This window comes from Bacillus siamensis (assembly GCF_051628075.1).
Classification (GTDB): Bacteria; Bacillota; Bacilli; order Bacillales; family Bacillaceae; genus Bacillus; species Bacillus siamensis.
In genome coordinates this window covers 1,879,918-1,937,588 of sequence record NZ_CP155579.1, presented here as the reverse complement: position 1 = coordinate 1,937,588, position 57,671 = coordinate 1,879,918, and the positions used below count along the sequence as shown (strand labels likewise).

The 57,671-nt window shown below is 46.7% G+C and carries 23 protein-coding genes (2 of these 23 only partly in view); 20 read left to right on the top strand and 3 right to left on the bottom strand.

Features of this window, described 5'->3' with window-relative positions; translation table 11 throughout:
- The 3 genes in view from ABDB98_RS09450 to ABDB98_RS09440 are tightly spaced (at most 17 nt apart) and all read left to right on the top strand, a layout consistent with a single transcriptional unit that may run on beyond the window.
- On the top strand, positions 1 to 111 hold the final stretch of the coding sequence (locus ABDB98_RS09450; protein ID WP_438422084.1) for a hydroxymethylglutaryl-CoA lyase. The gene continues 789 nt to the left of window position 1, outside the view; only the last 111 of its 900 coding nucleotides appear in the window; its start codon lies beyond the left edge, outside the window; its stop codon occupies positions 109 to 111.
- A gap of 15 nt (positions 112 to 126) precedes the next feature.
- On the top strand, positions 127 to 906 hold the full coding sequence (locus ABDB98_RS09445; protein WP_438422083.1) for an enoyl-CoA hydratase: 780 nt from the start codon (positions 127 to 129) through the stop codon (positions 904 to 906).
- 17 nt (positions 907 to 923) lie between these two features.
- Complete coding sequence (locus ABDB98_RS09440; RefSeq protein WP_438422082.1) at positions 924 to 2,453, top strand: acyl-CoA carboxylase subunit beta; 1,530 nt, start codon at positions 924 to 926, stop codon at positions 2,451 to 2,453.
- 55 nt (positions 2,454 to 2,508) lie between these two features.
- Here the strand turns inward: ABDB98_RS09440 and ABDB98_RS09435 are convergent, their stop codons facing one another.
- From ABDB98_RS09435 to ABDB98_RS09425, 3 genes are all read right to left on the bottom strand, one after another.
- Positions 2,509 to 3,099, bottom strand: a complete 591-nt coding sequence (locus tag ABDB98_RS09435) for a DedA family protein (RefSeq protein ID WP_438422081.1) — start codon at positions 3,097 to 3,099, stop codon at positions 2,509 to 2,511.
- Positions 3,100 to 3,173: 74 nt separating this feature from the next.
- The gene (galU, locus tag ABDB98_RS09430; protein WP_438422080.1) at positions 3,174 to 4,067 is read right to left on the bottom strand and encodes a UTP--glucose-1-phosphate uridylyltransferase GalU; all 894 of its coding nucleotides are present in this window, start codon (positions 4,065 to 4,067) and stop codon (positions 3,174 to 3,176) included.
- A gap of 6 nt (positions 4,068 to 4,073) precedes the next feature.
- Positions 4,074 to 4,481 (bottom strand): GtrA family protein, encoded by a 408-nt coding sequence (locus tag ABDB98_RS09425; RefSeq protein ID WP_438422079.1) that lies wholly within the window; start codon positions 4,479 to 4,481, stop codon positions 4,074 to 4,076.
- Between the two features lie 238 nt (positions 4,482 to 4,719).
- Here ABDB98_RS09425 and ABDB98_RS09420 point away from each other — a divergent pair, with 238 nt between their 5' ends.
- From ABDB98_RS09420 to ABDB98_RS09340, 17 genes are all read left to right on the top strand, one after another.
- Positions 4,720 to 5,490, top strand: a complete 771-nt coding sequence (locus ABDB98_RS09420) for a 6-carboxyhexanoate--CoA ligase (RefSeq protein WP_438422077.1) — start codon at positions 4,720 to 4,722, stop codon at positions 5,488 to 5,490.
- Complete coding sequence (gene bioA / locus ABDB98_RS09415; protein ID WP_438422076.1) at positions 5,487 to 6,833, top strand: adenosylmethionine--8-amino-7-oxononanoate transaminase; 1,347 nt, start codon at positions 5,487 to 5,489, stop codon at positions 6,831 to 6,833. Before ABDB98_RS09420 ends, bioA begins: the two co-directional genes overlap by 4 nt.
- The gene (gene bioF / locus ABDB98_RS09410) at positions 6,823 to 7,977 is read left to right on the top strand and encodes an 8-amino-7-oxononanoate synthase (RefSeq protein WP_438422075.1); all 1,155 of its coding nucleotides are present in this window, start codon (positions 6,823 to 6,825) and stop codon (positions 7,975 to 7,977) included. Before bioA ends, bioF begins: the two co-directional genes overlap by 11 nt.
- Positions 7,974 to 8,675, top strand: coding sequence for a dethiobiotin synthase (bioD, locus tag ABDB98_RS09405; protein ID WP_438422074.1), 702 nt, complete (start codon positions 7,974 to 7,976; stop codon positions 8,673 to 8,675). The genes bioF and bioD overlap by 4 nt, the downstream gene beginning before the upstream one ends.
- A 2-nt stretch (positions 8,676 to 8,677) precedes the next feature.
- Complete coding sequence (bioB, locus tag ABDB98_RS09400; protein ID WP_438422073.1) at positions 8,678 to 9,697, top strand: biotin synthase BioB; 1,020 nt, start codon at positions 8,678 to 8,680, stop codon at positions 9,695 to 9,697.
- Between the two features lies 1 nt (position 9,698).
- Complete coding sequence (locus ABDB98_RS09395) at positions 9,699 to 10,895, top strand: cytochrome P450 (protein ID WP_438422072.1); 1,197 nt, start codon at positions 9,699 to 9,701, stop codon at positions 10,893 to 10,895.
- A 312-nt stretch (positions 10,896 to 11,207) separates the two neighbouring features.
- Positions 11,208 to 12,653: a GntP family permease gene (locus ABDB98_RS09390; RefSeq protein WP_438422071.1), complete on the top strand. Its 1,446-nt coding sequence runs from the start codon at positions 11,208 to 11,210 to the stop codon at positions 12,651 to 12,653.
- A gap of 24 nt (positions 12,654 to 12,677) precedes the next feature.
- The gene (locus tag ABDB98_RS09385; RefSeq protein ID WP_438422070.1) at positions 12,678 to 13,379 is read left to right on the top strand and encodes a CoA transferase subunit A; all 702 of its coding nucleotides are present in this window, start codon (positions 12,678 to 12,680) and stop codon (positions 13,377 to 13,379) included.
- A gap of 17 nt (positions 13,380 to 13,396) precedes the next feature.
- Entirely contained in the window at positions 13,397 to 14,053 is a 657-nt protein-coding gene (locus tag ABDB98_RS09380; RefSeq protein WP_438422068.1) for a 3-oxoacid CoA-transferase subunit B, read from the top strand.
- A 12-nt stretch (positions 14,054 to 14,065) separates the two neighbouring features.
- Positions 14,066 to 14,851 carry a 3-hydroxybutyrate dehydrogenase gene (locus tag ABDB98_RS09375; RefSeq protein WP_438422067.1) on the top strand — a complete coding sequence of 262 codons (786 nt, stop codon included), beginning with the start codon at positions 14,066 to 14,068 and terminating at the stop codon, positions 14,849 to 14,851.
- Between the two features lie 616 nt (positions 14,852 to 15,467).
- Entirely contained in the window at positions 15,468 to 16,670 is a 1,203-nt protein-coding gene (fabD, locus tag ABDB98_RS09370) for an ACP S-malonyltransferase (protein ID WP_438422066.1), read from the top strand.
- 19 nt (positions 16,671 to 16,689) lie between these two features.
- Positions 16,690 to 28,635 carry an amino acid adenylation domain-containing protein gene (locus ABDB98_RS09365; RefSeq protein WP_438422065.1) on the top strand — a complete coding sequence of 3,982 codons (11,946 nt, stop codon included), beginning with the start codon at positions 16,690 to 16,692 and terminating at the stop codon, positions 28,633 to 28,635.
- A 44-nt stretch (positions 28,636 to 28,679) separates the two neighbouring features.
- The gene (locus ABDB98_RS09360; protein WP_438422064.1) at positions 28,680 to 44,762 is read left to right on the top strand and encodes a non-ribosomal peptide synthase/polyketide synthase; all 16,083 of its coding nucleotides are present in this window, start codon (positions 28,680 to 28,682) and stop codon (positions 44,760 to 44,762) included.
- An 89-nt stretch (positions 44,763 to 44,851) separates the two neighbouring features.
- Complete coding sequence (locus ABDB98_RS09355; protein WP_438422063.1) at positions 44,852 to 52,672, top strand: amino acid adenylation domain-containing protein; 7,821 nt, start codon at positions 44,852 to 44,854, stop codon at positions 52,670 to 52,672.
- A 308-nt stretch (positions 52,673 to 52,980) separates the two neighbouring features.
- Entirely contained in the window at positions 52,981 to 54,519 is a 1,539-nt protein-coding gene (locus tag ABDB98_RS09350) for a glycoside hydrolase family 43 protein (RefSeq protein ID WP_438422062.1), read from the top strand.
- A 77-nt stretch (positions 54,520 to 54,596) separates the two neighbouring features.
- Entirely contained in the window at positions 54,597 to 55,868 is a 1,272-nt protein-coding gene (locus ABDB98_RS09345; RefSeq protein ID WP_438422061.1) for a glucuronoxylanase, read from the top strand.
- Between the two features lie 418 nt (positions 55,869 to 56,286).
- Positions 56,287 to 57,671: the 5' portion of a cellulase family glycosylhydrolase gene (locus ABDB98_RS09340; RefSeq protein ID WP_438422059.1), read on the top strand. 115 nt of this gene lie beyond the right edge of the window; the window shows 1,385 of its 1,500 coding nt (coding positions 1-1,385); it begins with the start codon at positions 56,287 to 56,289; the stop codon falls past the right edge of the window.

Genomic DNA, 57,671 nt, shown 5'->3' with positions numbered 1-57,671 from the left:
ATTGATACTGGGACGGACATGAATAAACTACTTGAAGCCGCCGGCTGGATCGGGGATAAAATCGGCAAAGACCTGCCAAGCAGAAACCTGCAGGTCTTCAGAACGAAATGAGAGAGAGGAGAAGCCATGGGAGATTGCGTATTGTTTTCCGTCTGTCAAGAAACAATCGGTCTGATCACGCTGAACCGCCCGCATGCGGCCAACTCACTGTCATCAGAAATGATTGATGATTTACAGCGTGTGATTACAGACATCAAAAATTCGCCATCCATTCGCTGTGTCATTCTCACCGGCTTCGGAAACACATTCTGCGCCGGTGCTGATTTAAAAGAAAGAGCGGAGATGAATCATGAACAAGTCAAACAAAGCGTCAAGCGTATCGGTGAAACCGCCGCCTCAATTGAAGCACTTCCGCAGCCGGTCATTGCAGCGCTGAATGGAACGGCTGTCGGCGGCGGACTTGAACTCGCCCTTGCTTGCGATATCAGAATCGCCGCCAGCCGGGCGGGCCTCGGCCTCCCTGAAACAGGCCTTGCGATCATACCCGGGGCGGGCGGAACACAGAGACTGCCGAGGCTGATCGGACCCGGTGCGGCAAAAGAGTTGATCTACACCGGCCGGAGGCTCACGGCCCAAGAGGGAAAAGACATAAAGCTGGTCGAGCATGTATGTGATGCCGAAGAACTTATGGAAAAAGCAAAAGCACTGGCCGGCTGCATCGCCGCCAATGGGCCGATCGCCGTCAGACAAGCAAAATTCGCGATAAACAGGGGGCTGGAGACAGACCTCAATACAGGGCTCGAAATTGAACGAAAAGCATATGCACAAGTCATCCCGACGCTTGACAGAGAAGAGGGGCTGCGCGCCTTTAAAGAAAAAAGACCCCCTGAATACAAAGGAAAATAAAACTTGGAGGGACTCGGATGGATTACGAAAAAGAACGGCAGACACGCAGCAAAACGATTGAAAAGGGAGGAGCGGCTAAATATCACGCAAGCAACGAAAAAAAGGGAAAACTTTTTGTAAGAGACAGGCTGAAGCTTCTATTCGATGACGGCATATCCGTTGAAGACGCTTTTTTCGCCGAATGCATGTCAGACGGACTGCCGGCTGACGGGGTTGTCACCGGGATCGGAACCATCAGCGGCAGAACCGTTTGTGTGATGGCAAACGACTCAACCGTAAAGGCGGGCTCATGGGGCGCGAAAACGGTGGAAAAAATCATCCGCATTCAGGAAACGGCGGAAAAGCTGCAGTGTCCGCTTCTGTACTTAGTCGATTCAGCAGGTGCAAGAATTACCGATCAGGTCGACATGTTCCCGGGCAGAAGGGGAGCCGGCCGCATTTTTTATAATCAAGTAAAGCTGTCGGGACGCATACCGCAAATCTGTTTATTGTTCGGCCCTTCCGCTGCGGGAGGCGCTTACATTCCGGCCTTTTGCGACATTGTCATTATGGTTGAAGGCAATGCATCCATGTACTTAGGCTCACCGCGCATGGCGGAAATGGTAATCGGTGAGAAAGTTTCGCTTGAAGAAATGGGCGGCGCCCGTATGCATTGTTCCGTATCAGGCTGCGGTGATCTCCTCGCCCGGACGGAACAAGAAGCAATCACGATGGCGCGGACATATCTCAGCTACTTTCCGGCAAATTATACGGAAAAAGCGCCTGTCAGCGAATCCAAGAACCCGAAAGAATTTGAAAAACCGCTCTCAGATGTCATTCCGGCACATCAAAACGCACCGTTTGACATGCTGGATTTAATTGAACGTGTCATCGATGAAGACTCTTTTTTTGAGATTAAACCGTTATTTGCGCAGGAATTAATAACGGGACTTGCGCGGATTCACGGACAGCCGGTCGGCATTATCGCCAACCAGCCGCGTGTCAAAGGCGGGGTTTTATTTCTCGATTCGGCGGATAAAGCCGCAAAATTCATCGCTTTGTGCGATGCATTTCATATTCCGCTTCTGTTTTTGGCAGACATCCCCGGATTTATGATCGGAACGAAGGTTGAGCAGGCGGGCATCATCAGGCATGGCGCAAAAATGATCTCCGCAATGGCGGAAGCGACTGTCCCGAAGCTTTCCGTTATTGTCAGAAAAGCCTACGGTGCGGGACTATATGCGATGGCGGGCCCGGCTTTTGAACCGGACTGCTGCTTAGCGCTTCCGACTGCGCAAATTGCCGTAATGGGGCCTGAAGCAGCGGTGAATGCGGTCTACGCAAACAAAATCAGCGAACTCGCTCCAGAAGAAAGGCCGGCTTTTATTCAGGAAAAGCGAGATGAATACAAGGAAGACATTAATCTTTACCGTCTTGCCTCTGAAATGGTGATTGACGGCATCGTTCCCGCTGATTCCTTGCGGGACGAACTTAATAAACGCCTCACTGCTTACATGTCTAAACAACTGACTTTCACACACCGGAAACATCCCGTATACCCGGTATAAATAAAAAAGACCGCATAGATCCGGCCCGCGGCCGTTCTTCTATGCAGTCTTTTTTTCATAGTCTTGATCTCATCTTTTTCACGACAAAATAAACAACAATAAATACAAGAGCCAATATAATGATCGGAGTCGTATACATTCCGGCATAGCTGTCTACATCTTTCCACTGTCCGCCGAGCTGATACCCGAGATAAACGAAAATGACAGACCACGGAATAATCGCAAGCGTCGTCAAGGTGACAAACTTAGAAAGCGGCATTTTCGCGAGGCCGGCCGGGATGGAAATCGCGTGTCTGACGACCGGGATAAACCGGGCCGAGAATACTACGCCCGCGCCGTAACGGCGAAACCAGTTTTCGGCAACATCAATATGATGCTTTTTCAGCAGTAAGTACTTGCCGTACTTGTCCAAAAACGGCCGCCCCCCATAACGGGCGATCCAGTAAATAAAGCACTGCGCGATCGTTCCCCCGATCACGCCGGCGATAACGGCGCCGATAAAACTGATCGTGCCTTCTGACACCATATAGCCTCCATAGGCCAAAACGATTTCACTCGGAATGATTTCGATCATTAATCCGAGCGCAATCCCTAAATAGCCCATACTTGTCAGCCAGGATAATATTTCACTAATAAAATTGCCCACACTGTTCACAACCTCTTTATCTTTTTACCCAATTATATGACTGATTGACAAGCAAAATGGTTACAAATTATTTTTTAACGCACGTTTTCTTCAGATTCTCTTTTTAATACCTCTTCTAAATAAGCTAAGAGTTTCGGTCTCATTTCCTTCCGCAGCAGCCCGATCTCCGTGCCGGCCTTAAAACAGCCGAGCTTGTCGCCTATATCAAACCGTCTTCCTTCGAGCTCCCGCGCGTAGATACTTTGGGTGCGGCATACTTCGCGCAGTGCGTCTGTCAATTGGATTTCGTTGCCCGAGCCTCTTCCGATCGTCTTCAGCGCTTTAAAAATGGCAGGGGTTAATATGTAACGGCCCATCACGGCGATATGAGAGGGCGCCTTTTCAATAGCCGGCTTTTCAATCAGATCCTCAACCTGGTACACATGACCGTTGTGCCGCCCTGTCTGTATAATACCATATTTGCTGACATCGGCGGGATCGACGGGCTGTACGCCGATCGTTTCTGTGCCGTGTTGGTTATAGACGTCTATGAGCTGCGAGAGCGCGGGAGTGTCAGATACCATAATATCATCACCTAGGAGAACGGCAAAAGGCTCTTCACCGATAAAATGCTCCGCACACAGCACCGCATGGCCTAAGCCGAGCGGCTCTTTTTGGCGGATGTAATGAATATTGGCCAATTCGGCAATCTGCTGCATTTCCTTCAGCATCTCCGTCTTGCCTTTTTCCCGCAGATTGAATTCCAATTCCGCCGACCGGTCAAAAGGATCTTCAATCGAGCGCTTGTTTCTCCCTGTAATAATCAGAATATCTTCAATCCCTGACTCGGCGGCCTCTTCTACGATATATTGGATTGCCGGTTTGTCCACGATCGGCAGCATTTCTTTCGGCTGCGCCTTTGTCGCCGGCAGAAATCTCGTTCCTAAACCCGCTGCGGGAATGACCGCTTTTCTCACTTTTTTTCTCATTCATCTTCACTCCTGATCCTGTATGTTTTTCAGCGAATCTCCGAATACCCAGATTCGGTTTCCGATAAAATTCATCATCATTGCGCCAATAGTGGCGGCGAGCTTACTCACTAAAAGCGAACAGCCGCTTTTTTGAAACGCGTATAGCAGCAAAAAGGTGATCCCCGACGCAGCAAGATTAATGATGAGAAAGCGCACGATCTCTTTCCCGTCAGCCTTGCGCTTTACACGAAACGTCCAATTCCGGTTCCACACATAGCTGTTGATCATTCCAGCCGAATAGGAGCAGATCTGTGCAAAAAGATAAGGGACATGGCAGGCGGTAAGCAGAAAGAAAACACCAAAATCGATCAGCGTATTTCCGGCCCCGACCGTGCAGAAACGGCCTAACGTCTTTATTTTTCCTTTCAGCATAACGGTGACCTCCTCTCATAATAAGATACAGATGGCTGTCATGATATCGATTACTTTAGCGGACAGCGTTGAAAAAACAATGACTAAAATATGAACAAAACATGAAAATGTTAAGTTAACATATTGATAGTTTAGGTTGACATATTTCGAGAGGGGCACTAATATTCTGTATAAGTGTTAACCTTTAATTATTTTGGTTAACATTGTCTTTCAAGGTAAGAGAAAGGAGGGGAAAGGATTGGAGGAAGAAACCTATTACAGCGTCAGAATGAGAGCTTCCCGAAACGCCCCTCATGAACAGGGCGGGAAACACATTTCCGGCGGAGAACGGCTTATCACTTACAGCGGAATACAGGAAGCGGTGAATGGCTTATTACATAAAGGCTTCTCGCATTCAAGAGGGACACCTGATTTCATGCAGATCCAGCTTGAAAGCGTCAATGAACCGATCAAAACCATCCGCCCTTTGCCGATTACTGTACATCAAACAGATACGGCAGAGAAAGGACAAGCAATCGCCCGGACGCTTTTGCAAAAAGCAGGAATTCCTCCGCGCATGATAGAGAAAGCCTATCAAAGCATCGCGGAATATGGAGAAGCAAGAGGAGCGGTCCTGTTTGACATCCGGACAGGAAAACGTATTGACGGCAGAAGGGAAAGAGGTGTGCGGGTATCCCGAGTGGATTGGCCGACACACGATTTTCAAAAATGGGCTTTTGAGCACAACATGCCGGAAAATTCACGAATCAAAGAAGCACATGCCATCGCGGCAAAGGTTTGCGCGCATCCGGGAATCATAGCTGAAGTGTGCTGGTCAGATGACCCTGATTACATAACGGGCTACGTTGCCGCAAAAAAGCTGGGCTATCAGCGGATTACCAAGATGAAGAATGACGGCGATGAATGCGGCTGCCGGATTTTCTTTTCAGATGGAATCACAGATACACAGAGCTGTATCCATTTTTTAGAGAAACAGCCTGTATTCATTCAGCGGGAGGGGAACATATGAAACAATCAATGATTGAAAAAAGCAAAAAGCATCTTTGGCTGCCTTTCACACAAATGAAAGATTACGATGAAGATCCGTTAATCATTGAAAGCGGAAACGGAATCATGCTGAAAGACACAAGCGGCAAAGAATACTATGACGGCTTTTCCTCAGTATGGCTCAATGTACACGGCCACCGCAAAAAAGAAATGGATGAGGCGATTCAAAAACAGCTTAAAAAAATCGCTCATTCGACCTTGCTGGGCATGACAAATGTTCCCGCAACAGAACTTGCCGAGATGCTGATGGGCATTGCACCTGAAAATCTGACACGTGTTTTTTACTCTGACAGCGGAGCCGAAGCAATGGAAATTGCTCTGAAAATGGCCTTTCAATACTGGAAAAACATAGGGAGACCCAAAAAGCAGACATTTATTTCGATGCAGAACGGCTATCACGGCGATACGATCGGAGCCGTCAGCGTCGGTTCTATTGAACTCTTTCACCATGTATACGGCCCGCTGATGTTTGAAAGCTACAAAGCGCCGATTCCTTACGTATACAGATCTGAAAGCGGGGACCCCGTACAGTGCCGGGATGAATGTCTGAACGCGCTCGAACAGCTGCTTGCAAAGCATCACGAAGAGATTGCCGCACTTACGATTGAATCGATGGTGCAAGGCGCATCCGGCATGATCGTCATGCCTGAAGGCTTTCTGGCAGGCGTACGAAAGCTGTGTACGGCATATGATGTGTTAATGATCGTTGACGAAGTGGCGACAGGGTTCGGCCGCACTGGAAAAATGTTTGCCTGTGAGCATGAAAATGTCCAGCCGGACTTGATGGCCGCAGGGAAAGGAATTACGGGAGGCTATTTGCCGATCGCCGTGACGTTTGCCGCAGAAGCGATTTATGAAGCTTTTTATGACGACTATGAAAATATGAAAACATTTTTCCACGGCCACTCCTATACAGGAAATCAGCTGGGCTGTGCCGCGGCAATTGAAAATCTTCGTTTATTTGAATCAGAGCGCATCGTTGAACAAGTTGCCGAAAAATCAAAAACGGCAGCGATGCTTCTTCATGATCTGAAGCAGCTTCCTCATGTCGGCGATGTCCGCCAGCTCGGTTTCATGTGCGGCATAGAGCTCGTGCAGGATAAGGGGACAAAACAGCCTTATCCGCCTGAAAAGCGTGTTGGATATAAGGTGTCTTTGAAAATGAGAGAGCTCGGTATGCTGACGAGGCCGCTCGGAGACGTCATCGCCTTTCTTCCGCCGCTCGCCAGCACGACTGATCAGTTAAAAGCCATGATCTCCATTATGAAAGAATCGATAGCCGAGGTGACCGGCCGTGGATTTTGACGGATGGCTCTTCGAAAGGCTCGATGCGGTGAAAAGAGACGGGCTGTATCGGACGCTGCGGAAACAGGAAACCGCTCTCAAAAACAAGAGGGAAACGATCTGGGCATCCAATGACTATTTAGGCCTGTCAAAAGATGAACGGCTGATCACAGCTGCGCAAACGGCGCTAAGCTGCTTCGGAGCGGGAAGCAGCGGTTCCCGGTTAACGACAGGAAATACTTTTTGGCATGAAACGCTTGAACAAACAATCGCGGATTTTAAACAGACGGAAGCTGCTTTATTGTTTTCCAGCGGTTACTTGGCAAATATGGGCGTGCTTGCTTCACTGCCGCAAAAAGGCGATGTCATTTTAAGCGATCAATTGAACCATGCGAGCATTGTTGACGGATGCCGTTTATCGAAAGCGGAAACCATCGTGTACCGCCATATTGATATGGCTGATCTTGAGGAAAAACTTGCCTCCGTTCAGTCCAGGAACCGCCGCTTTATCGTCACGGACGGCGTCTTCAGCATGGACGGCACCATTGCGCCTCTTGACCGCATAATGGCGCTTGCAAAGCAGTATCAGGCATTTGTGATAGCAGATGACGCGCATGCAACCGGTGTGCTCGGGGAAAACGGCGGGGGAACCAGTGACTATTTTGGTGTTTGTCCTGATGTTGTCATCGGCACGTTAAGTAAAGCGGTCGGAACGGAAGGAGGTTTTGCCGCGGGGTCAAACATTTTCATTGATTTTTTGCTGAATCATGCGCGGACGTTTATTTTTCAGACGGCCCTTCCGCCGTCAATTTGTGCGGCTTCCCATACGGCATTTGACATCATATCAGATATGAACGATACGCGCCGTGAGCTGCTGTCGTCTGTCAAAACGATCAAAACCCGTCTGACCGATATGGGTTTTACCGTAAGAGGCGGAGATACACCAATCATTGCCGTCATCATCGGTGATGCAAAAACAGCGGTTTCAATTGCTGCACTGCTGGAGAAAAAGGGAATCTGCGCCCCGGCCATCCGCCCGCCATCCGTTCCTGACGGTGAAAGCAGAATCAGGCTGACCATCACGGCGGATCGCAGCTTACAGGACATAGACGAGCTGACAGAAGCATTTGATTCCATTAGAAAAGAGCTGAATATAAACAAATGAGAAGTTTTTTTGTCACGGGAACAGATACGGGCGTCGGAAAAACTATCGTCTCTTGCGGACTAGCCGCGGCATTCAGGCAGAAACGTGCGGATGTCGGAGTGTTTAAGCCGTTTTTAAGCGGGGTGCCGCGGACTCATCCGGACAGTGACACCTCGCTGTTGAAAAACATCTCACAAACCGCACTGTCTCATGAAGAGATTACGCCATTTGAATGGAAAGAGCCGCTTGCACCGTACACGGCCGCCATGCTTGAAGGAAAATCCGTGAGCATGGAGGAGGTCACGGCCCACTGGAGAAAGATCAAAAATCGTCATGAGTGTTTCATCGTCGAAGGGGCAGGCGGCATTTCCGTTCCGCTTGGTGAAAATTATTTAGTCAGTGATCTGATAAAGGCCTTGGAATTGCCGGCAGTGATTGTGGCCAGGCCTGATCTCGGAACCATCAACCACACATATTTAACCGTTGAATATGCGAAAAACATGGGGATAGAGGTTCTCGGCATCATTATCAACGGCGTAAAAAGCCGGCCGGGGCTGGACGAAAAGACAAACCCGAGCATGATTGAAAGATTATGCAAAGTTCCGATTTTGGGAATGACACCGAAGCTGGATTACGTTTCAGCAGAAAACATTCAACACATGATTGAGAAACATGTAGATGTTTCCTCTTTCATGAATCTGACACAAATGGGGAGATAAACATGAATCAATGGATGGATCTTGCAGAGAGAGTGCTGGACGGGGCGGAAGTAACGAACCAGGAAGCGCTTGCCATTTTAAATTGCCCTGATGAGGATCTTTTATTGCTGATGCATGCCGCTTTTCATATCAGAAAACGATTTTACGGAAAAAAGGTAAAGCTGAATATGATTATGAATGCAAAGTCAGGCCTGTGTCCCGAAAATTGCGGGTACTGTTCACAATCTGCAATATCAAAAGCGCCGATCGAGTCTTATCGGATGGTGGATAAGCATATATTGCTTAAAGGGGCAAAACGCGCCCATGACCTGAATATCGGAACATACTGCATCGTCGCCAGCGGCCGGGGACCGTCAAACAGAGAGGTAGACCAAGTGGTTGATGCTGTCAAAGAAATTAAAGAAACGTACGGTTTAAAAATCTGCGCATGCCTCGGTCTGTTGAAGTCGGAACAGGCGGAGCGGCTGAAACAGGCAGGAGTCGACCGGTACAATCATAACATCAATACGTCACAAAGGAATCACGCAAACATTACGACCTCACACACGTATGACGACAGGGTCAATACCGTACAAATGGCGAAACAATCGGGGATGTCACCTTGTTCGGGTGTCATCGTCGGCATGAAAGAGACGAAACAGGACGTCATTGATATGGCGAACAGCTTGAAAGCGCTTGATGCCGACAGCATCCCGGTTAATTTTCTGCATGCGATTGACGGAACTCCGTTAGAAGGAGTAAGCGAATTAAGTCCGGTGTACTGCCTGAAAGTGCTCGCCTTGTTCCGTTTTATCAATCCGGCAAAAGAAATCCGTATCTCAGGAGGCCGGGAAGTCAACCTGCGTTCGCTGCAGCCGCTCGGCCTGTACGCGGCAAACTCTATATTCGTCGGCGATTACTTAACAACCTCAGGACAGCATGAAACAGAGGATCATCAAATGCTCCATGATCTAGGTTTTGAAGTTGAATCCGTCGAAGAAATGAAAGCCGGCTTACAATCCGCCTGCAAAACGGAGGTATAAGATGACGGCGGGCGTATCAATTTCACATCCGTCCCTCCAGGCGGATTCAGATTTTTGGAATGACCCTTACCCGTTTTATGACAAACTGCGATCCATTGATCCTGTTTATAAAGGAACCGTATTAAAATATCCGGGCTGGTATGTCACCGGGTATAAAGAGGCGGAAGCGATTCTGAAAGACACCCGGTTTAAAAACCGCGTTCCTCTTCCGGAAACATCAACGAAATATCAAAATCTATCGCATATCCAGCATGATATGCTGTTATTTAAAAATCAATCAGACCATAAGCGGATGCGGATGGTTATAGGGAAAGAATTCACCGCAAAGACGGCGGAATCACTCCGCCCCTGTATAAAAGAAACGGTGCATGACTTATTGGATCAAGTGCAAAACAAAAAAACCGCAGACCTTGTTTCAGAGTTTGCCTTTCCATTGGCAAGCCTCATCATTGCGAAGATACTCGGAGTGCCGAAAGAGGAGAGATATCAATTCAGACAATGGACAGCAGACGTCATTCAGGCCATTGATTTTACCCGGTCAAGAAAAACGTTAGTCAGAGCAAGCGACACCCAAGGCAGGATGACGTCATATTTCAGAGATTTGATTCACAAGCGGGAAACGCATCCCAAGGAAGACTTAATCAGCAGGTTTATTATGGAGGAACAGCTTTCAAAAGACGAAGTACTCGCGACATGTGTATTACTTATCATAGCCGGACACGAGACGACGGTAAACCTCATAAGCAACGGTGTGTATACTTTATTGAAACACCCTGAACAGCTTAGCGCACTGAGAGAAAACCCCTCGCTTATTGAAACTGCAGTCGAGGAATGTTTGCGTTACGACAGCCCTACACAGCTGACGGCCCGCACCGCTTCAGAAGACTGCGAAATAAATGGAAAGATCATAAAAAAAGGAGAGCAGGTATATATCCTTTTAGGTGCAGCCAATCGTGATCCAAGCATATTCGATCAGCCTCACAAAATGGACATTGAAAGAAAACCGAATCCGCATCTTGCATTCGGAAAGAATGCCCATTTTTGCGTGGGTTCACGATTAGCGCGCATTGAAGCACAAATAGCCATTCTAGCGCTGTTAGAGCGGTTGCCTAAGCTTCGGCTGGCCGCACCTAAGCTTGAATACCGCAAGCTCATTGGTTTTAGATCGCTCACAGAGCTTCCGGTTATCGTCGGCTGAATGACCATGCAGGAGGGCTGGATTTTTCCGGTTCCTCTTGCAGGAAATAAATGAAAGAAAAAAGAATACATATTTATAAAGCAAAAACCCTCTCTCTCATATCCAAAAAAACTCACCGCTCAGCCATTCAATATAACGTAACAAGGGCTTCCTTTTCTTTCCGCCAAAACGGAAACTTCCAATTGTCCAGAATTCATTCGTCTTTTTTCGAAAAAACGAAGCATGATGTAAGCTTGGCATGGTCGTTGCATTTTCTTCCTTCGAATCAATTTGTAAGCGTTTGCTATCATGAAGCAGAAAAGAGGGGGATTTGTGGACATTATCATTATTTTATTGGCATTATGCTTGCTGATGTTTGCGGCTTATCGAGGCTTTTCAGTCATTTTATTTGCCCCGATTTGCGCGCTGTTTGCTGTGCTTCTGACAGATCCGAGCTTCGTACTTCCTTTCTTCTCGAATATATTTATGGAGAAGATGGCTGGCTTTATTAAGCTGTATTTTCCCGTATTTCTTTTGGGGGCTGTTTTTGGCAAGGTTGTTGAAATATCCGGGCTCGCCGAGTCGATCGCAAAAACAATCGTCAGGCTTGTGGGAGCAAAAAGAGCCATTCTCGCCATCGTCTTAATGGGTTCGATTTTAACGTACAGCGGCGTCAGTCTCTTCGTAGCGGTGTTTGCCGTCTATCCGTTTGCTAAAAACCTATTTATGAAAGCTGATATTCCCAAACGTCTGATACCCGGAACGATTGCATTGGGCGCTTTTACATTTACAATGGATGCGCTTCCCGGCACACCGCAAATTCAAAATGTCATTCCGACAGCATTTTTTAAAACAAACATTTATGCCGCTCCCTGGCTCGGATTGATTGGTGCAGCATTTGTGCTTACGGCCGGGATGCTTTATTTAGAATTCCGGCGCAAGAAAGCGGCCGATGCAGGAGAAGGCTATGCTGGGTTTCCGTCTGAAGTTTCCGCTGCAAAGGAATCCTCAGGTTTGGCTTATGAAAAAAACATGCCTGATTTACCGCAGGAGGCAGAACTCAGTACCGCGCGGCAAGTGCTCGCCTTTATGCCGCTTATCGTTGTCGGGGTATTGAACAAATGCTTCACGATGTGGCTCCCGCATTGGTATCCCGACGGATTTGATTTTGCGCCGCTCGGCTTAGAAGCGTTCGGAAAGATTGATCTTTCTTCCGTCACTGCGATCTGGTCAGTAGAGCTCGCACTGTTCATCGGTATCATGACAACGATTTTGTTCGATTGGAAAAAAGTGCTCTTCAATTTGAAGGAAGGACTGAATGAGGGCATCGGGGGCGCCTTGCTAGCGTCAATGAATACAGGAGCCGAATACGGATTTGGCGGCATCATTGCAGCGCTTCCCGGCTTCAAAGCGGTCAGCAGCGGTATATCACAGACGTTTACTGATCCGCTTGTCAATGGAGCGGTGACGACCACTGCGCTTGCCGGGATTACAGGGTCGGCCTCAGGAGGAATGGGCATCGCTTTAAGTACGATGTCCGCAGCGTATACAGAAGCAATCCATACATTTCACATCCCGCCGGAGGTCATGCACCGGGTGATCTCGATGGCCTCCGGCGGGATGGACACTCTTCCGCATAATGGCGCCGTCATTACGCTGCTCGCGGTCACCGGGTTGACTCACCGCCAATCCTACAGAGATATCTTTGCTATTACCGTCATTAAAACAGCCGCTGTGTTTGTCATCATCGGTATTTACAGTCTGACGGGCCTTGTGTAGCCAAAACAGAAAGGGGAAGCGAATATGGGAAAAGGGAAAATCATGGATTCGTTTAAAGAAGCTGCTGAACTGATCAAAGACGGAGACACCCTCATCGCAGGAGGATTCGGCCTGTGCGGCATTCCGGAACAATTAATTCTCGCGATCAGGGACAGCGGCGTGAAAAACCTGACCGTTGTCAGTAATAACTGCGGTGTTGATGACTGGGGACTGGGCCTCTTGCTTGCAAATCGGCAGATCAAAAAAATGGTCGCATCCTATGTGGGAGAAAACAAAACCTTTGAACGGCAGTTTTTAAGCGGGGAGCTGGAAGTCGAATTGGTTCCTCAAGGAACGCTCGCAGAACGAATTCGCGCGGGAGGGGCGGGCATCCCGGGTTTTTATACATCTGCGGGCGTCGGAACATCAGTAGCCGAAGGAAAAGAACAGAAGACATTTGAAGGACGCACCTATCTTCTGGAGAAAGGAATTACAGGGAACGCCGCCATCGTAAAGGCCTGGAAAGCTGATCCTCTGGGCAACCTGGTTTTCAGAAAGACGGCGAGAAACTTCAATCCGCTCGCTGCCATGGCAGGCAAAGTGACGATTGCAGAGGCTGAAGAAATCGTCGATATCGGAGAGCTTGATCCGGATCACATTCATACACCGGGTATCTTTGTCCAGCATGTGCTCAAAAGCACGACACATGAAAAACGGATTGAACGCCGCACCGTCCGGGAAGCATGAAGAAGGGAGCTGATCTCATGAAAGATGGCAGAAAACGAATGATCGCACGGGCAGTAAAGGAAATTAAGGACGGAATGAATGTGAATTTGGGGATAGGCATGCCGACGCTTGTCGCCAATGAAATCCCGGATCATTACAATGTGATGCTTCAGTCGGAAAACGGCTTGCTCGGAATCGGCCCTTATCCCCTTGCCGGAACGGAGGACCCAGATCTTATTAACGCCGGGAAAGAAACCATTACCGAAGTCAAAGGAGCCTCGTATTTTGACAGTGCCGAATCGTTTGCTATGATTCGCGGGGGTCACATTGATGTCGCCATCCTCGGCGGCATGGAAGTGTCCGAACGGGGAGATTTGGCGAACTGGATGATCCCCGGAAAAATGATTAAAGGAATGGGCGGCGCCATGGACTTGGTTCACGGAGCAAAACGGATCGTTGTCATCATGGAGCATGTGAATAAATATGGAGAGTCCAAAGTGAAATCGGAATGTACGCTGCCTTTAACCGGCAGGCAGGTCGTCGATCGGCTGATCACAGATTTGGCGGTATTCGATTTCCGCCAAGGCCGTATGACACTGACCGAATTGCAGGAAGGTGTAACAATAGAGGAGGTCTTTGAGAAAACAGAAGGTCATTTTACTGTCAGTGAAGCATTAACGTCCGGGCGGAAATAAGGAGGTATCACCATGCATTCAATGCTGAAACACAAAACAGCTGTAGTGACAGGGGCAGCCAGAGGAATCGGATTTGAAATCGCTCAAGAATTCACCCGTGAAGGAGCCTCCGTTCTCATAGCGGATGTTAATGAACAGGCGGGAAAAGAAGCTGCTGCAAAACTCAGCGGAGAAGGCGCCCATGCCATCAGCATCACGTGTGATGTAACAGATGAAAAACAAACGGCCGATATGATTCAAACAGCCGTGACGGAATTCGACCGGCTCGATATTCTCGTAAATAACGCGGGCATTCAGCATATCGCGCCCATCGAGGAATTTCCCGCGGAACAGTTTGAAAGGCTCATCCGTGTCATGCTGACTGGACCATTTCTCACCATGAAACATGCATTCCCCGTCATGAAAAAACAGCAGTTCGGACGGATCATCAATATGGCGTCTGTCAACGGACTAATCGGTTTTTACGGAAAAGCGGCATATAACAGCGCCAAGCATGGCGTCATCGGCTTAACGAAAGTCGGCGCACTTGAAGGCGCGGCTGACGGCATTACCGTCAATGCGCTTTGCCCAGGATATGTGGACACTCAGCTTGTCCGCAATCAGTTAAAGGATATTTCCGCAACAAGGAATGTACCGTACGAACGGGTGCTGGAGGACGTCATCTTTCCGCTCGTTCCCCAAAAACGGCTGCTGTCAGTGAAGGAAATTGCGGATTACGCCGTATTTTTGGCCAGCGACAAAGCAAAAGGCGTCACCGGTCAGGCCGTCGTTATGGACGGCGGGTATACCGCTCAATAGTTCTGATACCCATGAAAAAACAGCCGTTCTAAAGCGGCTGTTTTTTTCTGTCCAAATAAGGAGTGCAAAATAAAAAGGGGTTCTTGATAAGCAAGATGGTGAATGCTGACGGAAGGTTACAAAGCAATGTAAAAAAAATACAGCCGGAATTCAATCGATTGAGAATGCATCAATCGGGATCGGAGCAGATCATCCGTATGTTCTGCGCCGCATTTCACTTGCAGATTTTCCTCTTCCAATTCGATTCCTGCACAACCAGTTTACAATCCTTCACAGATATACAAATGAACTTTTACAATAAACAGAAAAGATGTAATTTCTGACACAATTATGCCGATATACCCAAAAAATATGAAGCATCAAGGGCGCACCCTGAGTGAAGAAGAGTCGGTAACAGGCTTTCAGGCCGGCTCTTATCACCTCTCTTTAAGACTGATTTTGGGTGAAACCCCCATGTTTTATTTTATGAATAAATATATCTAATTCGTTTGTAAAATCGAACAATAACTCCTCCGAAAGTATTCTATACACATTTGTTGTAATCATGCTAGGATGTTAGATAAAGGGATAATTTGTAGGATATTGTATTTTTGTTCAATATGATCGGAGGAATCTCATGAACAATCTTGCCTTTTTATTTCCTGGACAAGGGTCTCAATTTGTAGGAATGGGCAAACAATTTTGGAACGATTTTGCGGTCGCAAAAAGATTATTTGAAGAAGCGGGCGACGCGATCTCCTTGGATATAAAAAAGCTGTGTTTTAACGGTGATATGAATGAATTAACAAAAACAATGAATGCGCAGCCCGCTATTTTAACGGTCAGTGTGATTGCGTTTCAAGTGTATATGCAAGAAATAGGGGTTAAGCCCCGCTTCCTTGCAGGCCATAGCTTAGGCGAATATTCAGCGCTTGTCTGTGCCGGCGCCCTTTCTTTTCATGATGCCGTTACACTTGTAAGGCAGCGGGGAATTCTTATGCAAAATGCGGATCCTCAGCAGCAGGGGACGATGGCTGCTGTGACCCGGCTCTCTCTTCAAACATTGCAAGAAATGTGTGCGAAAGTGTCGACGGAAGACTTTCCGGCAGGTGTAGCCTGCATGAATTCAGACCGGCAGCATGTGATTTCCGGACACCGGCAAGCTGTGGAACGTGTCATCAGGATGGCGGAGGAAAAGGGGGCGGCATACACTTATTTAAATGTAAGTGCACCTTTTCACAGTTCAATGATAAGATCGGCATCCGAACAATTCCAGAGTGCATTACACCAGTATTCCTTCCGGGATGCCGCATGGCCGATCATTTCAAACGTCACCGCACGCCCTTACAGCAGCGGAAATGCGATCATCGAACATCTCAAGCAGCACATGACGATGCCGGTAAGATGGGCGGAATCAATGCATTACTTGCTTTTACAAGGAGTCACAGAAGTCATCGAAATGGGTCCGAACAATGTCTTAACCGGTCTGCTGAGAAAAACAACGAATCACATTGCACCTTATCCCTTAGGACAGACATCTGATGTTCAGCTGCTTTCCAATTCAGCGGAAAGAAAGAAGCATATTGTCCGTTTACGCAAAAAACAACTGAATAAATTGATGATTCAATCCGTCATTGCGCGAAATTACAACGAGGATTCAGCGGCTTATTCCAATATGACGACGCCATTATTTATGCAAATCCAAGAGCTGAAAGAGAGAATGGAAAGACATGAAAATGAGCTCTCAGAACAAGAGCTCGAACATTCGATCCATTTATGCAAATTAATTTGCGAGGCTAAACAGCTTCCGGCATGGGAAGAATTGCGGATTTTAAAATAAAGCGCCCAGGAGGGGACCTATGTATACCAGTCAATTCCAAACCTTAGTAGATGTCATTCGGGAAAGAAGCAGCATATCTGATCGCGGGATCCGTTTTATCGAATCCGATAAAAAAGAGACAGTTGTCTCTTACCGCCAATTGTTTGATGAAGCGAAAGGGTATCTTGGCTATTTACAGCATATCGGCATTAAGCCGAAGCAGGAAATTGTATTTCAAATCCAAGAAAACAAATCATTTGTCGTTGCTTTTTGGGCTTGTATATTAGGAGGAATGATCCCGGTACCGGTCAGTATCGGAGAAGATGATGACCATAAGCTGAAGGTGTGGCGCATTTGGAATATATTAAATCATCCGTTTCTGATTGCCTCTGAAAAAGTATTGGACAAAATAAAGAAATACGCTGCAGAACACGATTTACAGGATTTCCATCATCAATTAAACGAAAAATCTGACATCATTCAAGATCAAACCTACAATTACCCCGCTTCGTTTTATGAACCTGATGCGGATGAACTGGCTTTTATCCAATTTTCTTCCGGATCGACAGGAGATCCAAAAGGAGTCATGTTAACGCATCACAACTTAATACATAACACGTGCGCCATTGGGACTGCCCTAGCCATTCATTCGAAAGACTCTTTCTTATCATGGATGCCTTTAACGCATGATATGGGGCTCATCGCCTGCCACCTTGTTCCCTTCATAACCGGAATCAATCAAAATCTAATGCCTACAGAATTATTTATTCGCAGACCTATTCTTTGGATGAAAAAAGCTCATGAACATAAAGCCAGTATTCTATCCTCTCCTAATTTCGGGTACAACTACTTCCTTAAATTTCTGAAAAACGAACCAGACTGGGATTTATCCCATATCAAAGTTATCGCAAACGGTGCAGAACCGATATTGCCGGAGCTCTGTGACGAATTTTTGACTAGATGCGCAGCATTCAATCTGAAAAGATCTGCCATTTTGAATGTTTACGGTTTAGCGGAAGCTTCGGTTGGCGCAGCGTTTTCTAAAACAGGTAAAGAATTCGTTCCCGTTTATTTGCATCGTGACTATTTAAATCTTGGTGAAAGAGCTGTAAAAGTCAGCAAAGAGGATCAACATTGCGCTTCATTCGTCGAAGTGGGACAACCTATTGACTATTGTCAGCTTCGGATCTCCGATGGAGCAAATGAAAGAGCAGAAGACGGAATCATCGGCCATATCCAGATCAAAGGAGACAATGTGACGCAAGGGTATTATAACAACCCCGAGAGTACGGAAAAAGCGCTGACTTCTGACGGCTGGGTAAAAACGGGAGACCTCGGATTCATTAGTGAAAGTGGCAACTTAGTCGTAACCGGAAGAGAAAAAGACATTATTTTCGTGAACGGAAAAAATGTCTATCCTCACGATATTGAGCGGGTCGCGATTGAAATGGAAGAGGTTGACTTAGGAAGGGTTGCCGCCTGCGGTGTATATGACCAAAAGACGCGAAGCGGAGAGATCGTGCTCTTTGTTGTTTACAAAAAATCACCTGAAAAATTCGCGCCGCTTGTCAAAGAGATCAAAAAGCATTTATACCAGCGGGGCGGCTGGAGCATAAAAGAAGTCCTTCCGATCAAAAAGCTGCCAAAAACGACGAGCGGGAAGGTTAAGCGCTATGAACTGGCCAGACAGTATGAAGCAGGGAATTTTTCAGCAGAGTCTGCCGCCATCAATGAATGTTTGGAGAGCAGCCCGGAAAGAACCGGACAGACTCCCATTCATGAAATCGAAACGGAATTACTGTCTATCTTTTCCGATGTGCTCGATGGGAAAAAGGTTCACCTCACTGACAGTTATTTTGATATGGGCGCAAATTCATTACAGTTATCGCAGGCTGCCGAGCGTATAGAACAGAGATTTGGACGCGAGCTTGCCGTTTCCGACCTCTTTACGTATCCTTCTATTACTGATTTGGCGGCATATCTGTCTGAAAGCCGTGCTGAAATCAAGCAGGACGTGACAGCGAAACCAAGCCATGTGACACCGAAAGATATCGCCATTATCGGGATGTCGCTCAATGTCCCGGGAGCATCAACTAAAAGTGATTTTTGGAATCTGCTTGAAAAAGGTGAGCACAGCATTCGGGAATACCCTGCATCCCGGCTGAAAGATGCGGCGGATTATTTAAAGTCCATCCAAAGCGAATTCAATGAGAATCAGTTTGTGAAGGGCGGCTATTTAGATGAAATCGACCGCTTTGATTACTCGTTCTTCGGTTTAGCTCCTAAAACGGCTCAGTTTATGGACCCCAATCAAAGACTGTTTTTGCAGTCTGCATGGCATGCGATTGAAGATGCGGGCTATGCCGGCGGCAGCATGAACGGGAGCCGTGTCGGGGTATATGCGGGGTACTCGAAGGTAGGCTACGATTATGAACGTCTCCTTTCTGCGAATTATCCGGAGGAGCTTCATCAATATATTGTAGGCAATCTTCCTTCCGTGTTAGCCAGCCGGATCGCTTATTTCTTAAATTTAAAAGGGCCGGCGGTCACAGTGGATACGGCATGCTCCTCATCGCTTGCCGCCGTTCATATGGCATGCAAATCTTTAATTTCCGGCGATTGTGACATGGCACTTGCCGGCGGTATCCGGACATCGCTCTTGCCGATCCGTATCGGGCTTGATATGGAATCTTCGGACGGGTACACGAAAACGTTCAGCAAAGATTCAGACGGCACGGGCACAGGTGAAGGCGCGGCGGCTGTCCTGTTAAAACCTTTGCAGGATGCGGTTCGCGACGGAGACCATATTTACGGCGTAATTAAAGGAAGCGCGATAAATCAAGACGGAACGACCGCCGGGATTACCGCACCGAATCCGGCAGCTCAGACTGAGGTCATTGAGACGGCCTGGAAAGACGCGGGCATTGATCCTGAAACGCTGTCTTTCATCGAAGCACATGGCACCGGAACCAAGCTCGGCGATCCGGTTGAATTTAACGGGCTTTGTAAAGCGTTTGAAAAGTATACGGCAAAAAAACAATTTTGCGCGATTGGTTCTGTTAAATCGAACATCGGTCATTTGTTTGAAGCAGCTGGCATCGTCGGACTGATCAAATCGGTCCTCATGCTGAATCATAAGAAAAACCCGCCTTTAGCGCACTTTAATGAACCTAATCCGCTCATTCATTTTCACTCTTCACCGTTTTATGTAAATCAGGAAGCTGCGGAGTTCACATCGGGTGATGAGCCGCTGCGAGGGGGAATCAGCTCGTTCGGTTTTAGCGGAACGAACGCTCATGTGGTATTGGAGGAATATACTTCTCAAAATGAGGATGCACCCGAAAATGAAAATGAGCCGCACCTATTTGTTTTATCCGCTCATACTGAAAATGCACTCTATGAACTTGCACAGCAGTACCGCCAATATGTAGCAGATGACAGCCCTTCATTGAAGTCCATTTGCTATACAGCCGGCACGGGCAGAGCTCATTTGGATCATGGTATTGCCATGATTGTATTCAGTAAGCAGGAATTATGTGACAAGCTGACTTCCGTAATCCAGGGAGACAGACATCTTCCCGGAGTATACGTTGGTTATCAGAACTTGAAGGAAATGCTGCCTGCTCATAAAGAAGAGCTGAATAAACAAGCAGCCGCTCTGATGGAGCAGCTTATACGTACACATGATGAACGGATCACATGGCTGAATCGCGCCGCCGAATTATTTGTGCAGGGAGCCGTTATAGACTGGAGCGCCATTTACGCCGGTGAAACCGTACAAAAAACGCCATTGCCCCTGTATCCGTTTGAACGGAACCGCTGCTGGGCTGAAGCTGACCAATTGCGCCTAAACGAGGGCCAAGAGAAAGGAGAAGCGGCATTGAATATGGATCAAACGAAGGCGCACATTGAATCCTTCCTGAAAACTGTCATCAGCAATGCTTCGGGAATTAAAGCGGATGAGCTTGATCTGAACGCTCATTTTATCGGGCTCGGAATGGATTCCATCATGCTGTCACAGGTCAAAAAAGCCATCGCGGACGAATTTGGGGTAGACATCCCGATGGATCGTTTTTTTGATACGATGAACAACCTTCAAAGTGTCATCGATTACTTGTCTGAGACCGCTCCATCGTCCTTTGCATCCGCTTCGGCTCAAGAGAATGTTCCGGCGCAGGAAACACTGGTCATTCCAGAAGCACAGCCTGAATCTAGTCACAGAGAAGATCACCAAGGACATATGCTCGAAAAAATAATCGCTTCACAAAATCAATTAATCCAGGACACCTTGCAAGCTCAGTTAAATAGCTTTAACTTGCTGAAAAACGGCGGTTATCATTCCGATGTGAAAGAACACGATAAAGCACAAGAGAAATCAATTCCTTCTGTCAAGCAGGGGCCTCCGGCCGTCACTGCAGAAAAGAAAACGGCTCAAGAAGCGAAACCCTATGTTCCTTTCCAGCCTCAGAACCTGCATGAACAGGGACACTATACCGCACGGCAAAAACAATATTTAGAAGATTTTATCGTGAAATATGCAGATAAAACGAAAGGTTCCAAACAGTATACGGACAAAACCCGATTTGCTCATGCAAATAACCGCAACTTGTCCAGCTTCCGTTCATATTGGAAGGAAATCGTGTACCCGATTATTGCCGAACGTTCTGACGGTTCCAAAATGTGGGATATTGACGGCAACGAATACATTGATATCACCATGGGATTCGGAGTTAACCTTTTCGGGCATCATCCTTCCTTTATTACACAGGTTATCGATGATTCAGTCCGTTCATCATTGCCTCCGCTCGGCCCGATGTCGGATGTCGCAGGAGAAGTTGCCGACCGGATCCGCACATGCACTGGGGTGGAAAGGGTCGCTTTCTATAATTCCGGAACAGAGGCTGTCATGGTTGCCCTTCGTTTAGCGCGGGCGGCAACAGGAAGAAAGAAAGTTGTGGCCTTCTCGGGGTCTTATCACGGTACGTTTGACGGGGTATTAGGGCTTGCCGGCACAAAAGGCGGAGCCTCGTCTGCGAACCCGCTGGCTCCGGGGATACTGCAGAGCTTTATGGATGATTTGATTATTTTACATTACAACAATCCCGATTCGCTCGATGTGATTCGCAGCCTCGGTGATGAATTGGCAGCCGTACTGGTTGAACCGGTACAAAGCCGCAGGCCTGATTTGCAGCCGCGGGCATTTTTGAAAGAATTGCGGGCGATCACGCAGCAATCCGGAACAGCTTTGATTATCGATGAAATTATTACCGGGTTTCGGATCGGTCTTGGCGGCGCCCAGGAATGGTTCGGTATTCAGGCTGATTTAGTGACTTACGGAAAAATCATCGGCGGGGGACAGCCGTTAGGGATAGTTGCCGGAAAAGCTGAGTTCATGAATGCGATCGACGGGGGAACCTGGCAGTATGGGGACGATTCCTATCCGCAAGATGAGGCGAAACGCACGTTTGTGGCCGGCACCTTCAATACTCACCCGCTTACCATGAGAATGTCATTAGCCGTGCTTCGCCATTTACAAACCGAGGGAGAACACCTATATGAACAGCTGAATCAAAAAACAGCCTCCCTGGTTGATCGGCTAAATCGCTTCTTTGAACAATCGCAAGTGCCTATCCGCATGGTTCAATTCGGTTCTTTATTCCGGTTTGTCTCATCGCTTGATAACGACTTGTTCTTTTACCATCTCAATTATAAAGGGGTCTATGTGTGGGAAGGACGCAACTGCTTCCTATCCACGGCGCATACCGCGGATGATATTGAACATATCATTCAAGCTGTTAAAGACACGGTGAAGGATCTTCGCCGAGGCGGATTTATTCCGGAAGGCCCGGATTCTCCTGATGACGGCGGCCATAACAAACCCGGGGCGTACGAGCTTTCAGATGAACAAAAACAATTGGTCATGGCATCCCATTATGGGAATGAAGCTTCTGCAGCTTTAAACCAGTCCATTATGCTGAAAGTAAAGGGCGAACTGCAGCATACACCATTAAAACAAGCCGTCCGGCATATCGTCGACCGTCATGAAGCTTTACGTACGGTGATTCATCCCGATGACGAAGTACAGCAAGTGCAGGAACGGATGAATATAGAAATACCTGTCATTGATTTTACCGGCCACCCGGAAGAGCAGCGGGAAACAGAAATTCAGAAATGGCTGACAGAAGATGCCAAACGGCCGTTTCACTTCCAAGAACAAAAGCCTTTGTTTAGAATCCATGTGCTTACATCGGCCCACAATGAACACCTGATTGTGCTCACGTTCCATCATATCATTGCCGATGGATGGTCAATCGCCGTTTTTGTTCAAGAACTGGAGAGCAGCTACGCGGCAATCGTACAAGGAAAACCGTTTCCGCTAAAAGAGGCCGCTGCTTCATTTCGCCAATATTTAGACTGGCAGCAGGCGCAAATTGACAGCGGCCATTATGAAGAAGGAGTCCGGTATTGGCGGCATCATTTTTCTGAACCGATACAGCAGGCAGTCCTGCCGGGCGCCGCTTCTGCCCGCCATCAGAACGGATACGAAGGAGACCGGTGTACCGTCCGGCTTGGGCGGCCTTTAAGCGAGGCCTTAAAGTCTTTGAGCATTCGGATGAAAAATAGCGTATTTGTAACGATGCTTGGTGCATTTCACCTTTTTCTGCACCAGCTTACCAAACAGACGGGCCTTGTAATCGGGATGCCGACAGCCGGTCAATCCCATATGAAACAGCATGATCTGATTGGAAATTGCGTCAATATGATTCCGGTAAAAAACACGGCTTCTTCAGAAACCACTTTATCCGGCTATCTGGACCGGATGAGAGAAAACGTGAATCAAGCAATGCGCCATCAAGCCGTTCCGATGACACTGGCGGCCAGAGAACTTCCGCACAATCATGTGCCGGATATGCGTATTATTTTTAATTTGGACAGGCCTTTTCGAAAGCTTCACTTCGGAAAGGCAGAAGCTGAGCTCGTTGCTTACCCTATGAAATGCATTTCATACGATCTGTTTCTTAACGTAACGGATGTCGATCAAGAATACGTTCTTGATTTTGATTTTAATACGAATGTCGTCAGTCCGGAAGTCATGAAAAAGTGGGGAGCGGGCTTTACGACATTGCTGCAAAAGATGGTTGAAGGGGATTCAGTCCCTCTTAACGCCCTGGTGATGTTTTCCGATGAAGAACAAAATGATTTACAAGAACTGTACGCCGAACACCAAAAGCGGGTCTCCTCAATCGTAAGCAATACGGAAAACCTTGCTGATGCCTACGAGGCGCCGGCAAATGAAACGGAGCGGCAGCTGGCGCAGATTTGGGAGGGGCTTTTCGGCCTTGAGCGGATTGGCAGATCAGATCGCTTCCTGGATCTGGGGGGGAACTCGCTCCAAGCGACGCTTATGCTTTCCAAAGTTCAAAAGACATTTGATCAAAAGGTTTCTATCGGACAATTTTTCAATCACCAGACTGTTAAGGAATTAGCACGTTTCATTCAGAACGAAACGAAAGTCATGCACCTCCCGATCAAGGCTGCTGAGAAAAAAGCGTATTACCCGACATCGCCGGCGCAGCAAAGAGTCTATTTCCTCCACCAAATGGAGCCCGATCAGCTGGCTCAAAATATGTTCGGGCAAATATCAATAACAGGGAAGTACGATGAGCAGGCTCTGATTTCTTCCCTTCGGCAAGTCATAGAGCGGCATGAAGCGTTTCGCACATATTTTGACATTATAGATGGTGAAATCGTCCAAAAACTTGATAACGAAGTTGATTTTAACGTTCATGTCCGGACGATGAGCCGGGACGAATTTGACGCCTATTCAGACCGATTTGTAAAACCGTTCCGCTTGGACCAAGCTCCGTTAGTTCGTGCGGAGCTGATCAAGATTGAAAACGAGCAGGCCGAACTGCTCATCGATATGCACCATATCATTTCGGACGGTTATTCCGTCAACATCCTTACAAATGAATTGCTGGCTTTATATCATCAAAAACCGCTACCGGATATTGAATTTGAATATAAAGATTTCGCCGAATGGCAAAACCAATGGCTGAATGAGGATGCCATGAAGCGGCAGGAGACATATTGGCTGGAACAATTTCCAGACGAAATCCCGGTCCTTCAATTGCCGACAGACGGCTCAAAAGCGGCGGAGCAGTCTTCTGAGGGACAGCGCGTGACGTGCTCTTTACAGCCGGATGTCATCCGTTCGCTGCAAGATCTGGCACAAACAGCGGGAACGACTCTCTATACGGTGATGATGGCCGCCTACAAAGTGCTGCTTCATAAATATACGGGCCAAGAAGATATTGTCGTAGGTACGCCTGCTTCAGGAAGAAATCATCCGGATATTGAAAAGATCATCGGTATTTTCATACAAACCCTCGGAATCCGAACGAAGCCGCACGCCAATCGAAAGTTCTCGGATTACCTGGAAGAAGTAAAGCAACAGACGCTTGACGCTTTCGAAAACCAAGACTATCCATTCGACAAGCTTGTGGAGAAATTAAATGTGCAGCGGGAAACAACGCGAAAATCGCTGTTTAATACGATGTTTGTGTTTCAAAATATTGAGTTTCATGAAATCCGGCACGATGAATGTACGTTTAAGGTGAAAGAGCGAAATCCCGGAGTCTCTTTATATGATTTGATGCTGACGGTCGAAGATGCCGGACAACAGATCGAGATGCATTTTGATTTTAAACCGGGACAGTTTGAAAAAGACACCATTGAACAGATCACCAGACACTATATCAGCATATTAAACAGCCTTGTGGAGCAGCCGGAGATGACGCTGTCTTCCGTTCCTATGCTGTCTGAAACCGAACAGCATCAATTGCTGACCGAGTGTAATGACACAAAGACGCCATATCCGCATAACGAAACAGTAACCCGATGGTTTGAAATGCAGGCGGCACAGCGGCCCGATCATCCAGCCGTTATTTTGGGCAATGAGCAGTATACGTACAGACAGCTCAATGAACGGGCGAACCAATTGGCGCGGACGTTACGGATAAAAGGCGTACAAGCGGATCAATTCGTTGCCATCCTTTCTCCGCATTGCTTTGAGCTGATTGTTGGAATTTTGGCAGTTCTGAAATCCGGCGGCGCATACGTGCCTATTGACCCTGAATATCCGGAAGATCGAATCCAATATATGCTGAGCGATTCAAGGGCGGAGGTTGTGTTAACACTGCAGAGCCTGCAAGATCAATTACCGTATGATGGTGATGTTGTGCTTTTAGATGAGGAAAGTTCATATCATGAGGACCGCTCGAATCTTGAATTGGAAAGCAATACACATGATTTGGCCTACATGATCTATACGTCGGGTTCTACGGGAAATCCGAAAGGTGTACTCATTGAGCATCAGGGATTGAGTAATTATATTTGGTGGGCGAAAGAGGTTTATGTAAAAGGTGAGAAAACCAACTTCCCATTATACTCTTCCATCTCTTTCGACCTGACGGTGACCTCGATATTTACACCGCTGGCTACTGGAAATACCATCATTGTCTTCGATGGAGAGGACAAAAGCGCCGTGCTTTCTGAAATTATAAGGGACACAAGAATAGACATGATCAAATTGACACCGGCACATTTGCACGTCATCAAGGAGATGAATATAGCAGGCGGCACCGCCATACGGAAAATGATTGTGGGCGGAGAAAATTTAAGCACCCGTCTGGCCAAAAGTGTCAGCGAGCAGTTTAAAGGACGGCTGGACATTTTCAATGAATACGGACCGACGGAAGCTGTCGTCGGATGTATGATTTATCACTTCGACGCAAAACGGGACAAGCGGGAATTTGTACCGATCGGCACACCGGCAGCCAATACGGATATTTATGTGGCCGATGCAAGCAGAAGTCTGGTTCCGATCGGGGTAATCGGCGAAATGTATATCAGCGGACCGGGTGTGGCCAGAGGGTATTGGAACCGCCCGGATTTAACGGCAGAGAAATTTGTTGAAAACCCGTATGTCCCGGGAGCGAAGATGTACAAAACAGGGGATTTGGCTAAACGATTGAAGGATGGAAATCTTGTATATATTGGGCGCGTTGATGAACAAGTCAAAATCAGGGGCCACCGAATCGAGCTTGGTGAAATCGAAGCGGCGATGCATAACGCGGAAGCGGTGCAAAAAGCCGCGGTTACAGTGAAAGAAGAAGAAGACGGCTTAAACCAATTGTGTGCGTATTACGTAAGCGACAAACCTATAGCGGCGGCGCAGCTTAGGGAACAATTGTCAACCGAGCTTCCGGACTACATGGTTCCGTCCTATTTTGTCCGCCTGGACGATATGCCGTTAACGTCCAACGGGAAAATAAACCGTAAGGCACTGCCCGCGCCAGAAGCGAGTCTGCAGCAGACAGCTGAATATGTTCCGCCGGGCAATGAGACGGAGTCCAAACTCGCAGATTTATGGCAGGAAGTGCTCGGAATAAGCCGGGCGGGGATTAAACATCATTTCTTTGATCTCGGAGGGAACTCCATTCGTGCAGCGGCCTTAGCCGCCAGAATTCAAAAAGAGCTGGATGTTAATCTGTCTCTAAAAGATATATTCAAGTTTCCTACCATTGAACAATTGGCTGAAAAGACGTTACACATGGACAAAAATCAATATATACCGATCCCGGCCGCAAAGGAAATGTCCTATTATCCCGTTTCTTCAGCTCAGAGACGGATGTATTTGTTAAGTCACGCAGAAGGCGGCGAGCTGACTTACAATATGACGGGTGCCATGAGCGTGGAAGGAGAAGTTGATCCCGACCGGTTAAACGACGCTTTCCAAAAATTAATCGAGCGCCATGAAGCGTTGCGGACCAGCTTTGAATTATATGAAGGGGAGCCGGCACAGCGAATTCATCAGAGCGTCGACTTTACAATAGAACAAATTCAAGCAAGCGAAGAAGAAGCGGAAGACCGTGTGCTTGAATTCATCCAAGCGTTTGATTTAGCCAAACCGCCTCTGATGCGAGCGGGATTAATTGAAATTGAACCTTTGCGGCATGTGCTTGTGGTTGATATGCATCATATCATTTCTGACGGCGTGTCCGTCAATATTATGATGAACGATCTGAGCCGGCTCTACGCAGGGAGCCAACCGGACCCGCTTTCAGTTCAATATAAAGATTATGCGGTTTGGCAGCAATCAGACATTCAGAGACGGAACATCAAGAGCCAGGAAGCGTATTGGCTGGATCAGTTTCACGATGACATTCCCGTACTGGATATGCCTGCGGATTATGAGAGACCTGCCATACGCGATTACGAAGGCGAATCATTTGAATTTCTTATACCGGAACACTTGAAACAGCGTTTAAGACAAATGGAAGAAGAAACAGGCGCAACACTGTATATGATTTTATTGGCAGCCTATACGATTCTTTTATCTAAATACAGCGGACAAGAAGATATTATCGTAGGAACGCCGTCTGCCGGGCGGACTCATTTGGATGTGGAGTCCGTTGTGGGAATGTTCGTCAATACGTTAGTCATTCGCAATCACCCGGCGGGCCGTAAAACATTTGATGCCTACTTAAACGAAGTAAAAGAAAACATGCTGAACGCCTATAAAAATCAAGACTATCCGTTGGAAGAATTGATACAGCATTTACATCTTCCGAAGGATGCAAGCCGCAACCCTTTATTCGATACGATGTTTGTGCTGCAAAATCTCGACCAGGCTGAATTGACATTTGATTCCCTGCAGCTCAAGCCATATCCATTTCATCATCCGGTTGCCAAGTTCGATTTGACCTTGTCGATTCAAACGGATCACGACAACTATCACGGGCTGTTTGAATATTCGAAAAAACTGTTTAAGAAAAGCAGAATCGAGATTCTATCAAACGACTATTTACACATCCTATCAGCGATTCTGGAACAGCCGGACATTCTGATCGATCAAATCGGATTGAGCGGAAGTATTGAGGAAGAAGAGAACGCGCTTGATTCTATTCAATTGAACTTTTAGGGAAAAGCATTATTTCTTTAAATTATATAAAATGAGGTGCTCCAATGTCGGTATTTAAAAACCAAGAAACGTACTGGGACAACCTGTTTGATGAAGAAGACGGACTAAGCGCATTCCCTTACTTTAAAGCAGCGGATAAAGCGTCATTGGCCCGTACCGGCTACCAGGAAAAATGCATCTGCCGTTCCTTATCTCCGGAAGTATCTCAAAGAATCATGACAATGGCGAATCATTCCGATATGGCGGCCTATCTGATTTTATTGTCAGGTATTGAATGCTTGCTGTATAAATATACCGATCGAACGAGCCTGATTCTCGGAATTCCAACGGTATCGAAGCAAAAAAGCAGTCAGTCAGCTGTTAACTCCGTTGTTCTTTTGAAAAATACGCTTTCAAACGAGAGTACATTTAAAACCGTGTTTGAACAGCTGAAAGAAGCCGTTAATGATTCACTGAAAAATCAAAACCTGCCGTTTAGAAAAATGGTTCAGCATCTAAACGTGCAATACAATGATGAGCGTCTGCCGCTGATTCATACCGTCGTTTCGCTTAATGAAATTCATTCTTTGCAATTTAAAGAAGACATTGCATCCGATACGCTGTTTCACTTTGATTTGGAAAACAACGGGATTCATTTAAAGCTTTTTTATAACGGCAATCTGTACGATGAGCGCTATATGGATCAAATGACAGCCCATTTGGATCATCTGCTGTCTGTGATCCTGTTTCAGCCTGAAGCAGAGATCCATACGGCAGAAATGATACCCGAAGCGGAAAAGCAGAAACTATTGTTTGATTTTAACGATACCGGCAGAGATTACTCCGGGAGCAGAACCGTCTATCAATTATTTGAAGAACAGGCAGAAAGAACGCCTGAGCACGCGGCGGTCAAGTTTAAAAACGCCCATTTGACGTACAGGGAATTGAATGAAAAGGCGAACCGTTTGGCAAGAACATTGCGTAATTGCGGGGTTCAAGCCGATACATTGGTCGCCATTCTGGCTGATCGTTCGTTAGAGGTGATCGTGTCAATCATAGCCGTTTGGAAGACGGGGGGCGCTTATGTGCCCCTGGACCCTGAATATCCAAACGAGCGGCTTCAATATTTGCTTCAGGATGCGAATGCAGACGTTCTCCTTGTTCAGCATCATTTAAAAAACAGCCTCACCTTTGACGGACCGGTGATTGATTTAAATGACAAAACATCATACCATGCGGATGGCTCATTGTTATCACCGATAGCGGAACACAGCCATTTAGCCTATGTCATTTATACGTCGGGCACAACAGGAAAGCCGAAAGGAGTCATGGTTGAACACGGCGGTATTGTGAATTCGCTCCAGTGGAAGAAGGCGTTTTTCAAGCATTCTTCAGCGGATCGCGTGCTTGTCTTATACCCGTATGTTTTTGATGCGTTCATTTTAAATTTCTTCGGCCCGCTTATTTCGGGAGCGACTTTGCACCTTTTGCCGAATGAAGAAAATAAAGACCTTTTCGCCATTCAAAATGTCTTGAAACAAGAGCGGATTACACATTTTTCAACTTCTCCCCGTCTTTTGAAAACGATGATCGAAGAGATGAACGCTGACGACTTCATTCATGTTCAGCATGTTGTTGTAGGCGGAGAGCAGCTGGAAACAGATACAGTTGAGAAGCTGTATTCCCTGCAGCCTCACATTCGGATCAATAATGAATACGGACCGACAGAAAACAGCGTGGTATCGACCTTTCACCCTGTTCAGTCTGCTGATGAACAGATCACAATCGGCAAACCGGTGGCCAACCATCAAGCTTATATTTTAGGAGCGCACCAGCAAATCCAGCCAATCGGCGTACCGGGAGAGCTGTATGTCGGAGGAGCGGGAGTGGCCCGCGGCTACCTCAATCGGCCTGAGCTGACGGAGGAAAAATTTGTTCAGCATTTGCATCTCTCCGGTCAAAAGATGTATAAAACGGGGGATCTCGCCAGATGGCTGCCAGATGGAAGAATCGAATATGCAGGGCGGATCGATCATCAAGTGAAAATCCGCGGCTACCGAATCGAAATCGGCGAGGTAGAGGCGGCCATGTTCAATCTGGAAAACGTTCGTGAAGCTGCAGTCATTGCGCGAGAAGGCGCAGACGGAGCCAAGCAATTGTATGCCTATTATGTCGGCGAGCCTTCTGTGGCTGCGCAGTTCAGAGCCGAATTATCCCGTAAACTGCCGGATTATATGATTCCCTCCTACTTTATCCATTTGGAACGCATACCGCTCACTTCCAATGGAAAAATTGATTTGAAAGCTTTGCCTGCTGATGAAGAAAATACGCGGACAGATAACGAATACATAGCCCCGCGGAACACAACAGAAGAACTGCTGACGTCCATCTGGCAAGATGTATTAGGGGCAGAACGTATCGGAATTATGGATAATTTCTTTGATTATGGCGGAGATTCGATTAAATCAATTCAGGTGTCATCCAGATTGTATCAAGCCGGATACAAGGTTGATATGAAACATCTGTTTAAATATCCCGCGATTGCAGAACTAAGTCAATTTGTCGTGCCGATCGGCAGGATGGCTGATCAAGAGGAAGTGACCGGCGGCACAAACCTGACCCCGATACAGCATTGGTTTTTTGAACAAAAAATGCCGCAAGCTCACCATTACAATCAGGCCGTCATGTTATATTCGGCGGAAGGCTTGAAAGAGGCTCCGCTTCGCCGGACGATGGAACGGATCGCGTCGCATCACGATGCCCTTAGGATGATTTTTGAAAAAACACCGAACGGGTACGCTCCGCGAATTACAGGAACGGATGAAAGTGAATTATATCATCTGGAAGTGATGAATTATAAAGGCGAAACCGATCCTGCTCAGGCAATTTCCGATAAAGCGAATGAGATTCAAAGCAGCATGATATTAGACAAAGGGCCTTTGATGAAGCTTGGTTTGTTCCAATGCCCTGACGGAGATCATTTGCTGATTGCAATTCATCATTTGGTGATTGACGGAGTATCGTGGCGCATTTTACTCGAAGATTTTGCAAGCGGTTATGAGCAGGCAGAGCGCGGACAAACGATCCGCCTCCCGCAAAAAACAGATTCGTTTCCATACTGGGCCGATCAATTGTCCAAATATGCGAAAGAAACCGACATGGAAGAGGAGATTGCTTATTGGGCCGAGCTTTCAAACACAGAGCCGCAGCCATTACCTAAAGACAAAATAAGCGAAGGCTCATTATTAAGAGACAGCGAAGAAGTGACGATTCAATGGACAAAAGAGGAAACGGAGCAATTGTTAAAACAAGCGAACCGCGCCTACAACACGGATATCAATGATCTGCTGCTGACTTCGTTAGGTCTCGCCGTTCACAGGTGGACTGGCATGGAAGACATTGTCGTAAATTTGGAAGGCCACGGGAGAGAACCGATTATTCCGGATGCGGATATTTCCCGCACGATCGGATGGTTTACAAGCCAGTACCCTGTCGCACTGAGGATGGAAGCCGGAAAAGACTTGTCATGGCGGATTAAGACCGTGAAAGAAGGGCTGCGCCGTATCCCGGATAAAGGAATGAATTACAGCATCATCAAATATGTATCCGGGCATCCCGAAGCCGACAGCCTGCAGCTGAATCCGGAAATATCGTTTAATTATTTGGGTCAGTTTGATCAAAAACTGAAGCATCAGGCTTTGCGCATATCGCCTTTTTCCACAGGGTTATCAATGAACGAAAACCAAGAGAGAACAGCCGTGCTTGATTTAAACGGCATGATTTCTGAAGGGACATTATCACTGACACTGAGCTATAGCAGCAAACAATACGAAAGATCGACTATGACGCAATTTGCCAAAGGTTTAAAAGAAAGTCTGCAAGAAGTCATTGCACATTGCGTAAGCCGGCAGCAGACTTCCCTCACACCAAGTGACATCGTGTTAAAAGATATCTCAATCGACGAACTGGAACAGCTTTTGAAGCAGACACTTGAATTAGGCGAGGCGGAAAATATTTATCCATTAACACCGATGCAGAAGGGCATGCTGTTTCACAGCTTATTTGATCCGAATTCAGGTGCTTATTTTCAGCAAACGATGTTTGATCTGCATGGAGATCTGGAGATTGATTCATTTTCAAAAAGCTTGGATGTCTTATCGCAAAAATATGATATTTTCCGGACGAATTTTTACAGAGGCTGGAAAGACCAGCCGCTGCAAATCATATTCAAAACGAAAAAGATCGGTTTTCAATTCATTGACTTACGCGAGATGAAGGAATCACAAAAAGAAGCGATGATTCAGCAGTATGCCAGAGAAGATAAGATGCGGGGGTTCGATTTAGAGAAAGGCGCGTTAATGCGGTTATTCATTCTCCGTACGGATGAAAAGACATACCGTTTTATCTGGAGCTTCCACCATATTTTGATGGACGGCTGGTGTCTGCCGCTGATTACAAAAGAAATATTCGAGAATTACTTTGCCTTGCTTCAGCAAAAGCAGCCTGAACAATCATCAATTACTCCGTACAGTCAATATATTGAATGGCTCGGCCGGCAAGATGCGAAAGAGGCCACGGCTTATTGGGATCAGTACTTGGAGGGATATGAGGAGCAAACCGGCCTTCCTAAGGATCACCATGCAGCGGAAGACGGACGATACGTTCCTGAAAAAGTGACGTGTGACATAAGCTCCGATCTCACTTCGAAAATGAAGCGGACGGCAGGCAAGCATCATGTCACGCTGAACACGCTGCTGCAGACGGCATGGGCGGTTTTGCTGCAGAAATATAACCGAAGCAAGGACGTTGTGTTTGGAAGTGTTGTATCCGGAAGACCTGCTGGAATTCCAAACGTGGAAACCATGATCGGCTTATTCATTAACACCATTCCCGTCCGGTTCCGGTGTGAAGCGGGGACAACGTTTGCCGGGCTTATGAAAGAGGCGCAGGAAAGGGCTGTAGCGTCTCAACAATTCGAGACACACCCGTTGTACGACATTCAGGCGCGTACAACGCAAAAGCAAGATTTAATTACACATTTAATGATCTTCGAAAATTATCCGGTTGATCAGTATATGGAAAGCATAGGCCGGCAAAACGGATCATCTATCACCATTTCCAACGTACAAATGGAAGAACAGACCAACTACGATTTTAATTTGACCGTCATACCGGGCGACGAGATGAACATCTCTTTTGAATACAATGCCAATGTGTATGAGCGGGCAAGCATAGAGCGGGTTCGGGAACATTTCATGCAAATCCTGCATCAAGTCGTGACAGATGCAGATATCCGGGTGGATCAAGTAGATTTGTTGACGGAAGGCGAAAAAAGAACCCTTCTGCAGGCGCTTAACGATACGGATGCACCGTTTCCACAGACGCCGGTTTATCAATTATTTGAAGAGCAATCGCAGCGTACGCCCGATCATACGGCTGTCATCGATAAGGACAGACAGCTCACGTACGGAGAGCTCAATAAGCGGGCAAACCGACTGGCGCGAACGTTAAGAGCAAAGGGAGTGCAGGCGGATCATCCTGTAGCCATCATCAGCAGAAACAGCATCGAATCGGTGGTCGGGATCCTTGCCGTTTTAAAATCAGGCGGCGCCTATGTCCCTATAGATCCGGAATATCCGCAAGACCGCATCCGGTATATGCTGGATGACTCCCAAGCCGGAATCGTTTTGACGCAGCGAGATGTCAGGGAACAGCTTTCCTATGAAGGCATCACAATTTTACTGGATGATGAAAGTTCTTATCACCAAGATGACTCTGACCTTGCACCGATAAGTGATGCAAGCCATTTGGCGTATGTCATTTATACGTCAGGCTCCACAGGGCGGCCAAAAGGCGTATTAATCGAGCACCGCGGCTTGACCAATTATATTTGGTGGGCGAAAGAAGTTTATGTAAAAGGCGAGAAAGCCAACTTCCCGTTGTACTCGTCCATCTCTTTTGATCTGACGGTGACTTCTATTTTCACCCCGCTTATCACAGGCAATACGATCATCGTCTATGACGGAGAGGATAAAACAGCTCTGCTTGAATCGATTGTGCGGGACCCGAGGGTGGATATCATTAAATTAACCCCGGCCCATTTGCAGGTCTTGAAGGAAATGAACATCGCCGATCAAACGGCTGTCCGAAGAATGATTGTGGGCGGAGAAAACTTAAGCACCCGGTTAGCCCAAAGTATTCATGAACAGTTCGAAGGCCGGATTGAAATATGCAATGAGTACGGACCGACGGAAACCGTTGTCGGCTGCATGATTTATCGTTACGATGCCGCAACGGACAGACGGGAATCGGTACCGATCGGAACCGCTGCGGCTAACACGAGCATTTACGTTCTTGATGAAAATATGAAACCCGCGCCGATCGGAGTGCCGGGAGAGATCTATATCAGCGGCGCCGGTGTAGCAAGAGGATATTTGAACCGACCGGAATTGACGGCAGAGAAATTCGTCGATGACCCGTTTGAACCCGGAGCCAAGATGTATAAGACCGGAGATTTGGCGAAGTGGCTGGCGGACGGAAACATTGAATATGCGGGCAGAATAGATGAACAAGTGAAAATCAGAGGCTATCGTATCGAATTAGGCGAAATTGAGGCAGCGCTGCTTCAAGAAGAAGCGGTCAAGGAAGCTGTCGTTACAGCCAGAGAAGACGCCCACGGGTTTAAACAATTGTGTGCATATTACGTAAGCGGCGGGCAAACAACCGCAGCCCGGCTCCGCAAACAATTGTCACACAGCCTGGCGGGTTATATGGTTCCGGCTTATCTTATCGAGCTTGATGAAATGCCTTTAACGTCTAACGGAAAAATAAACAGAAAAGGACTGCCGGCTCCGGATTTCGAGCTGCAGGACAGAGCAGAGTATAAAGCTCCCCGAACAAAAGCGGAAGAAATATTAGTTTCTGCCTGGGAATCGGTATTAGGCGCAGAGAATATCAGTATTCTTGATAATTTCTTTGAACTTGGCGGAGATTCCATTAAGTCAATCCAAGTGTCATCCAGATTAAAACAGAGCGGATACAAAATGGAAATCAAAGACTTGTTTCAATATGCTACGATTGCCGAATTGAGTCAGCATATCAAGCAGAATCTGCGTACAGCCGATCAAGGTGAGGTCAAAGGAAAAGTCAGCCTGACTCCTATACAGCATTGGTTTTTTGAACAAACAACAATAGATCCGCATTATTATAATCAAGCCGTCATGCTGCATGCGCCGGAAGGTTTTCGGGAAACGCCGCTTCGTCAAACCCTGCAAAAGCTTGCAGAACATCACGATGCGCTCCGGATAACGTTCCAGACTGCGGAAAAGGGTTACGAGGCACAGAATGCAGAGATCGCCCAAAGCGGACTGTACAACCTTGAAGTCCTGAATCTGACAGCAGAATCCGACCCGGGGCAGACCATTGAAGCCAAGGCTGATGAGATACAAAGCAGTATGCATTTAAGTGATGGCCCGTTAATGAAAGCCGGATTGTTTCAATGCGCAGACGGGGATCATTTGCTCATCGCCATCCATCATTTGATGGTAGATGGGGTGTCATGGCGCATTTTACTGGAGGATCTCGTGACCGGCTACAGGCAAGCCGAGAACGGGCAAGTGATTCAACTGCCGCAAAAAACAGACTCTTTCCAATTATGGGCTAAGAGACTTTCAGAATATGCGCAAAGTGAAACGATAAAACAAGAACAGGAATATTGGACAAAGATCGAACAAACCGAAGTAAAACCGCTGCCTACAGATTTTCAGGAAACCCATACAACTGCAAAAGACAGTGAAACAGCAACTGTGGAATGGACGAAAGAGGAAACAGAGCTCTTATTAAAACAAGCGAATCGCGCTTATCACACGGAAATAAACGATTTGCTTTTAACTTCTCTTGGTCTTTCCATATCCCATTGGTCGGGGCTTGACCGGATTCCGATTCATTTAGAGGGACACGGAAGAGAACAGATCATTCAAGATATGGATATCTCCCGCACGGTCGGGTGGTTTACAAGTCTGTATCCGGTTGTGCTGCACGCGCAGCCAGGCAAAGAAATCTCTGATTATATTAAAACGACCAAAGAAGGACTGCGCCAAATTCCGCATAAAGGGATCGGATATGGCATAGCAAGGTACTTAAGCGGCGGACTGCCATCGAAACTCGATCCTGAGATCAGCTTTAACTACTTGGGACAGTTTGACCAAGATTTACAGCAGCATGGAGTTCAATTATCTTCTTATTCTTGCGGTTCAGACTCAAGCGTAAATCAAGAAAGACCGTATGTATTGAATATAAACGGAATGATAACCGAGGGCCGGCTGAAGCTTACGATCAGCTACAGCAGTAAACAGTACGCAAAAGAAACGATCATGCGGTTATCGGAAACGATTCAAAGCCGCCTGCGCACAATCATTACGCATTGCGTTCATAAAAAACAATCAGAACTGACGCCAAGCGATATTTTGTTAAAAGGCATGTCCATTGACGAATTGGATCAGCTCCTCGTTCAACTGCCGCATGCAGGTGAGATTGAAAACGTGTATCCGCTCACTCCGATGCAGAAAGGAATGCTCTTCCACAGCTTGCTGGACGAGGACTCACATTCTTATTTTGAACAAGCATCGTTCGATTTGCAGGGAGAGTTAAAGATTGATTGGTTTAAACAAAGCTTGGAGCGATTGTTTGAAAGATACGCCGTGCTCAGAACCCGTTTTCACAGCGGCTGGAACGATATTCCTTTGCAAATTGTCTATAAAACACAAAAACCGCAAATTCATTTTACAGATTTGCGCGACATAGAGGAGCACCGTCGTGAGAATGCAATCGCAGCCTATCAAAGAGAAGACAGGGCTAAAGGATTTGACCTGACTCGCGATCCGCTGATGCGCATAGCGATTTTCCGTACGGAAGGCAGCAACTATCATTTGATTTGGAGCTTTCATCATATTGTCATGGACGGCTGGTGCCTGTCTCTTATCACGAAGGAAGTGTTTGATCATTATAGCGCCTTACAGGAAGGCAGGGAAACAGAACCGCCATCTGCGGCTCCTTACAGCGACTATATCGAGTGGCTTGACCGCCAAGATCAGGGAGCAGCAAAGCGGTACTGGAGCGAGTATCTTGAAGGATATAAAGGTGAAACCACGCTTCTTCATAAAACACCGCAGCATGAACAAAAAGAATACGCTTATGCCAATGTGATCTGCCAATTTGATCACGAACAGACAAAACAATTACAGCAGATCGCAAATAAGCATCAAGTGACTTTAAATTCCTTGATCCAAACGGTGTGGGGAATTTTATTACAGAAATACAGCGGGTCCGCAGACGTTGTCTTCGGCAGTGTCGTGTCAGGAAGGCCGGCGGAAATTCCTGATGTGGAACAGATGATCGGCCTGTTCATCAATACCATTCCGGTTCGGGTCTGCTGCGATGAGGACAACTCTTTTGCCGATGCGATGCAAATGGTTCAACAAAACGCTCTGTCTTCCCAATCGTACGATACCTATCCTTTATACGAAATTCAGGCACAAACGGAACAAAAGCAGAACCTGATTGACCATATCATGATTTTTGAAAACTATCCGATCGGGCAGCAGGTCGAAGAGACGGGACAGCATGGTACGGAGCTGAACATTACGAATTTTCATATGCAGGAACACTCCCACTATGATTTGAATGTGGTGGTTATACCCGGCGAACAGCTGGCCGTTCATTTCGGTTTTAATGAAAACGAATATGAAAAATCAGAAGTGGAGCGGCTCAGCGGACATTTTGAACAGCTCATGCAGCAAGTATTGCGGCAGCCGTCTGTCAAAATAGAAGATTTGGAGCTTCTCTCTCAGCAAGAAAAAGAACATCTGGTCAGCCATTTTCAATCTGAGGGTATGGATTACCCGCGCGAACAAACGATTCATGAGCGGTTCGAGGAACAAGCGCATCGTACGCCGGACAATACAGCGGTTGTATGCGAGGGTAAGCAATTAACCTACGGAGAACTGAACCGGCGTGCCAATCAGCTTGCGCGAACCTTGCAGGCAAAAGGAGTGCAGGCGGATCAGCTTGTCGGCATTATGACTGAACGCTCGCTTGAGATGGTTGTAGGCATCTTGGGAGTTTTAAAAGCGGGCGGTGCATATTTGCCGATAGATCCTGATTCTCCATCTGAACGCATCCGTTATATTTTAAATGATTCAAGCATCAGCGTATTGCTTTACCGCGGGAAGCTTCCGGATGACATCGGCTTCTCAGGAACATGTATCGATCTCATGGAGGAACATTTCTATCACGAAAAAGACAGCAGTCTTGCACTCTCTTATCAGTCCAGTCAACTGGCCTATGCCATTTATACTTCCGGTACGACAGGCAAGCCTAAAGGCACGTTAATTGAACATCGCCAGGTCATCCACCTGATAGAAGGGCTGAGCCGCCAAGTATACTCTGCCTATGATGCGGAGCTGAATGTAGCCATGCTCGCTCCATATTATTTCGATGCTTCTGTTCAGCAAATGTATGCTTCTTTGCTGTCAGGACATACCTTGTTTATTGTTCCGAAAGAGATTGTGTCAGACGGTGCTGCCTTATGCCGTTACTATCGGCAGCATTCGATTGACATCACTGACGGAACACCTGCCCACTTAAAGCTTTTGATAGCTGCAGGTGATTTGCAGGGAGTCACGCTTCAGCATCTTTTAATCGGAGGAGAGGCTCTTTCCAAAACGACGGTAAATAAGCTCATGCAATTATTCGGCGATCATGGCGCTGCGCCTGGGATTACCAATGTATATGGGCCTACGGAGACTTGCGTAGACGCGTCTCTGTTCAACATTGAATGTTCTTCCGATGCGTGGGCACGCAGCCAAAACTATGTCCCTATAGGCAAGCCGTTAGGCAGAAACCGAATGTACATTCTTGATTCAAAAAAACGGCTGCAGCCGAAGGGCGTCCAAGGCGAGCTGTATATTGCAGGGGACGGTGTCGGGCGGGGTTACTTGAACCTGCCGGAACTGACGGACGAAAAATTTGTTGCCGATCCGTTTGTACCGGAGGACCGAATGTACAGAACCGGTGATCTGGCCCGCCTTCTGCCGGATGGAAATATTGAATATATCGGCCGGATTGATCATCAGGTGAAAATTCAAGGTTTTCGGATTGAACTCGGTGAAATCGAATCGGTGATGCTGAACGTTCCTGATATTCAAGAAGCCGCCGCAGCTGCCCTTAAAGATGCAGATGATGAATATTACTTGTGCGGATACTTTGCAGCAGATAAGACAATACAGATCGGTGAACTTCGCGAAAGAATGGCCCGGCATTTACCCGGATATATGATCCCGGCTCATTTTGTGCAGCTGGATAAGATGCCGCTGACGCCAAACGGGAAGTTGAATCGCCAGTTATTGCCGGCTCCGGTCAAAAAGCGTGACAGCGGCATAGAGTACGTCCCGCCGCAAACTTCGGCAGAAATTCAGCTGACGGCAATTTGGGAGCATGTCCTCGGATTAGAGCAGGTGGGGATCAGAGATCACTTTTTTGAGATCGGCGGACACTCCCTGCGGGCAACGGCGCTGATTGCAAAAATACAAAAGCAAATGCATGTCCAAATTCCTTTGCGGGACGTCTTCCGTTTCCCAACCATTGAACAGCTCGCGCGGACGATCACGAAGACGGAGCTGACCGGGTATGCCGCGATTCCTGCAATTGAAAAAAGACCTTATTATCCGGTATCCTCAGCACAAAAACGGTTGTACATCCTGAATCACTTGGAAGGCGGAGAACTCAGTTACAACATGCTGGGACTGATGGCTGTGGAAGGAAAGCTTGATCGTGACAAGCTGCAGCAAGCCTTCCGCACGCTGATTTTGCGCCATGAATCTTTGCGCACCGGTTTTAAAATGGCTGACGGAGAACCTGTTCAGTATGTCTTGGATCACGCGGCGTTTGAAGCAGAGTGGTACCAAGGGGAAGAAGATGATGCGGACCTTTATATCCGCCAATTTATTCGTCCTTTTCACCTGGATGAGCCGCCGCTGCTTCGCGTGGGGCTGATTGAACTTCAACCTGACCGCGGAATTCTCATGTTTGATATGCACCACATTATTTCTGACGGAACATCCATGAGCGTATTGATCAAAGAATTTATCCGGATTTATGAAGGGGAGACATTACCGCCCCTGCGCATCCAGTACAAAGACTACGTGGTATGGCAGACCGGCGAAGCGAGATTACAGCAGATTCAAAAACAAGAAGCCTATTGGTTAGAGCTGTACAGCGGCGACGTTCCTGTCCTTCATCTGCCGGCCGATTATATCCGGCCGTCGGCACGGGATTTTGCGGGAGCCACAATGCAGTTTACGCTTGATAAGCAAAAAAGCGACGGATTAAAGCAGCTGGCATCCCAAACTGAATCGACTTTATATATGGTGCTCCTTGCGTCTTATACATTATTGCTTTCAAAATACAGCGGCCAGGAAGATATTATTGTCGGCAGCCCTATAGCGGGAAGACCGCACGCCGATTTGGAACCGATTATCGGAATGTTTGTCAATACATTGGCGATGAGAAATTACCCTGAAAAAGGGAAGACGTTCTCTCAGTATCTGTCCGAAGTGAAGGAGAATGCATTAAAAGCTTATGAACATCAGGATTATCCGTTCGAAGCGCTGATCGATCAACTGAATATCGCCAGAGACTTGAGCCGCAATCCATTGTTTGACACCATGTTTGTGCTTCAAAACACGGAGCAGGAACAGTTAGAGATAAATGACGTCACTTTCAAACCATATCCAAACGGACATACGATGGCGAAATTTGATTTAACCTTAACGGCTGTGGAAGAAGAGTCGGGTATTCAGTTCACGATGGAATACTTGACGGCTCTGTTTAAACCGGAAACGATCGAACGGATGATGGGGCATTTTGAACAGCTGGTTGATTCGATTATCAAACAGCCTGAGGCCGAGCTGGCTCGTTTGAATATGGTGACCCAAGAAGAGAAGAGTGGAATTCAGAAACTCTTTAACGATACTGCAACAGAAACACGTATTCCGACTACGGTTCATCAGCTTTTTGAGCAGCAGGCTGAGCGTAACCCGGATCAAGAAGCCGTCATGTTTGGAAATCAGACGCTGACTTATCGTCAGCTGAATGAGCGTTCCAATCAGCTGGCGCGCGTTCTTCAAGATAAGGGTGCCTGCACTGATCAGGTTGTTGCCGTTCTCACGGATCGCTCAGCACATATGATCATCGGCATTTTAGCCATATTAAAGGCCGGCGCAGCATTTCTCCCTATCGATCCGGAGCTTCCTGATGAACGGCGGGCTTTTATGCTGAAAGACAGCGGTGCCGATGTGCTTTTGACTTGTGCAGGTCACGCTATTCCGCCGCTCTTTGAAGGGGAAGCGCTTCTGCTTGATGATCCGTTACTATATCAAGGCAGAACAGACAATCTTAATCTTTTCTGCTCGGAAAATGATTTAATGTATGTTATTTACACGTCAGGCACAACGGGGCAGCCGAAAGGCGTTCAGCTGGAGCACAAGACGATGACGAATCTGCTCGCTTATGAGCAGGATCATACGCAGCTTCGCTTTGACAGAGTGCTGCAATTTGCCGCAATGAGCTTTGATGTCTGCTATCAAGAAATGTTCTCCGCGCTTTCAAGCGGAGGAACACTCTTTATCATCGGCAATGAGGCAAAACGTGACATACGTCAGCTCAATGATTTTGTCAGAACGCACGGGATACAAACAGCATTTCTTCCGACCGCGTTCCTTAAGCTTCTTGCCTCGGAGAAACAATATTTCGAACCGTTTGCCGAGTGCGTGGATCACATCATCGCTGCGGGAGAACAGCTCATCGCAACAAGTATGCTGCGTGACATGCTGGCACGCCACCAAGTCACATTGCATAATCATTACGGTCCGTCGGAGACGCATGTTGTGACCATGTATACCGTCGATCCTGATACAGATCAGGAGCTTCAGCCGATCGGCAAACCGATTTCAAATACGGAGATTTTCATTTTGAATGAAGCCGGAACGCTTCAGCCTGTCGGAATCATCGGTGAACTTTGTATTTCAGGAGTGAGCCTGGCCAGAGGCTATCATAACAGGGAGTCTTTGACGCTCGATACTTTTGTTCCGCACCCATATGACTCGAATCAACGGATGTATAAAACAGGCGATCTGGCCCGTTACCTTCCTAACGGAAACATTGAATATGCGGGAAGGAGGGACCACCAGGTCAAAATTCGCGGTTACCGGATTGAACTCAGTGAGGTGGAGGCCGCTCTTCTCAAGCACGTACAGGAAGCAGTTGTCCTAGCAAAAGAAAATACCGATGGCCAAAGCGATTTGTATGCCTATTTTACAGCAGAGCAATCACTCTCGATCAGTCAGCTGAAAGAAAAACTTGCTGGCCAAATACCGGGATATATGATCCCTTCATACTTCATCCAGCTGGAGAAACTGCCGCTAACCGGCAATGGAAAAGTAAATCGAAGAGCATTACCGATGCCTGAAGCAGGTTTGCAAACGGGGACTGACTACGTTGCTCCGCGGACGAATATGGAAGAGCAGCTGATATGCATCTGGCAAGACGTTTTGAAGGTAAAAGAAATAGGTGTAAAAGATAACTTTTTCGATTTGGGCGGCCACTCGTTGCGAGGGATGACGCTCATCGCCAAAATTCATAAGCAATTCAGCAAAAACATTTCATTAAGAGAAGTCTTTCAATGTCCGACAGTTGAAGAAATGGCACAGGCTATTGCAGAAGCTGAAACCAACGGACCGGACTATATTCCGAAAGCCAAAGCAAAAGATGTCTATCCCGTATCGTCCGTGCAGAAGATGGTTTACCTGTCAACACAAATAGAAGGCGGAGAACTGAGCTACAATATGCCGGGAATCCTTACATTAGAAGGAAAACTCGACATGAATCGCTTGCAAACCGCTTTCCAAAGACTGATCCAGCGCCATGAATCGCTGCGTACCGGTTTTGAAATGGTCCGCGGAGAACCGGTGCAGGTGATCAAACCGCAAGTGGAGTTTTCGATGGAAAGATACAAAGCAACAGCTGACGAGGTTGAGGAATGTTTCCGGATCTTCGTGCGGCCGTTCAATCTCAGCCAGGCTCCATTACTTCGGGCCGGACTCATCGAGTTAGAACAAGACCTGCATATTTTCATGTTTGACATGCACCACATTATCACGGACGGCGCCTCCATGAATATTTTTGTCGAAGAACTGATTCAATTGTATGACGGCAAAGAGTTAGCTCCGCTCCGTATTCAGTACAAAGACTTTACGGAATGGAAACATCAAAAAGAACAAAGAGAACGAATCAAGAGCCAGGAAGAGTATTGGCTTGGTGTATTTCATGAAGAGCTCCCGTCATTCGAGCTGCCGAAAGATTTTGCGAGACCGCCGGTTAGAAGCTTTGATGGGAAAAGGCACAATTTTACGCTCGATAAGACTGTCACCCAAGGGATAAAGCAGCTGGAAGAATTGACCGGAACGACCGCTTACATGATTCTATTCTCGGCCTATTCCATACTGCTGGCAAAATACAGCGGTCAGGATGATATCGTTGTCGGTACACCTATTGCAGGGAGACCGCATGCGGATTTGGAACCCATTATCGGAATGTTTGTCAATACATTAGCCATCCGCACCGCTCCGATGGCGGAAAAGACATTTTTGGATTATATAACGGAAACGAAAGAAACCATGCTGAAGGCTTTTGAACATCAAGAGTATCCTTTTGAAGAATTAGTTGAAAAACTGGGTGTGAAACGGGACTTAAGCCGCAATCCATTGTTTGATACGATGTTTGTCCTGCAAAATACCGAACAAACGGATATTGAAGTGGACTCTCTCGCAGTCAGGCCTTATGAACAAACAGAGACGGCAGCCAAGTTTGATTTACAGCTGAACTTCTTAATGGACCAAGATGAGATTCAGGGCAGTTTTGATTACTGTACGAAACTGTTTAAAAAGAAAACCATTGCTGTATTGGCCAAGGATTACATCATGATCCTTTCGGCGATTATGAGAAACCCATCCATTCCTTTAAAAGACATTCAATTAAGCGAAAAAGTAAACAAAAGTAAACATCTCGCAAGCACAATCGAATTGGATTTCTAATCACAGGGGCAGCGGCTGTCCCGGCATGAATGCCGCGGCTGCCGCCAGCCGCCTGCAAAACAGGAATGAAACCAACTGGAGGGATATGAGTGTCAGAATTCAAACAACAGGAGTTGTTCTGGGGCCGAATGTTTCACACGGAAGACCGTCCTAGTGCATTCCCTTCGTTTCAAATGTCCGACTCAACAGTAAAGCGTGATATAACAAGCGGATCTGATTGTATTCACAGTTCATTGAGTGCGGATGTATCACGGCGCATCCTGACCATGACGAACCAAACGCCAATGGCCGTCTATCTGGTTCTCCTGATCGGAATTGAATCCCTTTTATACAAATACACGGGGGAAGAGGGCGTGATTACAGGGGTTCCAACCTTTGAAGACGAAACTGATGAAGATCTTCGTTCAGACCAGCTCATGTTAATCAAACAGCATATCAATTCCGGCAGTACGTTTAAATCAATTTTCCATGAATTGAAACATACGCTGGACGAAGCGATCTTATATCAGGACGTTCCCTTTGATAAAATGGCCGGACAGCTGAGGCTGAACTACAATGCAAATCATTTGCCGATCATCCATACAGTCGTTTCACTAGAGCAAATTCATCCTGATGGTTTCATAGAAACGGCTGCTGCAGATGCTTTATTCCAGTTTGCTATGGGTGAAGACTTGATTGACATAAAGTTATGTTTTAATGAACAAGTCTATGACCGCCAGTATATGATGCAGGTGCTCGGACATTTAAACCGTCTATTTTCTGTCATATTATTTCAGCCTGAGCTCCCCCTCGGCCAAGTGAATATTTTGCCAGAATCGGAGACACATTCACTTCTCGTTGACAATCAAACTGCGAAAACTGAATATCCCCGGGATAAGACGGTTTATCAGTTATTCGAAGAACAGATGAAACGAACACCGGATCAACCAGCCGTTATTTGCGGAGAAAAGCAATTCACATATCGCCAGCTCAATGAACGTGCCAATCAATTAGCCCGAACGTTAAGGAAAAAGGGGGTAAAGACGGATCGGCTCACTGCGATTATCTGCGAACATGAGATCGAACTGGTCGTGGGAATACTGGCCGTTTTAAAAGCGGGAGGGGCCTATGTGCCAATTGACCCGGATTATCCGAAGCATCGCATACAGTATATAGTAGAAGACTCCCAAGCTGATATCATCCTGACGCAGAGCCATTTTCAAAAACAGTTGGAACTTGCGGGCACAATGGTTTTCCTCGATCAGGAAAGCTCTTACCACGAAGACGGCTCTGACCTGGAACCGATCAGCAGTACGAAGGATTTGGCCTATGTCATTTATACGTCAGGCTCCACAGGCAAGCCTAAAGGAGTGGCAATTGAGCATCAGGGCTTAACCAATTATATTTGGTGGGCCCGCCGGGTCTATGTCAAAGGGGAAAAAACCAACTTTCCCCTATATTCGTCCATCGCTTTTGATCTGACGATAACGTCTGTTTTTACTCCGCTTATTACAGGAAATTCCATTATTGTCTACGGAGGAGAAAACAGTGCTGCCTTGCTTGATTCCATTATTCAGGATTCAAGGGCGGATATTATCAAGCTGACCCCGGCGCACTTGCAGTTATTGAAAGAGATGAATATCCCTGCTGAGTGCACCATTCGGAAATTCATTGTCGGCGGTGACAATTTAAGCACGCGGCTCGCCCGAAGCATCAGCGGGAAATTCGGCGGAAAAATCGAAATTTTTAACGAATACGGGCCTACAGAGACAGTCGTCGGCTGTATGATTTATTCCTTTGATCCGCAAAACGACAGACGGGAATCAGTGCCGATCGGAACCGCCGCGGACAACATGAACATTTTCGTGCTGGATAAGAGCATGAAGCCGGTGCCGGCCGGCGTCCCGGGAGAAATATATATCAGCGGGGACGGCATCGCCAGAGGATACTTGAACAGAGCGGAATTAACGGCGGAAAGATTTTTGCAGCACCCCTTTGTACCAGAGGTGAAAATGTACCGGACGGGAGACTTAGCAAGGCGGCTGCCGGACGGAAATATCGAATATTTAGGCCGGATCGACCACCAGGTGAAAATCCGCGGTTACCGCATTGAAATCGGGGAAGTCGAATCCGCATTTTTCCAAATACCGCCGATTCAAGAAGCTCTCGTTACGGCACAAGAAACCAACGGGGAAACATCCTTGTGCGCCTATTATACCGCACAGCATTCTTTAACCGCAGGCGAAATTCGGGAGCACCTGTCCCGGCAGCTTCCGTCCTATATGATCCCTGCTTATTTTGTACAGCTGGCAGCGATGCCGCTTACTTCCAACGGAAAAATAGATCGTCAGGCGCTGCCTGCTCCAACGGGAAATCTCACCGGCAATCCTTATACAGCTCCGCGGACAGAACTGGAAAAAATACTGGCCGGGGTGTGGGAATCGGTATTAGGCGCAGAACAGGTCGGAATCGATGACCATTTCTTTGAGCTGGGAGGAGATTCGATTAAGTCGATTCAGGTAACCTCAAGCTTATATCAAGCCGGGTATAAGCTTGACATCAAACACTTGTTCAAACACCCGACGATCTCCGGGCTTGCTCCTTTTATAGAGACCGTTACCCGAATCGCAGAACAAGGGGAAATCAAAGGCCGTACCTTATTGACGCCGATCCAGCATTGGTTTTTCGCCCGGCAATACCCTGATCCGCACCATTATAATCAATCTGTCATGCTTTATTTTAAAGAGGGGTTGGATGAATCGAAGCTTCAGAAAGTCATGAAGAAGGTTGCCGAGCATCACGATGCTTTGCGCATGGTCTATGTTCAGGGAGATCATGGATACGAAGCCAGAACCCGCGGGATCAGTGAAGGAGAATTATTCAGCCTCGACGTATTCTCTTTACTCGAAGAAAACAACCCTGCCGAAACGATAGAAACGATAGCCAATGACATTCAGCAATCCATCCATTTAGCCGATGGTCCGCTCATGAAACTGGGATTGTTTCAATGTCAGGATGGCGATCATTTGCTGATTGCGATTCATCATCTGGTTGTAGATGGCGTATCGTGGAGGATTTTACTTGAGGATATAACGTCAGCTTATGAGCAGCTCCAAAACGGAGAAGCGATCACGCTCCCTAAGAAGACGGATTCCTATCTGTTATGGGCTGAACGATTGAAACGTTATGCAGAAAGCCCGGAATTTGAAGCGAAAAATCAATATTGGCTTGAGCAGAAACATATCTCACAACACAAATTGCCAAAGGATAATGAGCAGGAGACCGGTCTGGCCGAAGACCGGGAAACGATCATCGTCCAATGGACAGAGGAAGAAACCGAGCGTTTATTAAAAAAATCGAACCGTGCCTATACGACTGACATTAATGATTTATTGCTGACCGGACTCGGAATGGCTGTTCATCGCTGGACGGGGCATGAAGAAATTCATGTTCATCTGGAAGGACACGGCAGGGAATCTATTTTTCAAGACGTTGATATTTCACGTACGGTGGGCTGGTTCACAACCCAATACCCGGTTTCTCTTCAAATCCAGGCGGACCGGGACATCTCCCAGCGGATTAGGACGGTGAAAGAACAGCTGCGTCAGATTCCCCAAAAAGGAATAGGATATGGCCTGATGAAATATTTGTCCGATCATCCGAAGGCATCAGAATGGACCGGACATCCGGAAATCAGCTTCAATTACCTCGGACAATTTGATCAAGATTTCGAAAATGGAGGAATCGAGGTATCTCCTTACTCCGGAGGGAAAATTGCAAGCGACAGACATCCCATTGCCTATACGCTTGACATTAACGGCATGATCTCAGACGGCCGGCTGTCATTGGCCATCAGTTACAGCGGTAAACAATATCGAAGAGAAACAATGGAAACATGCGCAGCTCTCTTAAAGAACAGCCTAAAAGAAGTCATCGAACATTGCACAGCTCAAGAAGACATTCAGCTGACGCCAAGCGATATCTCGCTGAAGGACATAACAATCGAGGAATTAGATCAATTTGTTCAGCAAACACAGCATATCGGCGACATTGAAAATATATATCCTTTAACTCCCATGCAGAAAGGTATGCTGTTCCATAGTTTAATCGATTCGGCTTCCAGAGCTTACTTTGAACAAGCCGCTTTTGACCTCAAAGGCGACTTGGATATTGAGGCATTTTCAATGAGTTTGTCGCAGCTGGCGGAAAGACACGAGATTCTCCGGACTCATTTTTATACGGAATGGAAAGATCAGCCTTTACAGATCGTATTCCGAAAAAAACCGATCGAAATAACTGTTGAAGATATTCGAAGCATGAAGAATAAACAACGAAACGAGTTCATTGCCGGCTTTGTACAAAAAGATAAGGCAAGAGGATTCGACCTTACCCAAGATGCGTTAATGCGCGTATCAATCCTTCGTACAGAGGACGACCAAGTCCGATTGATATGGAGCTTCCATCATATTTTAATGGATGGCTGGTGTCTGCCTCTTATTACGAAAGAAGTATTTGAAACCTATTATGCGATTCTTGATAGAAGAAAAGCGGAGCGGGAAGCCGTCACTCCGTACAGCCGGTATATCGAATGGCTGGAAGACCAGGATCATCAGAACGCTTCAGCCTATTGGCAAAAATATTTGGACGGTTATGAAGGACAAACCGCTTTGCTGAAAAAAACCGATTCAAACCAAGGCAAAGGATATCAAAAACAAAGGCTTGCATGCCGGCTCGGAAAGCAGCTGTCAGAAGAAATCAGACAGACTGCAAGCAAGCATCACGTCACCGTGAATACATTCATTCAAAGTGCGTGGGGACTATTGCTGCAAAGATACAACAACAGTCAGGATGTCGTTTTCGGGTCGGTTGTATCCGGACGCCCGGCAGAAATTCCGGGTATCGAGTCCATGGTCGGCTTATTTATCAACACCATTCCCGTACGTATTACGGCTCAGCCTGAAATGACTGTGGAACAAGTGTTGAAAATGAGCCAGGAGCAAGCATTGGCTTCTCAAGGATATGATACATTTCCGTTATATGAAATTCAGGCTCAAACCGAACAAAAGCAACAGCTGATCAGTCATATCATGGTATTTGAAAATTATCCGGTCGAGAAACAAATGGAGCATATGAAACCGAATCGTGACGCGCTGGACATTATCAATTTCCATATGGAAGAGCATACCCATTACGATTTCAATTTCATTGTCATGCCCGCGGGAGAAATCGACATTCATTTTGTATACAATAGCAACGTCTATGATCATGGAAGTGTCGAACGGATGCAGACGCATTTCATACAAATCATGAATCAAATGGCGGACGATCAGGACATACGCATTCAAGACCTTGAGATATTAACAGCGGATGAACGATCGCTCCTGATAGACAAGTTCAATGATACGGCGGCAGAGTATCCAAAGGAAAAGACGATTCATCAATTGTTTGAAGAACAAGCGGAGCGAACGCCGGAGCAAGTGGCGATTGTTTTTGGAAATGAGAAACTAACGTATCGACAGCTCAATGAACGGGCTAATCGATTAGCTCGAACATTAAGGGCCAATGGTATGCAAGCGGACAGGCTCACAGCCATCATCAGCGAACATAGCATCGATCTGGTTGTGGGAATACTGGCTGTATTAAAAGCCGGCGGCGCCTACGTACCTATTGATCCGGATTATCCGAAGCACCGCATACAGTATATATTAGAAGATTCCAAAGCCGAGATCGTCTTGACACAGTACCATCTTCAGCAGAGATCAGCACATGCAGGAACGATCGTTCTCTTAGATGAGGAAAGCTCTTATCACGAAGAGCACTCTAATCTTGAGCGGATCAGTGATTCGAAGGATTTAGCGTATGCGATTTATACATCTGGCTCTACAGGCAAACCCAAAGGCGTACTAATAGAGCATCGAGGCTTAACCAATTATATTTGGTGGGCTGCCAGAGTATATGTCAAGGGGGAAAAAACCAACTTCCCACTGTACTCCTCCATCGCTTTCGACTTAACGGTAACGTCTATTTTTACACCGCTCGTCAGCGGCAATGCCATCATAGTCTTCGGCGGAGAAGACAGGGCTGCCTTGCTTCCATCTATTGTACGGGATTCCAGAGTAGATATTATCAAGCTGACTCCCGCTCATTTGCAGTTATTAAATGAAATGGACATTCCACATGAGTGCAGGATCCGGAAACTGATTGTAGGCGGCGACAATTTAAGCGTGAGGCTGGCCCGGAGCATCAGCGAGCGATTTCAAGATCAAATTGAAATCTTTAACGAATACGGACCGACGGAAACAGTCGTCGGATGTATGATTTATTCCTTTGATCCGCAGAAAGACAGACGAGAATCGGTGCCAATCGGTACAGCCGCGGCCAATATGAATATTTATGTGCTGGATGCGGGAATGAAGCCGGTGCCGATCGACGTTCCCGGAGAAATATACATTAGCGGGGCCGGCATAGCCAGAGGATATTTGAACCGCCCGGAATTAACGGCCGAGAAATTTGTTGAACACCCGTTTGCCGCAGGTGAAAAAATGTACAAAACGGGAGATGTCGCGCGATGGCTGCCGGACGGAAATATCGAGTATTTGGGACGAATCGATCATCAAGTGAAAATCCGAGGCTACCGGATAGAACTCGGCGAGATTGAAGCATCTTTATTACAACTCGATGCTGTCAAAGAAGCGGTCGTCATCGCGATTGAAAAAGAGGGCTCAAAGCAGCTGTGCGCTTACTTGTCAGGAGACGAGTCATTAAATACGGCGCAGCTGAAGCGTCATTTGCTGAACAAACTGCCTGCTTATATGATTCCGGCTTATTTTGTACAAGTAGAGAAGATGCCGATAACTGCTAATGGGAAAATCGATCGAAAAGCTTTGCCGGCTCCTGAGGGAAATAGGCTTACCGGAACCGAATACACAGCGCCAGGAACGTTAATTGAAAAGCAGCTGGCCGATATATGGAAGGATATTTTAGCTCTGCCTGACCCCGGGATTAAAGATCACTTCTTTGACGTTGGCGGCCATTCACTTAAAGTATTGCAGCTCATTCATCAAATTAACGCCGGTATGGGACTCAACATGCATTATCAAGCCGTATACGATTTTCCTACCATCGAAACAATGGCACGCGCCATTCAAGCGGCAGTTTTCGAATCCGAGACGGATCATAACGTATTCGTCAAGCTGAACCAGGAAGATTCAATCCCTGTGTTCTGTTTCCCGCCTTTAATCGGATATGGACTCGTTTATAATGAAATGGCGAAAAGACTTGACGGCGTCAGCACCATCTATGCCGCTGATTTCTTAGAAGAGCCGTCTCATGAGAAAGAGATCGTTGACCGATATGCAGAAAGTATGATACGCATTCAAGAACAAGGGCCTTTCGTTCTGCTTGGTTACTCTTCAGGATCGAATTTGGCTTTTGAGGTTGCTAAAGCTTTGGAGAAGCGAGGCCGCACCGTATCTGATGTGATTATGCTGGATTCTAAAATCACCGATTCGGTAACTCATTTATCGGAAGAGGAAATCCAAGAGATCGTCCATCTGAATATGGACATTATTCCGGACTATTACAGAGAAATATTAACCATTCCTTCGATTAAGGATAAAATCAGAGGCTATCTTGCGTACCACAATGAAGTGATCAATTCCGGCGCCGTTAACGCCAACATCCATCATTTGCTATGCGGCGATGTAACCGATGATAGGGGCTGGACACAATCAACAGCACAGCATTATCTTGAGTACAAATTAAAAGGAGATCACGTGACGATCTTTGAACCTCACAATATCGAAGAAAATACCGATGCAATTCGATCTATTATTAAACGGATTGAAGAACGGCATCATCACGGACTTGTTCTTGAAGAACAACTGTCAATGGGATCATTTGCGGGAAATACGAAGTTTGACAACATGTAAATGATCCAGTGTAAAATGCCGCTGGATGACAGTCAGCGGCATTTTGTACGAAAAAGAAGAGAGTAAACTCATAGGCTTGAAACGCTTTCCTCGTTATGCGTTCTCCATGACCATTTGTCATCAAATGTTAAAAGAAAATTCTCATTTTAAGGAAAAAGAAGGATATTCAGTCATGACAAAAAAGTGTAGCTTATGTTTATGGGTTCTTGTTTTATGATTGAGTTGCTTTACTGGGAAGTCGTCGTATGCTGCAAACACTGCAATTTCCCAAAAGGACCCTTATTTTAGGAAAAGGGGGATATTAAGTAATGAGGAAAAAATGTAACTTATGTTTATGGGTTCTTGTTTTATTATTCAGCTGCTTATCTGGGAAGTCTGCGTATGCTGCCAGTACGCCAATTGCAAAACATGCAGGGAATTCAAATCCGCTTATAGACCATCATCTGGGCGCAGATCCGTTTGCGCTGACTTATAACGGAAGAGTCTACATCTATATGTCAAGTGATGATTATGAATATAACAGCAACGGAACGATTAAGGATAATTCATTTGCCAATTTGAATAGAGTATTCGTCATATCTTCAGCGGATATGGTGAACTGGACAGACCACGGAGCCATTCCGGTAGCAGGTGCCTATGGCGCTAATGGCGGCCGGGGGATCGCAAAGTGGGCAGGTGCGTCCTGGGCCCCGTCAGTCGCCGTTAAAAAGATAAATGGCAAGGACAAATTTTTCCTTTATTTCGCAAACAGCGGCGGAGGTATCGGGGTTCTCACCGCAGACAGCCCGACCGGCCCGTGGACAGATCCGATCGGAAAACCGCTGGTGACGCCAAGTACACCAGGAATGTCCGGCGTTGTATGGCTTTTTGATCCGGCAGTATTCGTAGATGACGACGGTACCGGTTACCTGTATGCCGGCGGAGGCATCCCTGGAGGTTCAAATCCGACGCAGGAGCAATGGGCAAACCCTAAAACAGCAAGAGTCATGAAATTAGGGCCTGATATGACCAGTATTGTGGGAAGTGCATCTACGATCGATGCGCCTTTCATGTTTGAAGATTCGGGAATGCACAAATATAACGGGACATATTACTATTCCTATTGCATCAATTTCAGCGGCGCGCACCCGGCCGATAAACGCCCAGGTGAGATCGGCTACATGACCAGCTCAAGTCCCATGGGTCCCTTTACATATAGAGGGCACTTCCTGAAAAATCCGGGTGCATTTTTCGGAGGCGGCGGAAACAACCATCATGCCGTTTTCAATTTTAAAAACGAGTGGTACACGGTGTATCATACTCAAACTGTCAGCTCCGCTCTGTTTGGGGCCGGCAAAGGATACCGTTCTCCCCATATTAATAAGCTTGTGCATAATCCAGACGGATCGATTCAAGAGGTGGCGGCAAATTATACAGGCGTAAAACAGCTTTCTAACTTGAATCCATACAACCGGGTAGAAGCTGAAACGTTTGCCTGGAATGGACGGATTTTGACCGAGAATTCCTCTGCACCCGGCGGGCCGTTCAATAATCAACATGTCACAAACATTCATAACGGAGACTGGATTGCTGTAGGAAATGCAGACTTCGGGTCAGGCGGTGCCAGAACGTTTAAAGCAAATGTAGCATCCGCTCTTGGCGGGAAAATAGAAGTGCGTCTCGATAGTCCAACCGGTAAGCTTGCGGGAACACTGAATGTCCCTTCCACAGGCGGAACACAAAATTGGAGAGAAATAGAAACTGCGGTAAGCGGCGCAGCAGGTGTGCACAACGTATTCTTTGTATTTACCGGAACAGGTTCAGGAAACTTGTTTAATTTTGATTATTGGCAATTTACGCAAAGATAACATCAGTTTTGTGATATAAAAGCAGGACAGAACACATTTTTCTAATACGGTAAAAGACAGATAAAGGAGAGGAAAAAATGATGTCGAGCGTAAAAAAAACAATTTGTCTATTATTGGTATGTTTCACTACGCTGTCAGTAATGTTAATGGGCCCAGGCGCTGCTGAGGTGTTGGCGGCAAATGATGTAACAGTTAACATTTCTGCAGAAAGACAAGTGATTCGCGGTTTTGGAGGGATGAACCACCCGGCTTGGGTTGGAGATTTAACAGCTGCTCAAAGAGAAACTGCTTTTGGCAATGGACAGAACCAGTTAGGCTTTTCGATCTTAAGAATTCATATAGATGAAAATAGAAATAACTGGTACAAAGAAGTGGAGACTGCAAAGACTGCGATCAAACATGGAGCAATCGTTTTCGCTTCTCCCTGGAATCCGCCAAACGATATGGTCGAGACTTTCAATCATAATGGTGACACATCAGCTAAGCGGCTGAGATACGATAAGTATGCCGCATACGCGCAGCATCTTAACGATTTCGTTACCTTCATGAAGAGTAATGGTGTGAATCTGTATGCGATTTCCATCCAAAACGAGCCTGATTACGCTCACGAGTGGACGTGGTGGACGCCGCAAGAAATACTTCGCTTTATGAGAGAAAACGCCGGCTCGATCAATGCCCGCGTCGTTGCGCCTGAATCATTTCAATACTTAAAGAATTTGTCTGACCCGATCTTGAACGATCCTCAGGCTCTTGCCAATATGGATATTCTCGGAACCCACCTGTACGGGACTCAGGTCAGTCAATTCCCTTATCCTCTTTTTAAACAAAAAGGAGCGGGGAAAGACCTTTGGATGACGGAAGTATACTATCCGAACAGTGATAACAACTCCGCGGATCGATGGCCTGAGGCCTTGGATGTTTCACAACATATTCACAGTTCAATGGTAGAAGGGGATTTTCAAGCTTATGTTTGGTGGTACATCCGAAGATCATATGGTCCTATGAAAGAAGATGGCACGATCAGCAAACGAGGCTACAATATGGCCCATTTCTCAAAGTTTGTGCGCCCTGGATATGTAAGGATTGATGCAACGAAAAACCCTAATCCGAATGTTTACGTGTCAGCCTATAAAGGTGACAACAAAGTCGTGATTGTCGCCATTAACAAAACCAATACAGGGGTCAACCAAAACTTTGTGTTGCAGAACGGATCTGCTTCTGGGGTATCCAGATGGATCACGAGCAGCAGCAGCAATCTTCAGCCTGGAACGGATCTCAAAGTAACGGACAATCACTTTTGGGCCCATCTGCCGGCTCAAAGCGTGACAACATTTGTTGTAAAGCGTTAAAGGCATCTGATTGTTCAAATAGACCATAGCAATAAGCCAATTTTCTGACTCCAAAAAGAAAATTGGCTTATTTTCTGTGGAGAGAGGGAGAAATGTTAATTTTTTACTATTAGCGAAAATCATAAGATTCAATGCTATATTGAGACTCATCACATTTAGCGTATCTACGTTGGAAATAAATTTAATTTTTCGATTCGATTGAAAAATGACGTGTAAAGTCCCGATTCCGTCCAGTTTTCTTTGTTCTATATATGTCAGGTGTATCTTATTCAATAGGGATAGAGCAAATTGACAGGCTTTTAAACCTCCCAAAAACAAGAAATTAGGTTGATAGACAATCATGAGAAAGATTTTTACAATGAGTTCGTGCTCATAAGAAGTGAGAGCCAAAATGATGTGAAGGAGGAAAAGATCAGATATGAAACGGTCAATCTCTATTTTTATTTCGTGTTTATTGATTGCGGTATTGACAATGGGCGGCATGCTGGCTCCGCCGGCATCTGCAGCAGGGACAAAAACGCCAGTAGCCAAGAATGGTCAGCTTAGCATAAAAGGGACACAGCTCGTAAACCGAGACGGCAAAGCGGTACAGCTGAAAGGGATCAGTTCACACGGATTGCAATGGTATGGTGATTTCGTCAATAAAGACAGCTTAAAATGGCTGAGAGACGATTGGGGCATCACCGTTTTCCGCGCGGCGATGTATACGGCAGATGGCGGTTATATTGACAACCCGTCCGTGAAAAATAAAGTGAAAGAAGCGGTTGAAGCGGCAAAAGAGCTTGGGATATATGTCATCATTGACTGGCATATCTTAAATGACGGCAATCCAAACCAAAATAAAGAGAAGGCGAAAGAATTTTTCAAGGAAATGTCAAGTCTTTACGGAAACACGCCAAACGTCATTTATGAAATTGCAAATGAACCAAACGGCGATGTGAACTGGAAGCGGGATATTAAACCGTATGCGGAGGAAGTGATTTCCGTTATCCGCAAAAATGACCCCGACAATCCCATCATTGTAGGTACCGGTACATGGAGCCAGGATGTAAATGATGCAGCCGACGATCAGCTGAAAGATGCAAACGTCATGTACGCGCTTCATTTTTATGCCGGCACACACGGCCAATCTTTACGGGATAAAGCAAACTATGCACTCAGTAAAGGAGCGCCTATTTTCGTGACGGAATGGGGAACCAGCGACGCGTCTGGAAATGGCGGTGTATTCCTTGACCAGTCGCGGGAATGGCTGAATTATCTCGACAGCAAGAACATCAGCTGGGTGAACTGGAATCTTTCTGATAAGCAGGAATCATCCTCAGCGTTAAAGCCGGGAGCATCTAAAACTGGCGGCTGGCCGCTTGCAGATTTAACTCCTTCAGGAACATTCGTAAGAGAAAACATTCTCGGCAACAAAGATTCAACGAAAGAACGCCCTGAAACGCCGGCACAAGATAACCCCGCACAGGAAAACGGCATTTCTGTACAATACAAAGCAGGGGATGGGGGTGTGAACAGCAACCAAATCCGCCCGCAGCTTCACATAAAAAATAACGGGAATACGACGGTTGATTTAAAAGATGTCACTGCCCGTTACTGGTATAACGCGAAAAACAAACGCCAAAACTTTGACTGTGACTACGCGCAGATTGGATGCGGCAATCTGACCCACAAGTTTGTGACGCTGCATAAACCTAAGCAAGGTGCAGATACCTATCTGGAACTGGGGTTTAAAAAAGGAACACTGTCACCAGGAGCAAGCACAGGGAATATTCAGCTTCGTCTTCACAACGATGACTGGAG

What these genes read in the sequence shown, in the direction of transcription:
- ABDB98_RS09445 (WP_438422083.1), top strand. Translation starts at nt 127, where the DNA reads ATGGGAGATTGCGTATTGTTTTCCGTCTGTCAAGAAACAATCGGTCTG.
- ABDB98_RS09440 (WP_438422082.1), top strand. Translation starts at nt 924, where the DNA reads ATGGATTACGAAAAAGAACGGCAGACACGCAGCAAAACGATTGAAAAG.
- galU (WP_438422080.1), bottom strand. Translation starts at nt 4,067, where the DNA reads ATGAGAAAAAAAGTGAGAAAAGCGGTCATTCCCGCAGCGGGTTTAGGA.
- ABDB98_RS09425 (WP_438422079.1), bottom strand. Translation starts at nt 4,481, where the DNA reads ATGCTGAAAGGAAAAATAAAGACGTTAGGCCGTTTCTGCACGGTCGGG.
- bioA (WP_438422076.1), top strand. Translation starts at nt 5,487, where the DNA reads ATGAAACAATCAATGATTGAAAAAAGCAAAAAGCATCTTTGGCTGCCT.
- bioD (WP_438422074.1), top strand. Translation starts at nt 7,974, where the DNA reads ATGAGAAGTTTTTTTGTCACGGGAACAGATACGGGCGTCGGAAAAACT.
- bioB (WP_438422073.1), top strand. Translation starts at nt 8,678, where the DNA reads ATGAATCAATGGATGGATCTTGCAGAGAGAGTGCTGGACGGGGCGGAA.
- ABDB98_RS09395 (WP_438422072.1), top strand. Translation starts at nt 9,699, where the DNA reads ATGACGGCGGGCGTATCAATTTCACATCCGTCCCTCCAGGCGGATTCA.
- ABDB98_RS09385 (WP_438422070.1), top strand. Translation starts at nt 12,678, where the DNA reads ATGGGAAAAGGGAAAATCATGGATTCGTTTAAAGAAGCTGCTGAACTG.
- ABDB98_RS09380 (WP_438422068.1), top strand. Translation starts at nt 13,397, where the DNA reads ATGAAAGATGGCAGAAAACGAATGATCGCACGGGCAGTAAAGGAAATT.
- ABDB98_RS09375 (WP_438422067.1), top strand. Translation starts at nt 14,066, where the DNA reads ATGCATTCAATGCTGAAACACAAAACAGCTGTAGTGACAGGGGCAGCC.
- fabD (WP_438422066.1), top strand. Translation starts at nt 15,468, where the DNA reads ATGAACAATCTTGCCTTTTTATTTCCTGGACAAGGGTCTCAATTTGTA.
- ABDB98_RS09365 (WP_438422065.1), top strand. Translation starts at nt 16,690, where the DNA reads ATGTATACCAGTCAATTCCAAACCTTAGTAGATGTCATTCGGGAAAGA.
- ABDB98_RS09360 (WP_438422064.1), top strand. Translation starts at nt 28,680, where the DNA reads ATGTCGGTATTTAAAAACCAAGAAACGTACTGGGACAACCTGTTTGAT.
- ABDB98_RS09350 (WP_438422062.1), top strand. Translation starts at nt 52,981, where the DNA reads ATGAGGAAAAAATGTAACTTATGTTTATGGGTTCTTGTTTTATTATTC.
- ABDB98_RS09345 (WP_438422061.1), top strand. Translation starts at nt 54,597, where the DNA reads ATGATGTCGAGCGTAAAAAAAACAATTTGTCTATTATTGGTATGTTTC.